At 64.2% G+C, this 56,432-nt stretch carries 54 protein-coding genes, 2 tRNA genes and 2 pseudogenes (2 of these 58 only partly in view); 36 read left to right on the forward strand and 22 right to left on the reverse strand.

The features are described from left to right. A protein-coding gene (lon, locus tag XH85_RS21825; RefSeq protein ID WP_128933419.1) for an endopeptidase La crosses the window boundary here: on the forward strand, window positions 1-2,359 show its 3' portion. Its footprint begins 65 nt before the window's first position; only the last 2,359 of its 2,424 coding nucleotides appear in the window; its start codon lies beyond the left edge, outside the window; its stop codon occupies window positions 2,357-2,359. Between the two features lie 68 nt (window positions 2,360-2,427). Next, window positions 2,428-2,832 (forward strand): GFA family protein, encoded by a 405-nt coding sequence (locus XH85_RS21830; protein WP_128933420.1) that lies wholly within the window; start codon window positions 2,428-2,430, stop codon window positions 2,830-2,832. Window positions 2,833-2,962: 130 nt separating this feature from the next. On the opposite strand, the gene XH85_RS21835 is transcribed toward XH85_RS21830, so the two are convergent. The 3 genes and pseudogenes from XH85_RS21835 to XH85_RS46785 form a co-directional block, all read right to left on the reverse strand. Continuing rightward, window positions 2,963-3,039 (reverse strand) — tRNA-Val (locus XH85_RS21835). Window positions 3,040-3,277: 238 nt separating this feature from the next. Then, entirely contained in the window at window positions 3,278-3,634 is a 357-nt protein-coding gene (locus XH85_RS21840) for a hypothetical protein (protein WP_128933421.1), read from the reverse strand. A 229-nt stretch (window positions 3,635-3,863) separates the two neighbouring features. Continuing rightward, window positions 3,864-4,228: pseudogene (locus tag XH85_RS46785) on the reverse strand (caspase family protein); the annotation flags it as partial. A 38-nt stretch (window positions 4,229-4,266) separates the two neighbouring features. On the opposite strand from XH85_RS46785, the gene XH85_RS21850 reads away from it, so the two are divergent. Next, window positions 4,267-4,458 carry a hypothetical protein gene (locus tag XH85_RS21850; protein WP_420837928.1) on the forward strand — a complete coding sequence of 64 codons (192 nt, stop codon included), beginning with the start codon at window positions 4,267-4,269 and terminating at the stop codon, window positions 4,456-4,458. Window positions 4,459-4,655: 197 nt separating this feature from the next. On the opposite strand, the pseudogene XH85_RS47685 reads toward XH85_RS21850, so the two are convergent. Then, a pseudogene (locus tag XH85_RS47685) lies at window positions 4,656-5,861 on the reverse strand (acyltransferase family protein). 56 nt (window positions 5,862-5,917) lie between these two features. Between XH85_RS47685 and XH85_RS21865 the strand changes: the two are divergent. Then, complete coding sequence (locus tag XH85_RS21865; RefSeq protein WP_128933424.1) at window positions 5,918-6,778, forward strand: class I SAM-dependent methyltransferase; 861 nt, start codon at window positions 5,918-5,920, stop codon at window positions 6,776-6,778. 125 nt (window positions 6,779-6,903) lie between these two features. Here XH85_RS21865 and XH85_RS21870 read toward each other — a convergent pair whose 3' ends face one another. The 5 genes from XH85_RS21870 to XH85_RS21890 are packed head-to-tail and all read right to left on the reverse strand — an operon-like array spanning window position 6,904 to window position 13,719. Then, the gene (locus tag XH85_RS21870) at window positions 6,904-7,896 is read right to left on the reverse strand and encodes a cation diffusion facilitator family transporter (protein WP_164940811.1); all 993 of its coding nucleotides are present in this window, start codon (window positions 7,894-7,896) and stop codon (window positions 6,904-6,906) included. A gap of 2 nt (window positions 7,897-7,898) precedes the next feature. Continuing rightward, window positions 7,899-11,117 carry an efflux RND transporter permease subunit gene (locus XH85_RS21875; RefSeq protein ID WP_128933425.1) on the reverse strand — a complete coding sequence of 1,073 codons (3,219 nt, stop codon included), beginning with the start codon at window positions 11,115-11,117 and terminating at the stop codon, window positions 7,899-7,901. Further along, on the reverse strand, window positions 11,110-12,087 hold the full coding sequence (gene ihpB / locus XH85_RS21880) for a divalent metal ion exporter adaptor subunit IhpB (protein WP_128933426.1): 978 nt from the start codon (window positions 12,085-12,087) through the stop codon (window positions 11,110-11,112). Before ihpB ends, XH85_RS21875 begins: the two co-directional genes overlap by 8 nt. Continuing rightward, window positions 12,084-13,358 carry a divalent metal ion exporter subunit IhpA gene (ihpA, locus tag XH85_RS21885; protein WP_128933427.1) on the reverse strand — a complete coding sequence of 425 codons (1,275 nt, stop codon included), beginning with the start codon at window positions 13,356-13,358 and terminating at the stop codon, window positions 12,084-12,086. The genes ihpB and ihpA overlap by 4 nt, the downstream gene beginning before the upstream one ends. A gap of 55 nt (window positions 13,359-13,413) precedes the next feature. Then, window positions 13,414-13,719 (reverse strand): hypothetical protein, encoded by a 306-nt coding sequence (locus XH85_RS21890; RefSeq protein WP_128933428.1) that lies wholly within the window; start codon window positions 13,717-13,719, stop codon window positions 13,414-13,416. Between the two features lie 205 nt (window positions 13,720-13,924). Between XH85_RS21890 and XH85_RS21895 the strand changes: the two genes are divergently transcribed. Then, a complete protein-coding gene (locus XH85_RS21895) occupies window positions 13,925-14,554 on the forward strand; it encodes a cation efflux transmembrane domain-containing protein (protein WP_128933429.1) in 630 nt (209 codons plus the stop codon). 59 nt (window positions 14,555-14,613) lie between these two features. On the opposite strand, the gene XH85_RS21900 is transcribed toward XH85_RS21895, so the two are convergent. The 11 genes from XH85_RS21900 to XH85_RS21945 form a co-directional block, all read right to left on the reverse strand. Then, window positions 14,614-15,144: a Spy/CpxP family protein refolding chaperone gene (locus XH85_RS21900; RefSeq protein WP_128933430.1), complete on the reverse strand. Its 531-nt coding sequence runs from the start codon at window positions 15,142-15,144 to the stop codon at window positions 14,614-14,616. Between the two features lie 65 nt (window positions 15,145-15,209). Further along, a complete protein-coding gene (locus XH85_RS21905; RefSeq protein ID WP_128937376.1) occupies window positions 15,210-15,923 on the reverse strand; it encodes a c-type cytochrome in 714 nt (237 codons plus the stop codon). Window positions 15,924-15,925: 2 nt separating this feature from the next. Further along, window positions 15,926-16,054 carry a hypothetical protein gene (locus XH85_RS47410; RefSeq protein WP_256477617.1) on the reverse strand — a complete coding sequence of 43 codons (129 nt, stop codon included), beginning with the start codon at window positions 16,052-16,054 and terminating at the stop codon, window positions 15,926-15,928. Window positions 16,055-16,062: 8 nt separating this feature from the next. Next, window positions 16,063-19,248 (reverse strand): efflux RND transporter permease subunit, encoded by a 3,186-nt coding sequence (locus tag XH85_RS21910; RefSeq protein WP_128933431.1) that lies wholly within the window; start codon window positions 19,246-19,248, stop codon window positions 16,063-16,065. After that, entirely contained in the window at window positions 19,245-20,687 is a 1,443-nt protein-coding gene (locus tag XH85_RS21915; protein ID WP_128933432.1) for an efflux RND transporter periplasmic adaptor subunit, read from the reverse strand. Before XH85_RS21915 ends, XH85_RS21910 begins: the two co-directional genes overlap by 4 nt. Further along, window positions 20,684-21,082: a FixH family protein gene (locus XH85_RS21920; RefSeq protein WP_128933433.1), complete on the reverse strand. Its 399-nt coding sequence runs from the start codon at window positions 21,080-21,082 to the stop codon at window positions 20,684-20,686. Before XH85_RS21920 ends, XH85_RS21915 begins: the two co-directional genes overlap by 4 nt. 132 nt (window positions 21,083-21,214) lie before the next feature. Next, window positions 21,215-21,589, reverse strand: coding sequence for a hypothetical protein (locus XH85_RS21925; protein WP_128933434.1), 375 nt, complete (start codon window positions 21,587-21,589; stop codon window positions 21,215-21,217). Window positions 21,590-21,730: 141 nt separating this feature from the next. After that, entirely contained in the window at window positions 21,731-21,958 is a 228-nt protein-coding gene (locus tag XH85_RS21930) for a hypothetical protein (protein ID WP_128933435.1), read from the reverse strand. 146 nt (window positions 21,959-22,104) lie between these two features. Further along, complete coding sequence (locus XH85_RS21935; protein WP_091886025.1) at window positions 22,105-22,722, reverse strand: class I SAM-dependent methyltransferase; 618 nt, start codon at window positions 22,720-22,722, stop codon at window positions 22,105-22,107. Between the two features lie 66 nt (window positions 22,723-22,788). Further along, entirely contained in the window at window positions 22,789-24,039 is a 1,251-nt protein-coding gene (gene pepT, locus XH85_RS21940) for a peptidase T (protein ID WP_128933436.1), read from the reverse strand. Between the two features lie 103 nt (window positions 24,040-24,142). Beyond that, a complete protein-coding gene (locus XH85_RS21945; protein WP_128933437.1) occupies window positions 24,143-24,442 on the reverse strand; it encodes an HU family DNA-binding protein in 300 nt (99 codons plus the stop codon). 240 nt (window positions 24,443-24,682) lie between these two features. On the opposite strand from XH85_RS21945, the gene XH85_RS21950 reads away from it, so the two are divergent. Next, window positions 24,683-24,759, forward strand: a tRNA-Asp gene (locus tag XH85_RS21950). Between the two features lie 126 nt (window positions 24,760-24,885). Here XH85_RS21950 and XH85_RS21955 read toward each other — a convergent pair. After that, window positions 24,886-25,089 carry a hypothetical protein gene (locus XH85_RS21955; protein WP_128933438.1) on the reverse strand — a complete coding sequence of 68 codons (204 nt, stop codon included), beginning with the start codon at window positions 25,087-25,089 and terminating at the stop codon, window positions 24,886-24,888. Window positions 25,090-25,232: 143 nt separating this feature from the next. Next, entirely contained in the window at window positions 25,233-25,367 is a 135-nt protein-coding gene (locus XH85_RS47415) for a hypothetical protein (RefSeq protein WP_276339517.1), read from the reverse strand. Window positions 25,368-25,453: 86 nt separating this feature from the next. Between XH85_RS47415 and XH85_RS21960 the strand changes: the two genes are divergently transcribed. The 30 genes from XH85_RS21960 to XH85_RS22110 all read left to right on the forward strand — a co-directional run. Continuing rightward, window positions 25,454-25,969: a MarR family winged helix-turn-helix transcriptional regulator gene (locus XH85_RS21960; RefSeq protein WP_128933439.1), complete on the forward strand. Its 516-nt coding sequence runs from the start codon at window positions 25,454-25,456 to the stop codon at window positions 25,967-25,969. Window positions 25,970-26,145: 176 nt separating this feature from the next. After that, entirely contained in the window at window positions 26,146-28,401 is a 2,256-nt protein-coding gene (locus tag XH85_RS21965; protein WP_128933440.1) for a TonB-dependent siderophore receptor, read from the forward strand. A gap of 22 nt (window positions 28,402-28,423) precedes the next feature. Beyond that, on the forward strand, window positions 28,424-29,560 hold the full coding sequence (locus XH85_RS21970) for a PepSY-associated TM helix domain-containing protein (RefSeq protein ID WP_128933441.1): 1,137 nt from the start codon (window positions 28,424-28,426) through the stop codon (window positions 29,558-29,560). Window positions 29,561-30,002: 442 nt separating this feature from the next. Then, window positions 30,003-30,368 carry an NADH-quinone oxidoreductase subunit A gene (locus tag XH85_RS21980; protein ID WP_091886001.1) on the forward strand — a complete coding sequence of 122 codons (366 nt, stop codon included), beginning with the start codon at window positions 30,003-30,005 and terminating at the stop codon, window positions 30,366-30,368. Then, window positions 30,359-30,949 (forward strand): NuoB/complex I 20 kDa subunit family protein, encoded by a 591-nt coding sequence (locus tag XH85_RS21985; protein ID WP_164935041.1) that lies wholly within the window; start codon window positions 30,359-30,361, stop codon window positions 30,947-30,949. The genes XH85_RS21980 and XH85_RS21985 overlap by 10 nt, the downstream gene beginning before the upstream one ends. Window positions 30,950-30,960: 11 nt before the next feature. Beyond that, complete coding sequence (locus XH85_RS21990) at window positions 30,961-31,572, forward strand: NADH-quinone oxidoreductase subunit C (RefSeq protein WP_091885996.1); 612 nt, start codon at window positions 30,961-30,963, stop codon at window positions 31,570-31,572. Window positions 31,573-31,574: 2 nt separating this feature from the next. Further along, window positions 31,575-32,771, forward strand: a complete 1,197-nt coding sequence (locus XH85_RS21995; RefSeq protein ID WP_128933443.1) for an NADH-quinone oxidoreductase subunit D — start codon at window positions 31,575-31,577, stop codon at window positions 32,769-32,771. Next, the gene (locus XH85_RS22000) at window positions 32,771-33,748 is read left to right on the forward strand and encodes an FkbM family methyltransferase (protein WP_164935040.1); all 978 of its coding nucleotides are present in this window, start codon (window positions 32,771-32,773) and stop codon (window positions 33,746-33,748) included. Before XH85_RS21995 ends, XH85_RS22000 begins: the two co-directional genes overlap by 1 nt. A 12-nt stretch (window positions 33,749-33,760) precedes the next feature. Then, window positions 33,761-34,372 (forward strand): NADH-quinone oxidoreductase subunit NuoE, encoded by a 612-nt coding sequence (gene nuoE / locus XH85_RS22005; RefSeq protein ID WP_091885987.1) that lies wholly within the window; start codon window positions 33,761-33,763, stop codon window positions 34,370-34,372. Then, window positions 34,372-34,578, forward strand: a complete 207-nt coding sequence (locus XH85_RS22010) for a hypothetical protein (protein WP_128933445.1) — start codon at window positions 34,372-34,374, stop codon at window positions 34,576-34,578. Before nuoE ends, XH85_RS22010 begins: the two co-directional genes overlap by 1 nt. A gap of 15 nt (window positions 34,579-34,593) precedes the next feature. Beyond that, window positions 34,594-35,919: an NADH-quinone oxidoreductase subunit NuoF gene (gene nuoF / locus XH85_RS22015; protein ID WP_128933446.1), complete on the forward strand. Its 1,326-nt coding sequence runs from the start codon at window positions 34,594-34,596 to the stop codon at window positions 35,917-35,919. Window positions 35,920-35,924: 5 nt separating this feature from the next. Then, window positions 35,925-38,000: an NADH-quinone oxidoreductase subunit NuoG gene (nuoG, locus tag XH85_RS22020; protein ID WP_128933447.1), complete on the forward strand. Its 2,076-nt coding sequence runs from the start codon at window positions 35,925-35,927 to the stop codon at window positions 37,998-38,000. A 10-nt stretch (window positions 38,001-38,010) separates the two neighbouring features. After that, window positions 38,011-39,078 carry an NADH-quinone oxidoreductase subunit NuoH gene (gene nuoH / locus XH85_RS22025; protein ID WP_091885977.1) on the forward strand — a complete coding sequence of 356 codons (1,068 nt, stop codon included), beginning with the start codon at window positions 38,011-38,013 and terminating at the stop codon, window positions 39,076-39,078. An 8-nt stretch (window positions 39,079-39,086) separates the two neighbouring features. Continuing rightward, on the forward strand, window positions 39,087-39,581 hold the full coding sequence (gene nuoI, locus XH85_RS22030; protein ID WP_210342510.1) for an NADH-quinone oxidoreductase subunit NuoI: 495 nt from the start codon (window positions 39,087-39,089) through the stop codon (window positions 39,579-39,581). A 9-nt stretch (window positions 39,582-39,590) separates the two neighbouring features. Continuing rightward, on the forward strand, window positions 39,591-40,229 hold the full coding sequence (locus XH85_RS22035; RefSeq protein ID WP_128933448.1) for an NADH-quinone oxidoreductase subunit J: 639 nt from the start codon (window positions 39,591-39,593) through the stop codon (window positions 40,227-40,229). Beyond that, window positions 40,226-40,534 (forward strand): NADH-quinone oxidoreductase subunit NuoK, encoded by a 309-nt coding sequence (gene nuoK / locus XH85_RS22040; protein WP_008547737.1) that lies wholly within the window; start codon window positions 40,226-40,228, stop codon window positions 40,532-40,534. The genes XH85_RS22035 and nuoK overlap by 4 nt, the downstream gene beginning before the upstream one ends. Window positions 40,535-40,542: 8 nt before the next feature. After that, window positions 40,543-42,630 (forward strand): NADH-quinone oxidoreductase subunit L, encoded by a 2,088-nt coding sequence (gene nuoL / locus XH85_RS22045; protein ID WP_128933449.1) that lies wholly within the window; start codon window positions 40,543-40,545, stop codon window positions 42,628-42,630. Continuing rightward, the gene (locus tag XH85_RS22050; RefSeq protein WP_091885968.1) at window positions 42,631-44,136 is read left to right on the forward strand and encodes an NADH-quinone oxidoreductase subunit M; all 1,506 of its coding nucleotides are present in this window, start codon (window positions 42,631-42,633) and stop codon (window positions 44,134-44,136) included. A gap of 22 nt (window positions 44,137-44,158) precedes the next feature. After that, the gene (nuoN, locus tag XH85_RS22055) at window positions 44,159-45,595 is read left to right on the forward strand and encodes an NADH-quinone oxidoreductase subunit NuoN (RefSeq protein ID WP_128933450.1); all 1,437 of its coding nucleotides are present in this window, start codon (window positions 44,159-44,161) and stop codon (window positions 45,593-45,595) included. 1 nt (window position 45,596) lies between these two features. Further along, window positions 45,597-46,403 (forward strand): biotin--[acetyl-CoA-carboxylase] ligase, encoded by an 807-nt coding sequence (locus XH85_RS22060; RefSeq protein ID WP_128933451.1) that lies wholly within the window; start codon window positions 45,597-45,599, stop codon window positions 46,401-46,403. Continuing rightward, window positions 46,403-48,073, forward strand: coding sequence for a ribonuclease J (locus tag XH85_RS22065; RefSeq protein ID WP_128933452.1), 1,671 nt, complete (start codon window positions 46,403-46,405; stop codon window positions 48,071-48,073). Before XH85_RS22060 ends, XH85_RS22065 begins: the two co-directional genes overlap by 1 nt. 42 nt (window positions 48,074-48,115) lie before the next feature. Continuing rightward, entirely contained in the window at window positions 48,116-48,520 is a 405-nt protein-coding gene (gene mce, locus XH85_RS22070) for a methylmalonyl-CoA epimerase (protein ID WP_011087668.1), read from the forward strand. A gap of 9 nt (window positions 48,521-48,529) precedes the next feature. Further along, a complete protein-coding gene (locus XH85_RS22075; RefSeq protein WP_128933453.1) occupies window positions 48,530-48,805 on the forward strand; it encodes a DUF1467 family protein in 276 nt (91 codons plus the stop codon). A 34-nt stretch (window positions 48,806-48,839) separates the two neighbouring features. Next, window positions 48,840-49,187: a hypothetical protein gene (locus XH85_RS22080; protein WP_128933454.1), complete on the forward strand. Its 348-nt coding sequence runs from the start codon at window positions 48,840-48,842 to the stop codon at window positions 49,185-49,187. A 120-nt stretch (window positions 49,188-49,307) separates the two neighbouring features. Beyond that, complete coding sequence (mtnK, locus tag XH85_RS22085; RefSeq protein WP_128933455.1) at window positions 49,308-50,594, forward strand: S-methyl-5-thioribose kinase; 1,287 nt, start codon at window positions 49,308-49,310, stop codon at window positions 50,592-50,594. Window positions 50,595-51,077: 483 nt separating this feature from the next. After that, on the forward strand, window positions 51,078-52,667 hold the full coding sequence (locus XH85_RS22090) for an ABC transporter substrate-binding protein (protein WP_128933456.1): 1,590 nt from the start codon (window positions 51,078-51,080) through the stop codon (window positions 52,665-52,667). A gap of 60 nt (window positions 52,668-52,727) precedes the next feature. After that, window positions 52,728-53,663 carry an ABC transporter permease gene (locus XH85_RS22095; RefSeq protein ID WP_128933457.1) on the forward strand — a complete coding sequence of 312 codons (936 nt, stop codon included), beginning with the start codon at window positions 52,728-52,730 and terminating at the stop codon, window positions 53,661-53,663. Beyond that, window positions 53,660-54,481: an ABC transporter permease gene (locus XH85_RS22100; protein ID WP_128933458.1), complete on the forward strand. Its 822-nt coding sequence runs from the start codon at window positions 53,660-53,662 to the stop codon at window positions 54,479-54,481. Before XH85_RS22095 ends, XH85_RS22100 begins: the two co-directional genes overlap by 4 nt. Continuing rightward, window positions 54,478-55,458 carry an ABC transporter ATP-binding protein gene (locus XH85_RS22105; protein ID WP_128933459.1) on the forward strand — a complete coding sequence of 327 codons (981 nt, stop codon included), beginning with the start codon at window positions 54,478-54,480 and terminating at the stop codon, window positions 55,456-55,458. Before XH85_RS22100 ends, XH85_RS22105 begins: the two co-directional genes overlap by 4 nt. Continuing rightward, window positions 55,451-56,432 carry the 5' portion of an ABC transporter ATP-binding protein gene (locus XH85_RS22110; RefSeq protein WP_128933460.1) on the forward strand. It continues 62 nt past the right edge of the window, so 982 of the gene's 1,044 nt are visible here — the first part of the coding sequence; the start codon lies at window positions 55,451-55,453; the stop codon falls past the right edge of the window. The genes XH85_RS22105 and XH85_RS22110 overlap by 8 nt, the downstream gene beginning before the upstream one ends.

Raw genomic sequence — 56,432 nt, forward strand, 5'->3', positions numbered from 1 at the left:
GCTGCGCGATATCGTCGTCTTCCCGCACATGATCGTGCCGCTCTTCGTCGGCCGCGAGAAATCGATCCGCGCGCTCGAAGAGGTGATGAAGAACGATGCGCTGATCATGCTGGCGACGCAGAAGAACGCGTCCGACGATGATCCGGCGCCCGATGCGATTTACGAGACCGGCACGCTTGCCAGCGTGCTCCAGCTCCTGAAGCTTCCCGACGGCACCGTGAAGGTGCTGGTCGAAGGGCTCGAGCGTGCGCGCGTGCAGAAATACACCGATCGCGCCGACTATTACGAAGCGACCGCCGTCGCGCTCGCCGACACCGACGCGAAGTCGGTCGAGGCCGAGGCGCTGGCGCGCTCGGTCGTGTCCGACTTCGAGAGCTATGTGAAGCTCAACAAGAAGATCTCGGCCGAGGTCGTCGGAGTCGTGCAGGCGATCACTGACTTCGCCAAGCTCGCCGACACGGTCGCCTCGCATCTCGCGGTCAAGATCGCGGACCGCCAGGGTATCCTGGAAACGCTGTCCGTCACCACGCGCCTGGAGAAGGTGCTGGGCCTGATGGAGAGCGAGATCTCGGTGCTCCAGGTCGAGAAGCGCATCCGCTCGCGCGTCAAGCGCCAGATGGAGAAGACCCAGCGCGAGTATTATCTCAACGAGCAGATGAAGGCGATCCAGAAGGAGCTCGGCGACGACGATGGTCGCGACGAGCTCGCCGATCTCGAAGAGAAGATCTCCAAAACCAAGCTCTCCAAGGAAGCGCGCGAGAAGGCGCAGCACGAATTGAAGAAGCTGCGCCAGATGTCGCCGATGTCCGCGGAAGCGACCGTCGTGCGCAACTATCTGGATTGGCTGCTGTCGATCCCGTGGAACAAGAAGTCCAAGGTCAAGAAGGACCTGGAAGCGGCGCAAGCCATCCTGGACTCTGACCATTACGGGCTCGAGAAGGTCAAGGAACGTATCGTCGAGTATCTCGCGGTGCAGTCGCGCGCCAACAAGCTGACGGGTCCGATCCTGTGCCTCGTCGGGCCTCCCGGCGTCGGCAAGACCTCGCTCGGCAAGTCGATCGCGAAGGCGACGGGGCGCGAATTCGTGCGCGTCTCGCTCGGCGGCGTGCGCGACGAGGCCGAGATCCGCGGCCACCGGCGCACCTATATCGGCTCGATGCCCGGCAAGATCATCCAGTCGATGCGCAAGGCGAAGTCGTCCAATCCGCTGTTCCTCTTGGACGAGATCGACAAGATGGGCGCCGATTTCCGCGGCGATCCGTCCTCGGCGCTGCTCGAGGTTCTCGATCCCGAGCAGAACGCGACCTTCAACGACCACTATCTCGAGGTCGACTACGATCTGTCCAACGTGATGTTCATCACGACCGCGAATACGCTCAATATTCCGGGGCCGTTGATGGACCGCATGGAGATCATCCGGATCGCGGGCTACACCGAGAACGAGAAGGTCGAGATCTCGCGCAAGCATCTGATCCCGAACGCGGTGTCCAAGCACGGTCTGGACTCCAAGGAGTTCTCGATCGACGACGACGCGCTGCTGCTTTTGATCCGCCGCTACACTCGCGAAGCGGGCGTGCGCAATCTGGAGCGTGAGCTCTCCACACTCGCCCGCAAGGCGGTGAAGGAGCTGATGATCTCCAAGAAGAAGTCGGTCAAGGTCACCGAGAAGACTCTGGAAGAGCTGCTCGGCGTTCCGAAATACCGCTTCGGCGAGATCGAGAGCGAGCCGCAGGTCGGCATCGTCACCGGCCTTGCCTGGACCGATGTCGGCGGCGAGCTGCTGACCATCGAAGGCGTCATGATGCCCGGCAAGGGCAAGATGACGGTCACGGGCAATCTGCGCGACGTCATGAAGGAGTCGATCTCGGCGGCGGCGTCCTACGTCCGCTCGCGTGCGATCAACTACGGCGTCGAGCCGCCGCTGTTCGACAAGCGCGACATCCACGTGCACGTGCCGGAGGGCGCGACGCCGAAGGACGGTCCGTCCGCTGGCGTCGCCATGGCCACCGCGATCATCTCGGTCATGACCGGCATTCCGGTCCGCCACGATGTCGCGATGACCGGCGAGATCACGCTACGCGGCCGCGTGCTGCCGATCGGTGGTCTGAAGGAGAAGCTGCTGGCAGCTGCCCGCGGCGGCATCAAGACGGTGCTGATCCCCGAGGACAACGCCAAGGATCTCACGGAGATTTCCGATGCGATCAAGGGCGGCATGGAGATCATCCCGGTCTCGCGCCTCGACGACGTCGTCGCCAAGGCGCTGGTGAAGAAGCCGGTGCCGATCGTCTGGGAAGAAGACACCAAGGTGACGGTGAAGCCGGATGGGGATGAGGCCGCCGGCGGCCTGACCGCTCACTAAGGCTCAACAAGATGATAGAACGGCGCCTTCGGGCGCCGTTTTTGTTTTCGGGCCGAGGGGAGAGGGCGATGCAGATCGATGGGCAATGCCATTGCGGGAAGATCACCTTCGAAGCCGACATCGACCCCGAGGAGGTTTCGGTCTGCCACTGCACCGACTGCCAGACGCTGACCGGCTCGCCGTTTCGGGTGACGGCCGTCTGTTCCGGAGCGGACGTCCGCCTGACCGGCGGCACGCCAAAGATCTACGGCAAGCGGGGCGAGAACGGCCGCATGCGCTTCCAGCATTTCTGCGCGGATTGCGGTTCCCCGCTGTTCACGAGCGGCGAGGGCGATGACGCCGACGATTGGGGCATCCGCTGGGGCAGCATCCGCCAGCGCAACGCTCTTAGGCCGGTCCGGCAGATCTGGTGCCAGTCGGCGGTGGTCTGGATCAATGCGGTGCCGCTGCTGCCGGGAAGGCCGAAGGATTGAGGTTGGCTTGCCGAGCCGTAGTCGCGTCTGAGGGCCCGCCTTCGCCCGATGGGCTTCGGGGCGGCAGCCTTCGCTCACTTCGCGCTCATGATCTGCTGTGCTGGCCTGCCGAGCCGTAGCTCGCGAAGGCTGGTGGGCGGTCACGGATTCGAACCGCGGACCCTCTCGGTGTAAACGAGATGCTCTAACCAGCTGAGCTAACCGCCCAAGTGCGCCTTCAAGTGCGCCTCTTTAGCGCCCCGGCGGGTGCCGAAGCAAGGGCCGAGCGCGTCGCAAACTGGCTCCAATTTGCGGCCTGGTCAGGGCCTTCATGCCGAACACGAGCAGCCCTGCAGCAGGCCCGCCGCAGGGCAATCCTCTTTCGTAGCGCGGATCTCGTCGTCCGGCCGAGGAGGCGGCGATCGTGCTCGCGGCGGCCGGGCGGCGTCTCAACTCCCGTCCGATATCAGGCGGTCTTGGTGAACATCGTCAGGACTCCGTCGGCGATGTTGATCGCAACGACTTGGGACGAACTCAAGCCCTTGGCCTTGAGCACGGAGGCTGCCTCCGGTGTAGCGTCGATGGACTGCCGAAGCGACTGGATGTCTTTATCGCTTGTGTGCGCCACGAGTTCATCGACTTTCGCGCGCACCGCCGGCTGCAATTCCTTGACGTCCACGACCTGTATGCTCCGGATCACCGTGCTCGACTGAGTGGACGGCTGTTCCGCGCCGGGTTGCGACGATGCGCCCTGTGCCTGCACCAGAGTAGGTGTTCCGAGCGAGAGAGCTGCAACGATGACGGATGCCGTGAAGCTGCGCATGGTCTGCCTTTCCAGTTTGAGGAACGGCGAAGCTATCGAGGAAATCTGGTTGGCATCTGATTCCGATGTGGCCGTTCGGTGAAACCAATGCGGCCGCAATGCGCACAGAGGGTCCGCGGTTCGAATCCGTGACCGCCCACCAGTCTGCGCTCGCAGGTCGAGCGAGGCAGCGTCGTTCTCGTTGGGCTAGCTTCAAGTTAAGCAGTACTGCTGGACGGTTACACCGCTGTCAGTTGCAAACTTCGACGTCGCCAGGTCCACTGCCGTAGCCACGTACCCCGGCTCTATTTGCCTCGAGCCTGCAGCCCGATCGAATTGGACGGCAACCGGCTGCATTGCAAATTATCTGTCCTGACGATTTGGCTTGCGGAGATGGTGGCGCAGCCTCCGTTTGTTTCCGCTCGCTATCCCGCCCTTTCGAATTATCGCGCGTCGCTATCGGCTTTTCTCCTGCACCTTCTCGCACTCGTTCTCGTCATTGACGCGATAGCCCGCGCGGCAGGCGATCTTCACGCAGGCGTCGCCGTCGGCCTTGAAGCCGTGATCGCAAACCAGCGGGCAGACGCGGCCCGGCTTGGCCTTGATCGCGTCCAGCGGTCGCCGCCGTCGCCCCGATTTCGTCGCAGCCGAGCTTGTCGCCGCAGGAAATGACGAAGCTGGTGCAGTCAGAACTCCGCCGCGTCGGCTGTCTGACGGCTTCGGCGGACGGCGACTGGAACGCTTCGTCACAGCGCTCGCTGACGCTGTTCAACAAGTACGCCGGCACGAAGCTCGACCAAGCTGGCGAGCTTCGATGCGCATTGCAGCCCCAAATCGCAATGTGACCAGAGTAGTCGGAGCATGCCACCAAGGCAAAGCCTCCTATGTGACCAATGTCACAGGGGCTCCGCCGCGGTGGGCCATATCACGCCGCAAGCGACAACGGAGGGTTGGCCGATGCGTATTCTGCTGGATCTCATCTATCGAGATTGCTGCCGTGCCTGCCTGCGCGAAAGCCGACGCTATCGGACTGGCAAGGACGCTATCGGATTGGCAAGTCCTGGGGCATGACGTCGCCGGCGTTGGCAGCGACGGAGGATTTGACTGCCGCGGGCTGCCATTGGCGAAGCCAGGCGAGCGGGTGGGTCAGGAAGGCCGTCAGCGGCTTGATCGTGGGGCGCTCGACAAGTGCGTAGACCAGCCAGGCTATGCCGATAAGGAAACCCGGCAGCACGACGGCGCGAATGAGCAGGGCCGACCTGTGGTCCCGGCCAATGTGGGCCAAATGCAGGATCATGTTCCCGATGTCCTGATGCAGCAGGTAGAGCGGATAGCTGATGACCCCGATGAACGCCAAGGGAACGGCCAAGGCGCGAAACGATCGAAGCAGGACATGGTCATAACGCGCGGCAAGATAGACCGCGGCGGTGCCGGACCACAGCAGCAGCGACCGGTACATTTCGATCGCGACCGACGGCTGCTTGACGTTGAAATACAGATGATAGAGCTCGAGCGAGAACGCGACGACGATTCCCATGATCGCTTCCCTGCTGCGCCCCCTGATGAGGGCCGCCACGCTCATGCCGGCAATGAAGAACGGGAAGAAATCGTTGGACGTGGAATAGTCCGTGCTGGTGGTCAGGGTCCGGAAGATGGTCACCACGCAGAGCAATGCCAACAGGCGTTGCTTGAGCCCCAGCGCCATCATCATGAAGCAGAAGAGGTAGAACTGAAACTCGATCTGCAATGACCACTAGGCGCCGTCGGGCAGATGATAGTCGACGTGAAGGACGTTGAGCGCCGGAAGAGCGATGAGCGTATAGGCGTAGTCGAACCAGCTCACCCCACGGCCCGCTTCGACCAGCTCGGGCATGAGATTCTTGAACAGCGTCGTCAGCAGGCCACAAACAATCAACGCCGGCAGCAGGCGGCCGAGCCTCTTGGCATAGAAGTGCCACGCCGATTGCGACGTCTCAGCGCTGAACGCGATGCAATAGCCGCTGATGATGAAGAACAGCAGGACACCGAACGTGCCCCGGCTGAAAGCCTGACCCGGGACGAAATGATAGAGCAGCACCCAGATGATCGAGATGGCGCGCAGGCAATCGATGCCGACTGATCGTTCCGACTTCAAGGGGTGTTCTCCTGTTCCCTGAGTTAGCGCAGGGCCGCTTGGCTGTGTCAACTTGGCTTGGCACATCAGCATCGGCCGCCGCGTTGAAATCGGCCTTGCAGCAGGGAAGGACATGTGGATAAGCGTCTTGGGCCGGGCGCGGACGTTCGGCCCTGTCGCGGAGAGGGTTGATGGAACAGTCAAGCGGACACGAGCTCAACGCCGACCAGATCGCCTATTGGAACGGCCCGAGCGGGCAGCGCTGGGCTGATCGTCATGCCGTGCAGGAGACGCTGCTCGGGCCGATCGCGGACGTGCTGATCGACCGTGCCAAGCCGAAGCCGGGCGAGCGCGTGATCGACGTCGGCTGCGGCTCGGGTGCAACGACGGTCGCGTTCGCGAAGGCGGTGGCGCCTGATGGCTTTGCGCTCGGCCTCGACGTGTCCGAGCCCATGCTGTCGCAGGCGCGCGCGTTGGCGCCGAAGGGGCTGCCGCTCGATTTCGTGCTGGCGGATGCGACGGTTCATCCGTTCGAGCCGGCGAGCTTTGATCTGCTCGCCTCGCGCTTTGGCGTGATGTTCTTCGCCGACCCCATCGCGTCCTTCACCAATCTCCGCCGTGCGCTGAAGCCGTCCGGGCGGCTTGCCTTCGCCTGCTGGCGCGAGCCGAAGGAAAATCCGTGGATGATGGCGCCGCTGATGGCGGTCTACAAGCACGTGCCGAAAATGCCGCCGGTTGGACCGGAGGAGCCGGGCCCGTTCGCCTTTGCATCAGAAGAGCGCGTGATGCGTATCCTGAAAGGCGCGAGTTTCGTGGATGTGGCGATGCAGCCGCATAATCTCGCGATGGATGTTGCCATCGGCGGCGGCCTCGATGCCGCCGTCGACGGCGCGCTCCAGATCGGCCCCGCCAGCCGCGCGCTGCAAGGGCATCCGCCGGAGACCTATGACGCAGCCAAGGCTTCGATCCGCGACATGCTCGCCCCGTTCCTGAAGGGGCAGTCAGTGAAGTTGCAGGGCGCAATCTGGATCGTGACGGCGAAGGCGGCGTAGGCACGCTGCTTCCCCATCGTCATTGCGAGCGCAGCGAAGCAATCCAGGCTGTCTCAGCAGAGACAGTCTGGATTGCTTCGTCGCAAGTGCTCCTCGCAATGACGATGTGGATGGGCGTGTGAATTCTACACCACATCATCCGGCGCCAGCGCGCAGCCATTTTCGGGATGCGTCTCGACCTGAAGCGTGGTGTGGCCGATGCGGAATGAGGTCTTGAGCAGCTGCGCGGTCTCCATCAGGAATGCGTCGCCGGCCCCAGTGGGCATCACGAGATGGCAGGTGAGCGCCGTCTCGGTGGTCGAGATCGGCCAGACGTGGAGATCGTGGATCCCGGAGACACCCGGTCGCGCCAGCAGGAATGTCCTGATCGCGGCAAGGTCGGTGCCCTTGGGTGCGGCTGCCATCGACATGTCGATGGAGCCGCGCAACAGGCTGGTCGTGCTCCAGAGGATGGTGGCGCAGATGACGAGGCTGGTTAAGGGATCGAGCCAGAGCCAGCCGGTCCAGATGATCAGCGCCGCCGAGACCACCACGCCGAGCGAGACGGCGGCATCGGCGGCCATGTGCAAGTACGCGCCTTCGATGTTGATGTCGTCCTTGCGCCCGCGCGCGAACAGCATGGCGGTGAAGCCGTTGATGAGGATGCCGATGCCGGCCACCACCATCACCGTGACGCCGGCGACCGGCTCCGGCGCGCGCAGGCGCAAAATCGCCTCCCAACCAATGGCACCGGTTGCGACCAGCAGGAACACCGCATTCGCCAGCGCGGCAAGAATCGTGGAGGCACGCAGGCCATAGGTGAAGCGGCCGCTCGGCGCGCGCCTTGCCGCAATCGACGCGCCCCAGGCCACGACCAGGCCGAGCACGTCGGACAGGTTATGGCCGGCGTCCGCGAGCAGGGCGGTGGAGTTGCCGATATAGCCATAGACCGCCTCGGCCACCACCAGCGCGGTGTTGAGCGAAATTCCGATCGCGAACGCCTTGCCAAAGCTGGCCGGCGCATGGACATGCGCGTGTCCGTGGCTGTGGCCATGAGCATGGCCGTGGTCGTGACCATGATCATGCGAATGGCCGGCATAATCATGGTGGTGATGTCCGTGATGGTCGTGGCCGGCCACCTCTAGCGCTCCCCTGACGCTGTCAAATCAGGCGCCATTGTAGGCGTTTCGGCGCCTGCGTCACGGCGGAACAGCACGTAGAGCGCCGGCAGCACCAGCAGCGTCAGTACGGTCGAGGAGATGATGCCGCCGATCACCACGGTTGCGAGCGGCCGCTGCACCTCGGCGCCGGCGCCGGTCGCAAGCGCCATCGGCACGAAGCCGAGCGAGGCAACCAGAGCGGTCATCAGCACCGGGCGCAGCCGCGTCAGCGCGCCCTCGCGCACGGCATCCACGACGGAGTGCCCCTCGCTGCGCAGCCGCTCGATGAAGGCGATGATGACGAGCCCATTGAGTACGGCGACGCCCGACAGCGCAATGAAGCCGACACCGGCGCTGATGGATAAAGGAATGTCGCGCAGCAGCAGCGCTGCGACGCCGCCGGTCAGCGCCAGCGGCACGCCGGAGAACACCAGCGCCGCATCCGCAGCCGATCCCATGCCCATGAACAGCAGCAGGAACACCAGCAGCAGCGCCACCGGCACCACGATCGTCAACCGCTTGGTCGCGGAGACCAGCTGCTCGAACTGTCCGCCCCAGCCGATCCAGTAGCCCGGCGGCAGCTTGACCTTCTCGGCCACCGCCGCCTCGGCCTCGGCCACGAAGGAGCCGAGGTCGCGCGCGCGGACATTGGTGGTGACGACGATGCGCCGCTTGCCATTTTCGCGGCTGATCTGGTTGGGACCGGGCGTCGCATCGACGGTGGCGACCGACGACAGCGGCACATAGCGCATCTGGGTGAGCGGGGAGGCGGCCAGCGCAGTCCGAATGGCCGTGCTGGAGCCGGCCTCCTCACCGGGCGGCAGCGGGATCGGGATCGCCCGGATCGCTTCGAGATTGCCGCGCAGATGCTCCGGCAGGCGCACGACGATGTCGAAGCGGCGGTCGCCCTCGAACAGCTTGCCGGCCGACTTGCCGCCCACCGCGATCTCGACGACGCCCTGCACCTCACCGATGCTGAGGCCGTAGCGGGCGAGCGCCTGGCGGTCGAACCGGACGGTGAGGATCGGCAGGCCTGCGACCTGCTCGATCTTGACGTCGCTGGCGCCGCGGATGCCGCGGATCGCGGCCTCCACCTGTTTGGCCGCGCCTTGCAGGATGTCGAGGTCATCGCCGAAGATCTTGACGCCGACGTCGCTGCGCACGCCGGAGATCAGCTCGTTGACCCGGAACTGGATCGGCTGGGAGATTTCATAGGCGCTGCCGGGAATGTCGTCCGCGGCATGGTCGATGGCCTCGATCACCTCCGATTTCGGCTTGTTTGGGTCGGGCCATTCGGCGCGCGGCTTCAGCATGATGTAGCCATCGGTCTGCGCGGGCGACATCGGGTCGGTTGCGATCTCTGCGGTGCCGATGCGGGTGAAGAACTCCTTCACTTCAGGGATCTGCTTGATGCGTTTCTCCAGCGCCTTCTGAAGCTCAAGCGACTGCGTGAGACTGGTGCCGGGAATCCGGATCGAGGCCAGCGCGACGTCGCCTTCGTCGAGGCTCGGAATGAACTCGCCGCCCATGCGCGCGGCGGCGATACCGCTGGCGACCACGATGACGACGGCCATGATTGCGACGGCGAGCCGGTTGTCGATGGCAAATCGGAGCAGGGGAAGATAGGCGCGTTTCGCTGCCCGCATGAACAGGTTTTCGTGCTCCGACACCTTGCCGGTGACGAAGATGGCAATGGCAGCCGGCACGAAGGTGATTGAGAACAGCACGGCAGCGCCCAGCGCCATCAGCACGGTCAGCGCCATCGGCGTGAACATCTTGCCTTCGACGCCGGTCAGCGTCAGCACGGGCAGGTAGACCACCGCGATGATCAGCGTTCCGAACAGGCTCGGCTTGATGACGTCGCGCGAGCCGCGCAGAATCGCACGCAGGCGCTCGGACGTCGTCAGCAGCCCGCCTTTGTCGCGCTGGGCCGCGGCCAGCATGCGCAGGCAATTCTCGACGATGATCACGGCGCCATCGACGATGATGCCAAAGTCGATTGCGCCGAGACTCATCAGGTTCGCGCTGACCTTGGTCTCGACCATGCCGGTGATGGTCATGGCCATGGACAGCGGAATGACGCAGGCGGTGACGAGGGCGGCACGGATGTTGCCGAGAATTAGGAACAACACGGCCACCACCAGCGCCGCGCCTTCCAGCAGGTTATTCCGGACGGTGTGGATGGTGGCTTCGACCAGATCGGTGCGGTCGTAGACAGTCCGCGTCACGACGCCTTCGGGCAGCGACTTGGCGATGTCCTCGAGACGGGCCGCGACGCGGCGCGCCACGGTCCGGCTGTTCTCGCCGATCAGCAGCATCGCGGTGCCGAGCACGGTCTCCTCGCCGTCGCGCGTCGCCGCGCCCGTGCGCAGATCGCGGCCTTCGGTCACGGTCGCGACATCCCTGATCCTGACGGGATTGCCGCCGCGCGAGCCGATGATGATGTCCTGGATCTCGTTGACGTTGCCGACCTGGCCTGGGGAGCGAACCAGATACTGCTCGCCGTTGCGCTCGATATAGCCGGCGCCGACATTGGCGTTGTTGGCGGCAAGCGCCGTCATGACGTCGCGAAAGCCGAGCCGGTAGGCCATCAGCTTGCCGGGGTCCGGCAGCACGTGGAATTGGCGCTCGAAGCCGCCGATGGTGTTGACTTCGATCACGCCCGGCACGTTGCGAAGCTGCGGCCGGATGATCCAGTCCTGCACGGTGCGTAGATCGGTCAGCGAATAGTCGTGGCCGCCTTGCGTCTTGGCGCCCGCCTTGGCCTCGACGGTGTACATGAAGATTTCGCCGAGCCCGGTGGAGACCGGGCCCATTGCGACCTCGACGCCGGCCGGAAGCTGGTCCTTCACCTGCTGGATGCGTTCGCCGACGAGCTGGCGGGCGAAGTAGATGTCGGTGCCGTCCTTGAAGACGACCGTCACCTGGCTGAGGCCGTAGCGCGACAGCGAGCGGGTGTAGTCGAGCTTCGGCAGGCCGCCCATCGCGGTCTCGACCGGGAAGGTGATGCGCTGTTCGGTCTCGAGCGGCGAATAGCCGGGCGCACGGGTGTTGATCTGGACCTGAACGTTGGTGATGTCTGGCACGGCGTCGATCGGCAGGCGTTGGAAATTCCAGCCGCCGAAGGCGAGGGCGCCAAGCGCGAGCAGCAGGACCAGCCAGCGCTGATGCAGTGAGGCGGCGATGAGACGCTCAATCATGCTCGGCGTCTCCCTTGCCCATCTCCGCCTTGACCACAAAACTGTTCTCGGCGACGTAATGCTCGCCGGCCGCAAGGCCCGCCTTGATCTCGACATGGCGCGGATCGGAATCCCCAAGCTCCACGGGGCGCGCCTCGATCTTGTCGCCGTTCTCGCGGACGAACACGATCGTCTTGTTCTCCAGCGTCTGGATCGCGCTGCGGCGCACGGCAACCGCGACATTGCGCGCGGCAAGGATCAGCCGCGCCGTGACGAACAAGCCAGGACGCAGGCGTCCGTCCGGATTTGGCAGCACCACGCGGGCCAGCGCGGTCTGGGTCTCGCTACTGCCGATCGGCGCCATGTAGGAAATCGTGCCCTTGATCTCGCCGCGGCCATCGTCGAGATCGATCAGAACCTCGTCGTTGAGGTGGACGCGCCGCAGATCCTGCCGGTAGATCGACAGATCGACCCAGATGGTGGAGAGGTCGGCGACGACGAAGGCCGGCTTCTGCTCGGAAGCGTATTCGCCGAGCGAGATCTGCCGCTCGATGATGGTGCCGGCGATCGGCGCCTTCAGCTCGTAGACGGTAAGGCTCTGGTTGCTCTCGATCGCGGCGAGCAGATCGTCCTTGCCGATCTTGTCGCCGATGCGCTTCAGGATCGATTTGGCGATGCCCGGAAAGCGCGGCGTCACCTGCACCACGGCTTCCTGGTTGGCGCGCAGGATGCCGTTGAAGGCGAGCGTGTCGGTCAGCGTCGCGCTCGCGGCCTCCGCCAGCACCACGCCGGCGGCAGCGAGCTTGACGTCGGAGATGCGGATGCGGTCGGCGCCATGCTCGTCCTGCTCGACATGGTCGTTCGGCTTCTCCGGCTTCTTGTCCGCGGCATGCTCGGCGGGCGGGACCCTGGCCGGCGCCAGCAGGGCATAGCCACAAGCGCCGAGAGCGGCGGCAACGACAGCGACGACAATGGTGGAGGACGTCTTCATCGTGCGCTCTCCCGCGCCAGCGTGAACGGATTGCCGACCAGGCCTTCGATGGTCGCCACCCCCGCATGAAAGTTCTGCAGCGCCTCCTGCTCACGCAGCCGCGCCTGGGTGACGCTTGCCTGGGCGTCGAGCACTTCGAGCAGGGTGAAGCGGCCTTGGCCGTAGCCTTGCGCGATCGCCTCGGACGCTTCGACGGCCTTCGGAATCGCGGTCTCGCGCAGGACTGCGAGTTCGCGCAGCGAGCCTTGCAGCGAGTCATAGGCCCGGCCGGCGATCACGATCAGCGCGTTGCGGTTGGCCTCGCGCTCGGCTTTGGTCTTGGCGAGGCTTTCCTGGGCCGAGAGGATGTTGCCCTGGTTCTGGTCGAACACGGGAATTGGCACCGAGAGCGTGAGGCGCACAGCATCGTCATTGGTTTCGTTGTAATGGCGCCAGCCAGCCGCGATCCGCACGTCGGGGTAGGGCTTGAGCCGTGCCAGCAACAGCTCGGCATTGCGCTGAGCATAGACCGCGGTCCAGCGCACCAGCTGCGGATTGGCATCGATCGCGGCGACGACCGATTGGAACGTCGGCGGGCGTCCCGTGATATCGAGCCGGCCGGAGACCTCGCCGAATTTCGCGGCGGGATCTCCCATCAGCACCGCCAGCTCGCGCCGGGCGCTGGCCAGCGTCGCCTTGAAGCGCTCGCGGTCGGCCTTCACCAGGGCGGAGGCGACCTCGGCGCGGCCGGTTTCGGCCGGCGAGGAGGCGCCAGCCTCGACGCGGCGGCGGAGCAGCGGCGTCAGGCGGTCGATCGCGGCGATCTGTTCGTCCAGGATCTGGATGCGCCGCTGCGCGCCGAGCACGCTGAGGAAAGCGATCGCTGTCTCCGACAGCACCTCCAGCCTGACGGCCTTGCGCTGGATCGCGGCGACCTCGATGCCGGCTGCGCCTGCGGCAATCCGCGCCTCCCGTTTGCCGAACAGCTCGAAAGCCTGGCTGATCTGGAGCGTGGTCTCGGCCGATCGCGTGCCGCGATATCTGCCAGAGCCGAATGAATCGTCCTGCTCGTAGGACAGTTCCGGATTGAGCAGTGCGCCCGCCTGGATGCGCTGACCCGTGGCAATGCCGACGTCGCGCTCCGCCGCCGTCAGGCGCGGACTCGCGGCCAGCGCGCGCGACAGCGCGGTCCGCATCGTCAAAGTCTGGGCGTGAGACGGTGCAAGCGCCAATCCGACAAGCAGACACGTCGCCGCGCACGCGAGGCGCGCGGCCATTCCCCTGCAAAACATGAAACCGACCTGTGAAGGATGAACCTAATGGGCGCAGGGCGCCCGACCAATCCGTTCAGGCAATAGGTTTGGGAGGCGGGGAGTCGGTATCGGGGATAATTCCGGCGAGCCGGGGTGCAAGTTGCCGGCGCGATGCAGACACCAGCGCGACCAATGCGGCGGATAGTGCCGGCTGCGCCATCGTCACCGAGAAGCAGCCATGGCAATGATGGCCGCCGATCGCCTTGTGGTCGCCGTGGCCTGTGGAGCCATCGAGGATCGAAGCGATTTCCGAGCCGCCGGACGGGCTGGTCACATCGATGTCATGAGTGCCGTGGAGCGCGCCCGACAGCAGGTACATGACCGCAACAAACACAGCCATGAGCCCGCGCCAATTGCGCGTGTGCCTGAGTCTGAAGGGCCGGCGGTTCAAGACCACGAATTCACTCTCGCTGACAGTCAGGCTGGCCTAGCACGGCGACGGGAACAGTGTCGACCCGCAACAATGTTACGTGTGGGAACTTGATGTCGCGGGGGCCGGCCCCACCGTGATTGTCCGACGCGTGCAACCGCTCTATCTTGTGAGCATGGCTGATGCATGCTGCTCACCGCCGCCGCTCAATCTTGATCGTCATCGCGACAACAAAGCGTATCGTCGCGTGCTATGGGCGGTGCTCGCCGCCAATGCCGTCATGTTCCTCGCCGAGATCGGCGCGGGCCTTGCTGCCGGATCGGCGTCGCTCCAGGCTGACGCGCTCGATTTTCTCGGAGACGCCGCGAACTACGCCATCAGCCTTCTGGTGGTCGGCATGACGCTGCGCTATCGCGCTGCCGCGGCCCTGGCGAAGGGGCTGACGATGGGCGCCCTTGGCCTTTGGGTCGTCGGCACGGTCGTCTGGCACGCGGCCCATGGCACGCTGCCGAGCGCTTTCACCATGGGGGCGGTTGGTGTCGCGGCGCTTGCCGCGAACGTCGCCTCCTTCGGGCTGTTGTGGGCCCATCGCAAGGGCGACTCCAACATGCGCTCGGCCTGGATATGCACCCGCAATGACGTGCTCGGAAACATCGCCGTGCTGTTGGCCGCCCTCGGCGTGTTCGGGACCGGCACGGGCTGGCCCGATATCATCGTGGTCGCAATCATGGCCGGCCTCGCGCTTCAGGGAGCGGTTGTCGTGGTACGGCACTCCCGAATGGAGCTGAAGGTTGCTCCGGCCTAGAACGCGATGCCGCAAGTCGTGCCGCCGGATAGCAACGTCTGATAGGCTCCTCGGGTTCGTTATTTCTCGTGTTGGTGGCGGTGCATCGATGCGCCACCCGTGTAGCCGCGCAACGCGGCGTATTTATCCAATTGAGCCTTTTCGAGAACGGCCCGCGTGAGCAGATGGTACTTGAGATGCGCGTCTCGGAGCTCGCCCTGAATGACCGAGATTGCGGCCGTTGCCGCTCTGAGGCTTTCGGGGGTTACGCTTCCGCTGGCGAATTGCTGGTCTAACTCGGCTTCCTTGTTGATCAGCCGGGTCCCGAGAGGGATCGCTTCGGACTTCATGGCGGCAAACATCTCCTGCACCTTGCCCCGCTGCTCGGAGGTCAACCCCAATCGGTCCCCGAGCTCAAGAACGTGGGAAGGTCCCGGATAGCCGTTGATCTCGGCAGCGAGCGCCAATCCCATACCGCGGCCCGCGCGCAGGTCTGCGATCTCCTGATCCGAGAGCGCTTTTATCTGGCGGAGCTGCATCCCTGCATAAGGCGTCTGCGCCCACAGGGATGCCGAGACAAGGAAAATGACTGTCGCAGCGATGAACTTCATGGGGATGTCCTTCCAATGTTAGACAGTCTGTAGTGTGTAATTCGTGGTCGAGACCAGCCAAGACCTCAGCAGTGATCTTCTATCGTTTTGGAGATTTCGTTCGGGGCGGCGAAAATCACGTCCGCCCGGTCACCCATCATGCCGGCCGACACGATAGCGGGCGCGCCGCTCTGCGGTCCGTCTTCGCTGGAATCCGTCTTCAGACGCAGATTGCGCTCCCAGAAGGGGCGCGTCTTGCCGTCGGCCGTCGTCACCCGGTAGGTGTCCCGACAGTGGGTCATGCCGGTGACGCGCTGCGCGGGATTCAGATTCTTCAGATTGGGGGCGCGGCCGCTACCCATCATCCCTCCCATCATGCCGCCCCCATTCATGCGGTTTTCGGCCGTTCGCTCCGGCGCGGCCCCCGGCTTGGTGGCCTCCTTAAGGAATGCCAACAGATCCGCGCGAACGCGTGAGTCATCGATCCCCTCGAACGGCATCTCGTTGTGCGGCACCATGCGCGCAGGATCGGTCAACCAGGCGTCCAGCGAGCGGTCGTCCCAGATGATTCCCGAAGCTTTCAGCGCGTCGGAGTAGCGGTCGAAACTCGGCAAGCTGGCGGCCTTCCTCCCCCAGAGATTTGCAAGACTCGGCCCCGTCATGTTGCGGTCGGGCTCGAGCGAGTGACATGCCGCGCAGACGCGAAAATTGCGTTCGCCCCGAGCCACGCTGTCCTGCTGCGCGCCGGCCGGCGAGGAGACGAGGACGGCCGCGAATGCCACGAAGAGAAGGCGATCCATGTTCAATCTCCCCGATTTGAGAAGAAGAGATACTTGACAAGCGCTGCCGCCCCCAGCGCGAGCACGACAACGACCAGAACCGCGATCAGCTCCATGCCGCCCATCATTCCCGACATCATATCCTGCATCATGGCTCACCTCATTCGGCTGGCTCCTGGATTCGCGACTTTGTAACGATCGCTTTCGATTTTCCCGGAGGTTGTGGCTTGCCCGCAGAAGGCAAATGGAAGCCCTTCACGATGCCGAAGATCGCGGGGATCACGATCAGCGTCAGCAACGTCGAAGAGATCATGCCTCCGATCATGGGCACGGCGATGCGCTGCATGATCTCCGAGCCGGTGCCGGTGCTCCACATGATCGGCAGCAGGCCGGCCATGATCGCGACCACCGTCATCATCTTCGGGCGGACGCGCTCGACGGCGCCCTCCATGATGGCAGCATAGAGATCCTCGCGGGTCAGCGGGCGGCCCGCGAGCACGCAGCGCGCCTTGGTCTCGGCGAGCGCGTGGTTGAGATAGATCAGCATCACGACGCCGGTTTCGGCTGCCACGCCCGCCAGTGCGATGAACCCGACGGCGACCGCGACCGACAGGTTGAAGCCGAGCCACCACATCAGCCAGAGGCCGCCGACCAGGGCGAAGGGCAGCGAGAGCATGACGATCATGGTCTCGGTGACCGAGCGGAAGTTGAGATAGAGCAGGAGGAAGATGATCAGCAGCGTCACCGGCACCACGATCTTGAGCCGCGCGGTGGCGCGTTCGAGATATTCGTACTGCCCGCTCCAGACCAGATAGTAGCCGGGCGGGAATTCGATGCTTGCCTGAACGGCGTGCTGCGCATCGGCGACGTAGCCGCCGAGGTCGCGGTCGCGAATGTCGACATAGATGTAGGTGGCAAGCTGGCCGTTTTCGGTTCGGATCGAGGTCGGCCCGCGTGCCGGCGTCACGCTTGCGACCTCACCGAGAGGGACGGCGCCGCCTGATGGCATAGGCACCAGGATGTCGCTGCTGATCGCCTTCGGATTGTCGCGCAGGTCGCGCGGGTAGCGCATATTGACGGTGAAGCGCTGACGTCCCTCCACCGTCGTCGTCACGGTCTGGCCGCCGAGTGCGGTCGCGATCGTGTCCTGCACGTCCTGTACCATGATGCCGTAGCGCGACAGCGCCTCGCGGTTCGGCGTGATCTCGAGGTAGTAACCACCGAGGCCGCGCTCGGCATAGGCCGAGGAGGTGCCTGGGACCGCCTTGAGCACCTGCTCGACCTGCTTTGCAAGCTTGTCGATTCCGGCGAGATCGGTGCCGATGACCTTGACGCCGACGGCCGTTCGGATGCCGGTCGAGAGCATGTCGATACGAGCCTTGATCGGCATGGTCCAAGCGTTGGAGACGCCAGGAAATTGCAATGCCTTGTCCATCTCGGCGATCAGGCTGTCGACGGTCACGCCGGCGCGCCACTCGGTCGTCGGCTTCAGATTGACGATGGTCTCGAACATCTCCGACGGTGCAGGGTCAGTTGCAGTCGCGGCGCGGCCGGCCTTGCCGTAGACCGAGGCAACCTCCGGGAAGGAGCGGATGATGCGGTCCTGGATCTGCATCAGCTCGGCGGCCTTGGTCACGGAAATGCCGGGCAGCGTCGTCGGCATGTAGAGCAGGGTGCCTTCGTTGAGGTTCGGCATGAACTCGGTGCCGAGCCGCCCGGCCGGCCAGACCGAGACGGCGAGCACGCCGAGCGCGAGCAGGATCACCGGGATCTTGGCGCGCAGCACGCCAGAGATCACCGGGCGGTAGATCCAGATCAGGAAGCGGTTGATCGGATTCTTGTGCTCCGGAATGATCTTGCCGCGGACGAAGATCACCATCAGCGCCGGGACCAATGTCACCGACAGCAGTGCTGCCGCCGCCATCGCAAACGTCTTGGTGAAGGCGAGCGGGCTGAACAGCCGTCCTTCCTGAGACTCCAGCGTGAAGATCGGCATGAACGACACGGTGATGATGAGGAGGCTGAAGAACAGGGCAGGGCCGACTTCCGCGGAGGCCTCGATCAGGATCTTGACCCGCGATCGGCCGGGATCGGCGCGTTCGAGATGCTTGTGGGCGTTCTCGATCATGACGATGGCGGCGTCGATCATGGCGCCGATTGCGATCGCAATGCCGCCGAGACTCATGATGTTGGAGCCGATCCCGAGCAGCTTCATGGCGCCAAAGGCCATCAGAACGCCCACGGGAAGCATCAGGATCGCGACCAGCGCGCTGCGGACATGCAACAGGAACACGATGCAGACGAGAGCGACGACGATGCTCTCGTCGACCAGCGTATGCTTCAGCGTATCGATCGCTGCGTAGATCAGGCTCGAGCGGTCGTAGACCGGAACGATCTCGATCGATTTTGGCAGGCTGGTCGCGATCTCCCTGAAACGCTTCTTGACGTTCTCGATCACGTCGAGCGCGTTCACGCCAAAACGTTGGAGCACGATGCCGCTCGCGACCTCGCCCTCGCCATTGAGCTCGGCGATGCCGCGCCGCTCGTCGGGACCGAGCTCGATGCGGGCGACGTCGCGCAGCTTGACCGGAGTGCCGTCGCTGGTCTTCAGCACGATGTTGCCGAGATCCTCGATGCTCCTGAGATAGCCCTTGCCGCGGATGACATATTCGAACTCGGACAGCTCGACGGTGCGGCCGCCGACATCGGCATTGCTGGCACGGATCGCCTCGCGCATCTTCTGCATGGTGATGCCGAGGTCGCGCATGCGCTGCGGGTCGAGGATGACATTGTACTGCTTGACGAAGCCGCCGACGCCGGCAACCTCCGCAACGCCTTCGGCCTTGGCCAGGGCGAATTTCAGGTTCCAGTCCTGGATCGTCCTGGTCTCCGCGAGGTTCAGCTCCTTCGACATGATGGCATATTGGTAGACCCAGCCGACGCCGGTGGCGTCCGGGCCGATCGTCGGCGTCACGCCGGCCGGCAGCCTTGATGCCGCACCGTTGAGGAATTCGAGCACGCGCGAGCGCGCCCAGTAGATGTCCGTGCCGTCCTCGAAGATGACGTAGACGAAGGAGACGCCGAAGAAGGAGAACCCGCGCACCACCTTCGATTTCGGCACCGTCAGCATCGCCGTGGTGAGGGGATAGGTGACCTGGTCCTCGATCACCTGCGGCGCCTGTCCCTGATATTCGGTGTAGACGATGACCTGGGTGTCGGAGAGATCAGGAATGGCGTCGAGCGGCAGATGGACGAGGGCGTAGAGGCCCGCGGCGGCGGCAAAGCCGGTGCCGAACAGCACCAGCAGCAGGTTGCGTGCTGACCATGCGATGAGGCGCGCGATCATGGCTTGGCTCCCATCGCCTTGTCGCCGCCTTGCGCCGTGCCGGTATCGGCAAAACCTTTCAGCGCGGCCTTCAGATTGCTCTCGGCGTCGATCAGGAAGTTGGCGGAGGTGACGACGGCGTCGCCCTCGGCAAGGCCGTCGCGGATTTCGACATAGCCGTCGCCGCGCCGTCCGGGCTTGACCTCGCGCGGCTCGAAACGCCCCTGGCCCTTGTCGACCAGCACGGCCTGCCGGCTGCCGGTGTCCAGCAGCGCGCTCTCGGCGACGCTGAGCACCGGCACCGGCGTGCCGGTGTCGATCTCGGCGTCGACATACATGTCGGGAAGCAAAGCGAGGTCGGCATTCGCCAGCTCAATTCGCACCCGCGCCGTGCGCGTCTCCTTGTTCACCTGCGGATAGATCACGCTGATCAGGCCCTTGAAGTCGCGGCCGGGATAGCTGCGGGCCCGCACCATCACGGGCTGGCCGACAGCGACATTGCCGAGATCGCGCTCGGCCACGTCCACCGTCGCCCAGACCTGCGAGATGTCGGCGATGCGGAACAACACGTCGCCGGGCTGGGCGCGCATGCCCTCGATGGCGTTGCGCTGGAGCACGATGCCGTCGCGCGGCGACGACCACTGAATGGCGATTGGCAGGGCGTGGTTCTTCTCCATTTCGGCGATGACGGGTTCGGGGACGTCGAGATTGATCAGGCGCTGCCGGGAGCCGCGGCCATAGGGCTCGATACCCGCCGTCGTCTTCGAGGTGATCGTCGCGAGATATTCGGCGGCCGCCGACGAGACGGCGGGGCTGTAGATCTCCATCAGCGGCTGGCCCCTGGTCACGCGGGTGCCGGTGGTGACGTCGGCGACCTTCTGCACAAAACTGTCGGCGCGCATCGCGACCACCGAGACCCGGCGTTCATCGAGCTGAATCGTGCCGGGCGCACGCACCAGCGTTCTGATCCGGCGCAGCTCGGCCGGTTCGGATTTGACGCCGCTGCGCTGGATCTTGCCGGGCGACAGTTTCACCGACCCGTCGTCGCTGTCCTCGCCTTCGTAGACGGGGATGTAATCCATCCCCATCGAGTCCTTCTTCGGCACGGGCGAGGTGTCCGGCAGGCCCATCGGGTGGCGGTAATATTTGATCTTGCGATCGCCCTTGGCGTCGGTTGCCATGACGGCGGGCGCTTCGTCAGCTTCCTCGAAGGCGATGTCCTCGTTCGCCCGCACGGCGCGATAGTCGCGGCCGTCGGCGGTCTTCTTCGGGGTGAGGGAGTAGAACGGCCGGCCGTCCGGATCCCGGAAATAGATCGGTGCGCCCGCGTCAGCCGCATGCGCGGCGAAAGTCAGCGAGCTTGAATCCGACTGAGGCTGCATGGCGCGGCCGCCAATCAGCGCGACACCTGCCGCCGCGAAAATCGCAGCGGCAGTGCCTGCAATGGCGAGGCGGGTCATTTCTCGGCCGTGACGACGAGCTTGCTTTCGACCGTGCCGGTCTCACCCTGCACCTTGGCGCCGAGCGAGAGTTGCCAGCGTCCGGCCATGCTGAAATTGGCCTTGAAACGATAGGTCCCGGGTTCGGTGCCCGGCATCGGCGTGACCTTGGTGACCATCTCCTGCATGCCGTCAGGCGCCATGTCGAGCCGGCTGGCGAAGATCACCGCATCGGGTATCGCCTTGCCGCTGGTCTTGTCGACCAGCCGCACGGTCACGATGCGATCGGCCCCGGTCTTGATGGTCGGTTGAGCCAGCTGGAATTCGTAGTTCTTGATTTCGGCGTGCGCGCTCCCCGTGAACGCAGCGCCGATCAGCGCGGCGATGGCGGCGCGCGCGAGCTTGGTGGTCGTCATAATTTATAGTTCCTCGATGGGTCTGATGGAGCCGCCGGAGCTGCTCGCGGCAAGCCGACATGCAGCCAAGCGGCAGGTAATGGCGCGCACGCCGATGTCGGCGCGCACGATCATCAGGCGCGTCAGCGCCGATCAGGCCCGGGTTCGAGGAGGATGGTCGGGAGGTTTTGCCGCGAGGCCGTCGCGCAGGCGGTCATTGCCCGGCGCGAGCGCGCTCTTCTGCGGCTGCCGCTCGATCACCGTGCTCGCTCCGGAAGGAGTGGAGAGCGACAGGCCCAGCATGCACACCGCGACGAGCGGACAGGAATCGCAGGTCTTGCTCTTGGTCTGATCCGGGCAGCAGGGCATGTCTTCGGACATGCCTTGCGTGTCGTCCGACATCGCCGTCATGCTGCTTCCTGCACCCGATACCGCCATGGCAGATGCCGGCGTCGCCAGCGGTGCGAGCAGGAGCCCGACCGCCACGAGCAGCATCACGACAGCCTTGGCGAACCTATTCAGGTGCATGCCTCATTGTCGCATGGCACGACGGAACCTGTAAACCGGCCCGACATCACGATTTGGCCAGAGGCGGACGCGGCGGCATCTTGCGCGTGGGGCAATATAATTCGCGTTAAGCAAATTCTGAATTTTTGGAGGAGCGTGCGATCAGGCACTGCGCTCGGGGCGTTGCGACAACAACGCTTCAGCTGCCGCATCTTGAAGGAGCCAATCTTCTTTGGCTTCGATCGTGACCGCGACGCGGCGGCTCGCCTCCATTGCCCGCTCCAACCACTTGATGGCCTCGTCGATCCATTCGTCATGGTGCGCTGGATCGGCGATGGCCTTTTCCCGAAATGCGTCTGCCTGCTTCAGGCAAGCGGTTCTGCGGTCCACGCGGCTCTCCCGAGTTTTCCGCCCCGACCGCATCTTTGATGCATCGCGTAATGGACGTCGTTAACATAGGACATGTGACGCGCCGCAAAACTCGCGAATGTTTGTTCCCGCCGACGTCGGCATCGCGGGCGCGGCAACTGCGGTCATTACGAACGCGGGAGGGCTCGACCTTCATACATGAACGTCATCGGCTTTGGTCCCCGCATATAGCCGACATTGAGATCTTGGACGGCGAAGCCGTTGGTGCGGATCAGGTCTGCGATGGCGCGGTTGAGATGGCAGCCGCCCGCGATGACCTTCCAGGGCGGGGTCAAACGATCCTGCCACCATTGCACGCTGGGCTCGGGCGCGCGGCCATGCTCGACGAACAGAAGCTGTCCGCCCGGCTTCAGGATACGTCGAGCCTCCGAGAGCGCGCGATTGACGTTGGGGATGCTGCACATCGTCCACGTCGTCACGACGGTGTCCACGCTCGAACTCTCCAGCGGAATGGCTTCCGCGGAGCCTTCGATCAGATCGAGCCGGCTCGCATGCTGCCGACCGGCGTTGCGCGCGACCTCCAGCAGCTTGGGTGATGGATCAATGCCGATGATTTGCGTCACGCTCGGCCCGTAGAATCCGAGATTGAGCCCAGGACCAATGCCGAGCTCAAGGACGCGCCCCGTTGCGGCGGATGCGACCCGGGTACGATAAGGCACGAGCTGGGCTTGGCGCATGGCGAGCTGCGTCAGCCAAGGCAAGATCCTGTCCTGATAGAAGCTCATGCGACTCCTCGGACATCGTATCTGTCTCGCGGGGCCGTGCTGGCCCCGCGTCCTGTCGCGGTGGCCTTACGCCCGCTCTTCCCAGATCATCGCAAGGTGGACGATAGTCTGCACCGCCTTCTCCATGTCCTGCCGGCTGACCCATTCCAGCCGCGAATGAAACGCGTGCTCGCCGGCGAAGATGTTGGGGCAGGGCAGACCCATGAAGGACAGGCGCGAGCCGTCTGTGCCGCCGCGGATCGCGGTGCGCATCGGGCGCAGGCCGGCGCGGCGGATTGCCTCGATGGCGTATTCGAGCACGTGCGGGTGACGGTCGATCACCTGCTTCATGTTGCGGTACTGCTCGCGCACCTCGAACGTGTAGGTCGAGCGCGGATAATCCTTCATCACGTCCTTGACGATGGTCTCGAGCAGGACCTCCTTTTCCTTCAGCCCTTCCTCGGTGAAGTCGCGGACGATGAAGGAGAGCGTCGCCTGTTCCAGCGCGCCCTCGATGCCGACCGGGTGCAGAAAGCCCTGCTTGCCCGAGGTCGTCTCCGGCGAGCAACCTTCCTTGGGCAGGCGCTCGACGATGGCGGCTGCGATCTTGATCGCGTGCTCCATCTTGCCCTTGGCATAGCCGGGATGGGCGCTGACGCCGTTGATGGTGATGGTGGCCCCATCGGCCGAGAACGTCTCGTCCTCGACGCAGCCGGCGCTCTCGCCGTCCATGGTGTAAGCGAAATCGGCGCCGAGCTTCTTCAAATCGACGTTGTCGACGCCGCGGCCGATCTCTTCATCCGGGGTGAACAGGATCTTGATGGTGCCGTGCTTCACATCGGGATTGTTGATGAAGAAATGCGCGGCATCCATGATCTCGGCAACGCCGGCCTTGTTGTCGGCCCCCAGCAGCGTGGTGCCGTCGGTCGTGATGATGTCGTTGCCGATCTGGCTCTTCAGCGCAGGGTGCTCGGCGAATCGGATCACCTGGCTGGTGTCGCGAGGCAGCACGATGTCGCCGCCGCGATAGTTCGTCACCACCTGCGGCTTGACGTCCTTGCCGGTGACGTCGGGCGAGGTGTCCATGTGCGAGCAGAAGCAGATCACCGGCACCTTCTTAGGTGTGTTGGCGGGGATCGTTCCATAGACATAGCCGTAGTCGTCGAGATGCGCATCCTCAACGCCCATGGCCTTCAGCTCGGCGGCGAGCACGCGGCCGAGATCCTTCTGCTTCTCGGTCGAGGGCGAGGCCGGGGAATCCGGATCGGACTGGGTGTCGATGGTGACGTAGCGCAGGAAGCGCTCGGTCACGGTATGCGAAAAGGTGAGGGAGGACATTTCTGGTCAAACCGCCGGGTCAGATGAGCAAGGCGATATACCAGAAAAGCGGGCCGCGTTGCGGCCGGAACGAGGTCGGATCGGGCTTAAGGAAAAGTAATTGCTAGATCGCCTCTTTCAGTTCCTTGACCGGGCGGAATGCGACCTTCCAGCTGGCCTTGATGTGGATCGGCTCGCCGGTGGCGGGATTGCGGCCGGTTCGGGCGGCGCGCTTGCGGACCTGCAGGATGCCGAGACCGACGATCCGGACGCGGTCGCCCTTCTTCAGGTGCTTGGTGATCAGGTCGACCATGTCGGTCAGGACGGCTTCGGCGCGCTTTTTCGACAGGTCCTGGCTCTCCGCGATGTCAGCGGCGAGGTGCTTGAGTGTGATGGTGGCGGGAGCGGCTGCTTTCTTCGCCATGTCTGCCTCCTCGATTCTGGCCGGAGTCCTCTAGGAAGATGGTCTGGGAACTCCGGAGGTTCCGCGAGGCGTAGACGATTCGGGAATGGACTGACTACGCGTCTGCGCGGCCTGTTAAGCATTGTCTGCACGCGGTGCTTGGTAGGAAATGCGGGCGTTGCGGCTAACGACGCAACGTCCTTGACTTCACCAAGTCCGGCCTTTAAGCCCCCCCTCGTTCCGCAGACATTTGCGTGTCACGCGGGAGTAGCTCAGTTGGTTAGAGCGCCGGCCTGTCACGCCGGAGGTCGCGGGTTCGAGCCCCGTCTCTCGCGCCATTTCATGGCGGAATACACCCCTCGATCTCATAAAATCAATGGTTTGGCGGCTTGTCTTTACCTGTCGCTGGACATCAAAAAGGCCGCCCGAGGGCGGCCGTTTGGCATCAAATCGGACCTTTCGTCTCAGCGAATCTCCGACGTGCCCGCGCTGGTCACCACCACTGGCTTGCCGGCCTTCATCACGTGGGTGGACTGGGCGGTCTGGGCGTAATCGGCATGGGTGCGGGCCGCGATCCCGAAGCCGGCCACCGCAATGCCGGCCACCAGCGCCACCACCACGATCTTGAGGTGGGTCGCACGATCAGCAGAGTGAATTGAGTGGTTCATCTGAGCCTCCCGACGGGCTTTGCCGCCGTCTATGGGCTCTTCTTCTAGGCACTCTCTGTTTCCGGATGGTTTCGCGGGTTCCGCAAAATGGTTTCATCTCGCCATCAGGCAGGTTTCTGCGGGCGGGCCAGGGAAGGCCGGTCTCAAGCGGCGGCCCGGCCGATATCAGCAGGACGCCGTGGTGGTGAGCGCGGCCGAGAGCAGGAGTAGCGCACCACGTCCGCGCCATAGCTGCCCTTGAGCGCGTCGTTGAACACGTCGACTGTCAGTGGGCGCATCCGAATGCCTCTTGGACGGATCAAGTCGGGGAGGCCGCCGTGACCCGGGCTTGGCACACCCCGGCTTTCTTGGCACAGGTGGAATCATGAGCGAGACGGAGAGCAGGGGCGGGTCGACGTCGTCCGAAACGGACGAGAGCGCGCCGGCGGCGCCGGTCACCGCGATGCTGTCGTCGCGGCTGATGGTGCTCGCCAACCTGCTCAAGCGCGGCGCCATCCTGCGCTACAAGCGTCTCACAGGACTGAACTCGGTCGAGTTCGGTCTTGTCGCCTCGCTCGGGCGGCGGCCGCCCATGAGCGTGGCGCGGCTCGCCGAGGCCGTCGGCCAAGACAAGGGACAGATCAGCCGTGCGCTGGCAAACCTGTTGTCGCGCAAGCTGATCGCGAAAACGGCAAACCCGAAGGACAGCCGCGAGGTGCTGATCTCGCTGACTGCGACGGGCCTCGCCGCGCATGATGCGATCGTCGATGGCGCGCAGGAACGCAATCGGCGCCTGCTGCAACATTTGAGCGAAGCCGAGTTCCACACGCTGCTGCGGCAGGTCGATCAGCTCACGGCGATCGCCGCCGAGATGCTCGAGAGCGAGAAGAATTCGCGCTGATGTCTCGGCAATCTCTGGAAATGTTGGAGTGCTTCTAAGAATTCTTCTAAGAAGTTTTCAATTAGGCAATTCGCGCGCCCTCACATAAGCGTCACCGCAGCGCATGTCGCCGCGGGGACTGGCGGCATGACGCATCAAAACATGCAGCTTGGGGTGGCGCGTTGAACAGTCTTGGAATGCTGCGGTCGGCCGTGTTGGCGACCGCATCCGCTTGGGTCTTGATGCCGCAGGCATCGCTCGCACAATCGTCCGCGCAGGGTGGCGCGCAGAACATTCCGTCGGTGACGGTCACGGCGCCGGAAGCGCGCCGCCGCGCAGCGGCGACCCCTCAGCGTCGTGCGCCGCGGTCGTCGGAGCAGACCGCCAACAGGAACAAGCCGCAGCCGCAGCGCAATGTCGGCTTCGTCGAGACGCCGCGCGGTCCGGTGAACGGCTACGTCGCCGGCCGCAGCTCGTCCGGCACCAAGACCGACACGCCGATCATGGAGACCCCGCAGTCGGTGTCGGTGATCGGTGCCGAGCAGATCCGCGACCAGAAGCCGAACAAGCTGGACGAGGTGCTGCGCTACACCGCCGGCGTGCGCGCCGGAACGTTTGGCACAGATACCCGCAACGACTGGTGGCTGATCCGCGGCTTCAAGTCCGAGGACATCGGACTGTTCCTCGACGGCATGCAGCTGTTCTACACGTCCTATGCGAGCTGGAAGCTGCAGACGCCCAACATGGAGCGCGTCGAGGTGCTGCGCGGCCCGTCGGCGGTGCTGTATGGTGGATCGAGCCCGAGCGGCATCGTCAACGTCATCAGCAAGATGCCGCCGGTCGAGCCGATCCGTTACGTCGAGACCGGGGTCAACAATTTCGGCAATGCCTATGTCGGCTTCGATTTTGGCGGACCGGTCGCGACGAGCCCCGAGAACGGCAAGCTGTTCGCACGCGTGGTCGGCCAGGTCCAGAACGGCCCCACGCAGGTCAACTTCACGCCCGACAACAACTACTTCATCGCGCCGTCAGTCACCTGGAAGCCGGATGCCGACACGACCTTGACGGTGCTGGCCTCGGCCTCGAAGCAGGACACCCGCGGCATCAACTTCCTGCCTTACCAGGGCACGGTGACCAGCGCATCGTTCGGCAAGATCCCCACCAGCTTCTTCGTCGGCGATCCCAGCGTCGACAAGTTCACGCGCGAGCAGGAGATGCTCGGCTATCAGTTCGAGCGCAATCTCACCGATGACCTGACGTTCCGTCAGAACGCCCGCTTTGCACATGTCGACATCACCTACCGCGGCTATGTCGGCAACGGTTGGGCCGACATCAACACGGCCACTCTCAATCGGTACAATTGGTATGCGAAGAACACGGCCAATCAGGCCAATCTCGACAACCAGCTTGAGTACCGCTTCGACACCGGCCCGGTCAGGCATACGATGCTGTTCGGGGTCGACCTGAGGGGCTACCAGATCGACGACTATCAGGCCTTCGGGTTCGGCGTGCCCGCGATCAACGTCTTCAATCCCGTCTATGGATCGGCCGAGGTTCCATTACCGAGCGCTCCGTTCCGGAACTTCCTGATCACGCAGAAGCAGGCCGGCACTTATCTTCAGGACCAGATGAAGCTCGGCAACTTCACGCTGGTGCTGAGTGGCCGCAATGACTGGGTCGAGACGACGCAGGAAGCGCGCGACACCGGCGCTCTGGTCGCCAGCCGCGACGACAGCAGGTTCAGCGGCCGCGCCGGGCTGATCTACAATTTCGACAATGGCATCGCGCCCTACGTCTCCTATTCGACGAGCTACAATCCGATCATCGGCCTCAACGCCCAGAACCAGCTGTTTCTGCCGGAGACCGGCAAGCAGGCCGAAATCGGCGTGAAGGTCGCGCCAAAAGGCTTCGATGGCTATTTCACGGTCTCGGCTTTCGATCTGGTCCGGCAGAATGTCGCGACGACATTGCCGGGCAGCGTACCCGTGTTGCAAAACCAGACCGGCGAGGTGACCTCGCGCGGCATCGAGCTCGAAGTGGTGGCCAATGCCACAAGGGAGCTGAAGCTGATCGGCTCCTTCACGGCCTATCATCTCTTCAACAGCAAAGATCTCGATCCGGCGCTGGTCGGCAAGACGCCGACCAACACGCCTGAGCTCCTGGTCTCGGGCTGGGCCGACTACACCTTCAAGGACGGACCGCTGGAAGGATTTGGTTTCGGTGGCGGCGTGCGCTACGTCGGCTCCTCCTGGGCCGATGCGGCCAACACTCTCGAGGTTCCCGCAGTGGTGCTCGGCGATCTCGCGATTCACTACGAATGGCAAAACTGGCGGACGGCGCTCAACGTGATCAACGTGACCGACAAGATGTACGTCGCGAGCTGCGCGTCGGCCACGTCCTGCTTCTACGGCGACCGCCGGCGCGTGACCGCCAGCGTGTCCTACAAATGGTAAGCGCAGGCGAGGAGAGGCGATCGTGAAGGCGCGCACGGTCAGGCTCTGGTCCGTGGTTCACACCTGGACCAGCCTGATCTCGACCGTGTTCCTGCTGCTGCTCTGCCTCACCGGCCTGCCGCTGGTGTTCCACCACGAGATCGATGAGCTCCTGGGCTACGCCCCCCAGCCCGAAGCTCATGCGGGCGCGGCGCGCGCGACGCCGCAAGCCGTCGCCGAGGCCGCGCTCGCCGCCGATCCCGGCCGGGTGATGCAATATATCTCCTGGGACAAGGACGAGCCCGGGATCGTGATGGCCTTCACCAACAGCGCTCCTGACGGGGTTCCCGACAATGCGACGGTACGAGCGTTCGACGCCGTCTCCGCCAAGCTGCTCGGGCCTGTCGGGGTCGGGCCGATGCTGATCGTGCTCAAGCTGCACACTGACATGTTCGCCGGCCAGGCCGGAAAACTGTTCCTCGGTGCGATGGGGTTCTTGTTCGCCGTCGCCATCGTCTCGGGCGTGGTGCTGTATTGGCCGTTCACCCGCCGCCTGCGCTTTGCCACCATCCGCGATCGCGCCTCCCGTCGCGTGCGCTGGCTCGACTGGCACAACCTGATCGGCGTGGTGACGGTGGCCTGGGCGCTGGTGGTCGGGCTGACCGGCGTCGTCAACACCTGGGCCGAGCTGATGCTGAACCAGTGGAAGGCGACCGAGCTCGCCAGCATGGTCGCACCCTATGCCGGCAAGCCGCCGCCAGCGCATCTGGCCTCACTCGATGATGTCGTCGCGCGCGCGAAGCGGGCGGCTCCCGGTATGGAGATCGCCTTCATCGCGTTTCCGGGCACGCCGTTCACGTCCTCGCATCATTTCGCTGCCTTCATGCGGGGCGATACGGCGCTGACGGCGCGGCTGCTCAAGCCTGTCCTGCTGGACGGCGAAAGCGGGGAGGTCGCCGACAGCCGGGCGCTGCCGCTCTATCTGCAGGCGCTCTTGATCTCGCAGCCGCTGCATTTCGGCGACTACGGCGGCATGCCGCTCAAGGTGATCTGGGCCGCGCTCGACGTGCTCACGATCGTCGTGATCGGCAGCGGCCTCTATCTCTGGCTGGCGCGGCGGCGGAAGCGGTCCTCCGCCCGCGCCGACGCATTCGCCAGACGAGTTCCGGTCCCGTCGTGATGCATGGCTCGCCCGACCGCTCGCGGCTGTGGATACGTGTCTTTGCTGCACCTATCCTGCTGGCGGCCGCCACCATCACCGGCTTGCTGGCCGCGTTGCTTTGGGGCGAGGCCGGCCAATATGTCGCCTGGGTGACAGTGGGAGCGCCTGTCCTGGTTGTAGTCTGGACTTTGCTGCGCCCCAGCCTAGATAAAGTGCGCCTTCCCAACCGAGGACGTCACGGCCGAGCGCGCGTGGACTGATCGGGATCGCCCTTGCTGGGGCAGCTGTTCTGCTCCATACCAGCGCGGGGTGATTCCGGGATTTCCACCGTTCTGGGAGCGGCAAAGGGCCTGAAAAGAGCGTGTCTTGCGCCCATTGGTGCACTGCGCTAAGGCTCAGAATAATTCCAAATCGGACGAATCCGTGGCTGTCCCGAGGCTGCGGGAAAAAGGGCTCGTCGATGAGCGGCATTCTAGAGAACTATCTTCCACTCGTTGTCTTTATAGGGGTCGCGGGCCTCATCGGCCTCGTGCTGCTGATCGCGCCCTTCATCGTGGCGTTCCAGCAGCCGGACCCGGAAAAACTGTCGGCATATGAGTGCGGTTTCAACGCCTTCGACGACGCCCGCATGAAGTTCGACGTCCGCTTCTACCTGGTCGCCATCCTCTTCATCATCTTCGACCTCGAGGTGGCGTTCCTGTTTCCGTGGGCGGTGGCGTTCGGCAAGCTTGGCGCGACCGGCTTCTGGTCCATGGTGGTGTTCCTCGCCGTGCTGACGGTCGGGTTCGCCTATGAATGGAAAAAAGGGGCACTCGAATGGGATTGAACCCTCCTACTCAGTCCTTGGCTCCGGTCGTCGCGCCGGCCCCCAAGGGCATCCTGGATCCGTCAACCGGCAAGCCGGTCGGGGCCAATGATCCGTTCTTCCTCGAGGTTAAGCACGAGCTGTCCGACAAGGGCTTCTTCGTCGCGGCCACCGATGATCTCATCACCTGGGCGCGCACCGGCTCGCTGATGTGGATGACCTTTGGTCTCGCCTGCTGCGCGGTCGAGATGATGCAGGTCTCGATGCCGCGTTACGACGTCGAGCGCTTCGGCTTCGCGCCGCGTGCCTCGCCGCGCCAGTCCGACGTCATGATCGTCGCGGGCACCCTGACCAACAAGATGGCACCGGCGCTGCGCAAGGTCTACGACCAGATGCCCGAGCCGCGCTACGTCATCTCGATGGGCTCCTGCGCCAATGGCGGGGGCTACTATCACTATTCCTACTCGGTCGTGCGCGGCTGCGACCGCATCGTGCCGATCGACATCTATGTGCCGGGCTGCCCGCCTACGGCGGAAGCGCTGCTCTACGGCGTGCTGCTGCTGCAGAAGAAGATCCGCCGCACCGGCACCATCGAACGCTAAGGTTTTACGTCATGGACGACGCCAAGCTCGACGCCCTGGGGCAGACGATCGTTAGCGCGCTTCCGGGCGCCGCTACCGGTCACTCGGTGGCCTTCAACCAGCTCACGGTGGACGTCGAGGCCGCCAAGATCGTCGAGGTGGTCAAGTACCTGCGCGACGATCCGAACTGCCGCTTCGTCAACATCACCGACATCACGGCGGTGGACTATCCGGATCGCGAGAAGCGTTTCGACGTGATCTATCACTTCTTGTCCCCGACGCTGAACACGCGGATCCGGCTCAAGGCCCAAGCCGACGAGACCACGCAGGTGCCGTCGCTGATCGACGAATTCCCTGGCGCCGACTGGTTCGAGCGCGAGGCCTACGACCTCTACGGCGTGTTCTTCGTCGGCCATCCCGACATGCGCCGCATCCTCACCGATTACGGTTTCGAGGGCCATCCGCTGCGCAAGGATTTCCCGCTGACCGGCTTCGTCGAGGTCCGCTACGACGACCAGGAGAAGCGGGTGGTGTACGAGCCTGTCAGGCTCAACCAGGAGTTCCGCAAGTTCGATTTCCTCTCGCCGTGGGAAGGAGCGGACTATCCGTTGCCGGGGGATGAAAAAGCGGGGCCGAAGAGCTGATCATGAACGAGCAACCGCAGAATCTCCGTAACTTCACCATCAATTTCGGCCCGCAGCATCCGGCGGCGCACGGCGTGTTGCGGCTGGTGCTGGAGCTCGACGGCGAAGTCGTCGAGCGCGTCGATCCGCATATCGGCCTGCTTCACCGCGGCACCGAAAAGCTGATCGAGCAGAAGACCTATCTCCAGGCGATTCCCTATTTCGACCGGCTCGACTACGTCGCGCCGATGAACCAGGAGCATGCCTTCTGCTTAGCTGCCGAAAAGCTGCTCGGCATCGAGGTGCCGCGCCGCGGCCAGCTCATCCGCGTGCTCTATTGCGAGATCGGCCGCATCCTGTCGCATCTGCTCAACGTCACCACGCAGGCGATGGACGTCGGCGCGCTGACCCCGCCGCTGTGGGGTTTCGAAGAGCGCGAGAAGCTGATGGTGTTCTACGAGCGCGCTTCGGGCAGCCGTATGCATGCGGCCTTCTTCCGCGTCGGCGGCGTGCATCAGGACCTGCCGCAGAAGCTGGTCGACGACATCGAGGCTTGGTGCGATCCGTTCCTGAAGGTGGTCGACGACCTCGACCGTCTGCTCACCGCCAACCGCATCTTCAAGCAGCGCAACGTCGACATCGGCGTCGTGTCGCTCAAGGAGGCCTGGCAGTGGGGTTTCTCGGGCGTCATGGTGCGCGGCTCGGGCGCGGCCTGGGACCTGCGAAAGTCGCAGCCTTATGAGTGCTACGCCGAGATGGATTTCGACATCCCGATCGGCAAGAACGGCGACTGCTACGACCGCTATCTGATCCGCATGGAAGAGATGCGCCAGTCCGTGCGCATCATGAAGCAGTGCATCCAGAAGCTGAACGCGCCCGAGGGCAAGGGCCCGGTCGTCGTCGCAGACAACAAGGTCGCGCCGCCGCGCCGTGGCGAGATGAAGCGCTCGATGGAAGCGCTGATCCACCACTTCAAGCTCTACACCGAGGGCGTCCACGTGCCGGCCGGCGAAGTCTATGCCGCGGTCGAGGCGCCCAAGGGCGAGTTCGGCGTCTACCTGGTCTCCGACGGCTCCAACAAGCCCTACAAGTGCAAGATCCGCGCGCCGGGCTTTGCCCATCTCCAGGCCATGGACCACGTCTGCCGCGGCCATCTGCTCGCCGACGTCTCGGCGATCCTCGGCTCGCTCGACATCGTGTTCGGAGAGGTCGATCGGTGATGGCGCAGGCGCCAATCCAGTTTGACCGTGCCTCGGGGGCCCTTGAAGGGGCCAACCTGTGGGAGCGGACGGCTGCCTTGGCGCTGGTGACGGGATCGAAGATCTCCTCGCACTTCTCGCATATGGGCTACATCGCCTGCGCCAATTTGCTGGCGAAGACGCTGCCCAAGCGCAACATCGCGATCAGGCTCAATCCCGACGCCGTGTTCGAGTTCCCCTACGGCGACGGCTATTGGAGCAAGCTGCTCAACCGCTCCTACAATTACGAAGACGAGCTCGAGCTGCTGTTTTCCGACTCCGTCGACGTCGACTACACGCTGCTCGATTGCGGCGCCAATTACGGCTACTGGTCGGTGCTGGTGTCGAGCAGGCCGTTCGGTTCGCACAAGGCGATCGCGATCGAGCCGTCGGGCCAGAACTATCCGAAGCTCGCCAACAATGCCCGCATCAACGAGGGCCGCTTCGAGACGATGAAATGCGCGATCGGTGCATCGCGCGGCACCGCGCGCTTGTCCGGCACCAAGCATGAAGCCTTCAGCATCGCCGGCGATCCCTCAGTGGGCGGCGAGGAGGTGCCTGTCATCGCGCTCGACAACCTGATCGACGATGGCAAGGTTGCCTCCAGCGGCAAGTATCTGATCAAGCTCGACGTCGAGGGCGTCGAGATCGAGGCGATCAAGGGCGGAGCGCGGCTGCTCCAGGCCGATAGCGTCATCATGTGCGAGGAGCACGGCAGCGACCGCTCTCATGCGGTGTCGCGCTACATTCTCGAGCAGACCCCGCTGAAGCTGATCGTGTTCGATCCGCGCAGCAACCGGATGGAGACCGTGACCGAGCTGTCGATCCTCGACCGCATCAAGGTCTCGACCCACGTCGGCTACAACGTTTTCGGCACCGCAAGCGCATTCTGGCAGGACAGGATCGATGCCCTGAATGCCAAGAATCTGAATGCCAAGTCCGCGCGCCGCATGCAGTGAGAGATTGAAGAGATGTCCGTTCGCCGATTAGCACCGAAGGAAGTCCAGCCCGCGAGCTTTGCGTTCACGGAGGAGAACCTCGCATTCGCGCGGCAGCAGATCGCGAAATATCCGGCCGGACGCCAGGCCTCCGCTGTCATCGCCATCCTCTGGCGCGCGCAGGAGCAGAACGAGGGTTGGGTGTCGGAAGCTGCGATCCGCGTCATCGCCGACATGCTCGATATGCCCTATATCCGCGTGCTGGAAGTTGCGACCTTCTACACGATGTTCCAGCTCGCCCCCGTCGGCAAGAAGGCCCACGTCCAGGTCTGCGGCACCACGCCGTGCCGCCTGCGCGGCGCCGAGGATCTGATCCACGTCTGCGAGCACCGCATCCATCACGAACCCTTCCATCTGTCCAAGGACGGCAATTTCAGCTGGGAGGAGGTGGAGTGCCTGGGCGCCTGCGTGAACGCGCCGATGGTGCTGATCGGCAAGGACACCTATGAGGACCTGACCAAGGAGAGCTTTGGCAAGGTGCTCGACGGTTTTGCATCGGGCAATCCGCCCAAGCCCGGCCCGCAGAACGGCCGCCAGTTCTCGGCGCCGATCACCGGGCCGACCACGCTGAAGGAGATCACCTGATGCGTGATCTCTCGTCACCTTCAGTGCAGGGGAGCGGTGCCATGAAGAAGTGGGGCTTCATCGCGATGCACGCCGCCGTGGCGGCCACGTTCATTTTCCTGCTGCAGCGTTTCAGCCTGAACGCGTCGCTGGAAACCAGTCTGCTCTGGGCGCTGACCTTTGCCGTCTGCGCCGCCGGACTTGCCTACAGGCAGTCCAATCGTTGATCGGAAAGCACTGATATGCTCGAGGACAAGGACCGCATCTTCAAAAACCTCTACGGCCTCCACGATTGGGGGCTCGAGGGTGCGCGGCGCCGCGGCGCCTGGGATGGCACCAAGGCCATCATCGACAAGGGCCGCGACTGGATCATCAACGAGATGAAGGCGTCGGGCCTGCGCGGCCGCGGCGGCGCAGGCTTCCCGACCGGCCTGAAATGGTCGTTCATGCCGAAGGAATCGACCGACGGCCGGCCGAGCTACCTCGTCGTCAATGCCGACGAATCCGAGCCCGGCACCTGCAAGGACCGCGAGATCATGCGGCACGATCCGCATCTCCTGGTCGAGGGCTGCCTGATCGCGAGCTTCGCGATGAACGCGCATGCCTGCTACATCTACGTCCGCGGCGAATTCATCCGCGAGCGCGAGCGCCTTCAGGCCGCGATCGACCAGGCCTATGAGGCCAAGCTGATCGGCAAGGACAACGTCAACGGCTGGCCGTTCGACCTTTACGTCGCCCACGGCGCCGGCGCCTATATCTGCGGCGAAGAGACCGCGCTGCTCGAAAGCCTCGAAGGCAAGAAGGGCCAGCCGCGGCTGAAGCCGCCATTCCCGGCCAATGTCGGCCTGTTCGGCTGCCCGACCACCGTCAACAACGTCGAGTCCATCGCGGTTGCGCCGGACATCCTGCGCCGTGGCGCGGCGTGGTTCGCCGGCATCGGCCGTCCGAACAATGTCGGCACCAAACTCTTCTGCATCTCCGGCCATGTCGAGCGGCCCTGCAACGTCGAAGAGGCCATGGGCATTCCGTTCCGTGAACTGATCGACAAGCATTGCGGTGGCATCCGCGGCGGCTGGGACAACCTCAAGGCAGTGATCCCGGGCGGCTCCTCCGTCCGCATGGTGCCGGCCGAGCAGATCATCGACACGCCGATGGATTTCGACAGCTTGAGCAAGCTGCGCTCGGGCCTCGGCACCGCGGCCGTCATCGTGATGGACAAGTCGACCGACCTGATCCGTGCGATCGCCCGCATCTCCTATTTCTACAAGCATGAGAGCTGCGGACAGTGCACGCCGTGCCGCGAGGGCACGGGGTGGATGTGGCGCGTGCTCACCCGCATGGCCGAAGGCCGCGCCCACAAGCGCGAGATCGACATGCTGCTTGAAGTGACGAAACAGGTCGAGGGCCACACCATCTGCGCGCTCGGCGACGCGGCGGCCTGGCCGATCCAGGGCCTGATCGCCCATTTCCGTCACGAGATCGAAGCGCGCATCGACCAGTATTCGCACAGGGCCGACATCGACGATATCGGCGTCCGCGATCCCGTGAACATGGTCGCGGCGGAGTAGGATAAATGACCAAGCTCATCATCGACGGCAAAGAGATCGATGTGCCCGCCGAGTACACGCTGCTCCAGGCGTGCGAGGCCGCGGGCGCCGAGATTCCGCGCTTCTGCTATCACGAGCGGCTGTCGATCGCCGGCAATTGCCGGATGTGTCTCGTCGAAGTGAAGGGCGGCCCGAAGCCTGTCGCAAGCTGCGCCTGGGGCGTGCGCGACTGCCGTCCGGGCCCCAAGGGCGAGCCGCCGGAGATCTCGACGCGTTCGCCGATGGTGAAGAAGGCACGCGAAGGCGTGATGGAATTCCTTCTCATCAACCATCCGCTGGACTGCCCGATCTGCGACCAGGGCGGCGAGTGCGACCTGCAGGACCAGGCGATGGGCTACGGTGTCGACACCAGCCGCTTCGCCGAGAACAAGCGCGCGGTCGAGGACAAATATCTCGGCGCGCTGGTCAAGACCTCGATGAACCGCTGCATCCAGTGCACGCGCTGCGTCCGCTTCTCGGCGGAAGTCGCCGGCGCGCCCGAGATGGGTGCGACCGGCCGCGGCGAGGACATGGAGATCACGACCTATCTCGAGCACGCCCTGACCTCGGAATTGCAGGGCAATCTCGTCGATATCTGCCCGGTCGGCGCACTGACCTCGAAGCCTTATGCGTTTGCGGCGCGCCCCTGGGAGCTCGGCAAGACCCAGTCGATCGACGTGATGGATGGCCTGGGATCGGCGATCCGCGTCGACACGCGCGGCCGTGAGGTGATGCGTGTGCTGCCGCGCATCAATGAGGCCGTGAACGAGGAATGGATCTCCGACAAGACCCGCCACATCGTCGACGGCCTGCGCACCCAGCGCCTCGACCGGCCCTATATCCGCGAAGCCGGCAAGCTGCGTGCGGCGAGCTGGCCCGAGGCCTTCGCCGCGATCGCGGCCAAGGCGGCGCGCACCGACGGCAAGCGCATCGGTGCGATCGCCGGCGACCTCGCCGGTGTCGAGGAGATGTTCGCGCTGAAGGACCTGCTCGCCAAATACGGCTCGGGCAATCTGGCGGTGCAGGGCGGCGACGCCTTCGATCCCGCGCTCGGCCGCGGCTCCTACATCTTCAACCCAACGCTCGTAGGCGTGGAGCAGGCCGACGCGCTGCTCATCATTGGCGCCAATCCGCGCAAAGAGGCGGCCGTGTTCAACGCCCGCATCCGCAAGCGCTGGCGCGCCGGCGGCTTCAAGATCGGTGTGATCGGCGCCAAGGTCGACCTGACTTACGATTATGACCATCTCGGCGCGGGCACCGAGACGCTCGGCGAGCTCGCGGCGGGCAAGCACTCCTTCATGGAGGTGCTGAAGAACGCCAAGCACCCGATCATCCTGGTCGGCGCGGGCGCGGCCTCGCGTCACGACGGTGCCGCCATCCTCGCCGCCAGTGCCAAGCTCGCGCTCGATGTCGGTGCGGTGAAGGACGGTTGGAACGGTTTTGGCGTGCTGCACGAGACCGCCTCGCGCGTCGGCGCGCTCGACATCGGCTTCTCCGCCAGCGCGGGTGGGCTGAACGCGGCCCAGATGACGACGTTCGGAACGCTGGACCTGTTGTTCCTGTTAGGGGCCGATGAGATCAAGGCGCCGGATGGCACCTTCGTCGTCTATATCGGTACCCATGGTGACCGCGGCGCGCACCGCGCCGACGTGATCCTGCCGGCGGCCGCCTACACCGAGAAGTCCGCAATCTACGTCAATACCGAAGGCCGCGTGCAGATGACCGGCCGTGCCGCGTTCCCGCCGGGCGAAGCCCGCGAGGACTGGGCGATCATCCGCGCGCTGTCGGAAGCGCTCGGTAAGAAGCTCGGCTATGACTCGCTTGCCGCCCTGCGTCAGGCGATCTTCAAGGCCGTGCCGCATCTGATCCGTCTCGACCAGATCGAGGCCGGCGCCGCCGACCAGATCAAGAAGCTGGCGGGGAAGGGCGGCTCGCCGGAGAAGGCGCCGTTCAAGCCTCTGGTCGAGGACTTCTACCTGACCAACCCAATCGCGCGTGCGTCCGCCGTGATGGCGGAATGCTCGCGCCTCGCCTCCGGGCACATGCTGACCGCAGCGGAGTGAGCGTGATCTGATGGAATTCTTCGAAAGCGCATTCTGGACCGGGTTCCTCTGGCCGCTGATCATCATGGTCGCGGAGAGCGTCCTCGTGCTCGTCGTCCTCTTGGTCGCGATCGCCTACATCCTGCTCGCCGACCGCAAGATCTGGGCGGCGGTGCAGATCCGGCGCGGCCCGAACGTGGTCGGCCCCTGGGGCCTGCTGCAGTCCTTCGCGGACTTGCTCAAGTTCGTGCTGAAGGAGCCGATCATCCCGGCCGGCGCCAACAAGGGCGTGTTCCTGCTGGCGCCGCTGGTGTCCTGCGTGCTCGCGCTCGCCGCCTGGGCGGTGATCCCGACCAATCTCGGCTGGGTGATCTCCGACATCAATGTCGGCATCCTCTTCATCTTCGCGATCTCGTCGCTGTCGATCTACGGCATCATCATGGCCGGCTGGTCGTCGAACTCGAAATACCCGTTCCTGGCCGCGTTGCGCTCGGCGGCGCAGATGGTGTCCTACGAAGTCTCGATCGGCTTCGTCATCATCACGGTGCTGCTCTGCGCCGGCACGCTGAACCTCACGGCCGTGGTCGAGGCCCAGCATGCGCGCGGTCTTGCCAGCCTGATCGGGCTGCCGCAGCTCACCATCCTGAACTGGTACGTCTGGCCGCTGTTCCCGATGTTCGTGGTGTTCTACGTCTCGGCACTGGCGGAAACCAACCGTCCGCCGTTCGATCTCGTGGAGGCCGAATCCGAGCTCGTCGCCGGCTTCATGGTCGAATACGGCTCGACGCCGTACCTCTTGTTCATGCTCGGCGAGTATGTCGCGATCGTCACGATGTGCGCGTTGGCGACGATCCTGTTCCTGGGAGGCTGGCTGCCGCCGGTCGACCTGCCGCCCTTCAACTGGGTGCCGGGGATCATCTGGTTCTCGCTGAAACTGTTCTTCATGTTCTTCCTGTTCGCGATGGCCAAGGCGATCGTGCCGCGCTACCGCTACGACCAATTGATGCGCCTCGGCTGGAAGGTGTTCCTGCCGATCTCGCTGGCGATGGTGATCGTGGTGGCCGGTGTGCTGCATTTCGCCGGCATCGCGCCGAAGTGAGGTCCGCCATGGGTATCAACGTCAACGCCACTGCACGCTCGCTTCTGCTGTCGGAATTCGTCTCGGCGTTCTTCCTCGCCATGCGCTATTTCTTCCAGCCGAAGCCAACCATCAACTATCCGTTCGAGAAGAACCCGATCTCGCCGCGCTTCCGCGGCGAGCACGCGCTGCGCCGCTATCCGAACGGCGAAGAGCGCTGCATCGCCTGCAAGCTGTGCGAGGCGATCTGCCCGGCGCAGGCCATCACCATCGAGGCCGGCCCGCGCCGCAACGACGGCACCCGCCGCACGGTGCGCTATGACATCGACATGGTGAAGTGCATCTACTGCGGCCTCTGCCAGGAGGCCTGTCCGGTTGACGCCATTGTCGAAGGCCCGAACTTCGAGTTCGCGACCGAGACCCGCGAGGAACTCTATTATGACAAGGCCAAGCTGCTCGCCAACGGCGACCGCTGGGAACGCGAGATCGCGAAAGCGATCGAGCTCGACGCGCCGTACCGGTGAGGTGAGGGCATGATCCTTCCCGCGCTGTTCTTCTATCTCTTCGCCGGCGTTTGCGTCGCTTCGGCGGTGATGGTGATTGTCTCGCGCAATCCCGTGCACTCCGTGCTGTACCTGATCCTGGCCTTCGTCAACGCCTCCGGCCTGTTCGTGCTGATGGGCGCCGAATTCCTGGCGATGATCCTGATCGTCGTCTATGTCGGCGCGGTCGCGGTGCTGTTCCTGTTCGTGATCATGATGCTCGACGTCGACTTCCTCGAGCTGCGCGAGGGCTTCATCGAGTACCTGCCGGTTGGGCTGGTGATCGGCGGCATCTTCATGTTCGAGCTGCTGCTCACCGTCGGCTTCTGGGTCATCAACCCCGGCGTCTCCAAGACCATCACGGCGGCGATCCCGGCCAATGTCAGCAACACCGAAGCACTCGGCCTCGTGCTCTATACGAAGTACATCCACTACTTCCAGCTCGCGGGCATGGTGCTGTTGGTCGCCATGATCGGCGCCATCGTGCTGACGCTGCGCCACAAGGCGAGCGTGAAGCGGCAGGACATCAACGTGCAGAACGCGCGCACGCCGGAAATGGCGATGGCGATGCGCAAGGTGGCGTCAGGGCAGGGGCTCTCGGATGCCGATGCGGCGGAGTGGGTGAAATGACGATCGGGCTCGGACACTATCTGGCGGTCGGCGCGATCCTGTTCACGCTCGGGATCCTCGGCATCTTCCTGAACCGCAAGAACATCATCGTCATCCTGATGTCGATCGAGCTGATCCTGCTCTCGGTCAACATCAACCTCGTGGCGTTCTCGACCTTCCTCGGCGACATCGTCGGCCAGGTCTTCGCTCTCTTGGTGCTGACGGTCGCCGCCGCCGAAGCCGCGATCGGTCTCGCCATCCTGGTGGTCTATTTCCGCAACCGCGGCTCGATCGCGGTTGAGGACGTCAATCTGATGAAGGGCTGAGCTCAGTCATGGTTCAGGCAATTGTCTTTCTGCCTCTGCTGGGCGCTATTCTCGCCGGCCTGATCTCGCTGGTCGGCGCGCATGCCCGCAATCCCTCAGGCGACACGGTCGAACATCACGACGAGGCGCACGGTAATGGTGCGAATAACGGTCATGTCTCCGCTGCCTCCATCAAGGAGGAGGGGAGCGTCATTCATGAGACCCATGACGAGCCGGGCGACCACGAGCCGCCAGCGGCTGGTTCTCGCGCGGCCGAGCTGATCACGACGGGACTGCTGTTCGTGTCGGCGGCGCTGTCCTGGTTCACGCTGGTTGACGTCGGCTTCATGCATCACGACGCGCGGATCCAGCTGCTGCCCTGGATCTTCTCCGGCGACCTCCAGGTCTGGTGGACGCTGCGCGTGGACACGCTCACGGCCGTGATGCTGGTGGTGGTGACGACCGTTTCCTCGCTCGTGCACCTCTATTCCATCGGCTACATGGATCAGGACCCGAACCGGCCGCGCTTCTTCGGCTATCTCTCGCTGTTCACCTTCGCGATGCTGATGCTGGTCACCGCGGACAACCTCGTGCAGCTGTTCTTCGGCTGGGAAGGCGTCGGTCTCGCCAGCTACCTCCTGATCGGCTTCTGGTACCAGAGGCCTTCGGCGAATGCGGCGGCGATCAAGGCCTTCGTGGTCAACCGCGTCGGCGATTTTGGCTTCGCGCTCGGCATCTTCGCGATCTTCATGCTGGCCGGCTCGACCGATTTCGAGACCATCTTCCATGCCGCACCTGGCCTCACCGGCAAGACCATCAACTTCCTCGGCTGGCACGCCGACGCGCTGACCCTGACCTGTCTCCTCCTGTTCATGGGCGCGATGGGCAAGTCGGCGCAGTTCCTGCTGCACACCTGGTTGCCGGACGCGATGGAAGGCCCGACCCCGGTCTCCGCGCTGATCCACGCCGCGACCATGGTCACCGCCGGCGTGTTCATGGTGGCGCGGCTGTCGCCGCTGTTCGAACTCGCCCCTAACGCGCAGGCCGTCGTGATGTTCTTTGGCGCGACCACGGCGTTCTTCGCGGCGACCATCGGCCTCGTCCAGAACGACATCAAGCGCATCGTCGCCTATTCGACCTGTTCGCAGCTCGGCTACATGTTCGTGGCAATGGGGGCAGGGGCCTATTCGGTCGGCATGTTCCACCTGTTCACGCACGCCTTCTTCAAGGCGCTGCTGTTCTTGGGCTCCGGCTCGGTGATCTACGCGATGCACCACGAGCAGGACATCCGCCATATGGGCGGCCTCTGGCGCAAGATCCCTTATACCTACGCGGTGATGGTGGTCGGCACGCTGGCCCTGACCGGCTTCCCGCTCACCGCCGGCTACTTCTCCAAGGACGCGATCATCGAGTCCGCCTACGCCGCGCACAATCCGTTCGCGGTCTACGGCTTCCTGATGACGGTCATCGCCGCCGGCCTGACCTCGTTCTACTCCTGGCGCCTGATCTTCAAGACCTTCCACGGCGAGCCGCATGACGAGCATCACTACGAGGCCGCACACGAGGCCCCGATCTGGATGCTGATCCCGATCGGCGTGCTCGCGGTCGGCTCGTTCGTCGCGGGCCTTCCGTTCAAGGAGCTGTTCGCCGGTCACGGCATCGAGGAGTTCTTCCGCGAATCCGTGAAGATGAACCCGCACATCATCGAGGAGATGCACCACATCCCCGAGACCATCGCCTTCCTGCCGACGGTGATGATGGTGCTGGGCTTCCTGGTGTCGTACCTGTTCTACATCCGCCGGCCGTATCTGCCGGTCGAGCTGGCGAAAACGCAGCCGATGCTGTACCAGTTCCTGCTCAACAAGTGGTACTTCGACGAACTCTACGACGTCATCTTCGTCCGTCCGGCGAAGTGGATCGGCTATCAGCTCTGGAAGAAGGGCGACGGCTTCATCATCGACGGGCTCGGTCCCGACGGCGTCTCGGCGCGCGTGCTGGACGTCACCCGTAACGTCGTGAAGATCCAGACCGGCTATCTCTATCACTACGCATTCGCCATGCTGATCGGCGTCGCCGGCCTGATCACCTGGTTCATGTTCGGCTTTGGAGGCCAGTAAATGACAACCTGGCCCATCCTTTCCGTCACCACCTTCCTGCCGCTGGTCGGGACGCTGATCGTCTATCTCAGCCGCGGCGACGACGAGGCCGCGCAGCGCAACTCGCGCTGGATCGCGCTGTGGACCACGCTGATCACCTTCGCGGTGTCACTGATCCTGGTAGCGCGCTTCGATTCCTCGACCGCCGACTTCCAGTTCGTCGAGAAGGCGAACTGGCTCGCCACCGGCATCACCTACCACATGGGCGTGGACGGCATTTCGCTGCCCTTCGTGATCCTGACCACCGCCTTGATGCCGTTCTGCATCATCGCGAGCTGGAAGGTTACGAGCCGGGTGCGCGAATACATGATGGCGTTCCTGATCCTGGAAACGCTGATGGTCGGCACCTTCTCGGCGCTCGACCTCGTGCTGTTCTACCTGTTCTTCGAGGGCGGCCTGATCCCGATGTTCCTGATCATCGGCGTGTGGGGCGGTCCGCGCCGGGTCTATGCCTCGTTCAAGTTCTTCCTCTACACGCTGCTCGGCTCGGTCCTGATGCTGCTCGCCATCATGGCGCTGTACTGGAACGGCAACACCACCGACATTCCGACCCTGATGCACACGGCCGTGCCGCGGTCCTTGCAGACCTGGGCGTGGCTGGCCTTCTTCGCCTCCTTCGCGGTGAAGATGCCGATGTGGCCGGTGCACACCTGGCTCCCGGACGCACACGTCGAAGCGCCGACCGCCGGCTCGGTGATCCTGGCGGCGATCCTCCTGAAGATGGGCGGCTACGGCTTCCTGCGCTTCTCGCTGCCGATGTTCCCGCTGGCCTCGCATGACTTCGCGCCGCTGATCTTCACGCTGTCCACCATCGCCATCATCTACACCTCGCTGGTGGCGATGATGCAGGAGGACATGAAGAAGCTGATCGCGTACTCCTCGGTCGCGCATATGGGCTTCGTCACCATGGGCATTTTCGCCGGCACCATGCAGGGTGTCGCCGGCGGCGTGTTCCAGATGATCTCGCACGGCATCGTCTCCGGCGCGCTGTTCCTCTGCGTCGGCATCGTCTACGACCGCATGCACACCCGCGAGATCGCGGCCTATGGCGGCATCGTCAACCGGATGCCGCTCTACGCCATGACCTTCATGGTCTTCACCATGGCCAATGTCGGCCTGCCGGGTACCTCCGGCTTCGTCGGCGAGTTCATGACGCTGCTCGGTACCTTCAAGACCTCGATCCCGACCGCGTTCTTCGCCACATCAGGCGTCATCCTGTCGGCGTGCTATGCGCTCTGGCTATACCGCAAGGTCGTGTTCGGATCCTTGGTAAAGCCGTCGCTGATGACCATCAAGGACCTCACCTTCCGGGAGTGCCTGACGCTGTTCCCGCTGATCGCGCTGACGATTCTGTTCGGCGTCTATCCGCAGCCGGTGCTCGACATGTCGGCCGCCTCGGTCCAGCAACTCGTCAACAATTACAACACCGCTGTGACGGCCGTGAAGGCCGCCGCACTGCTCCAGTGAGCGGGCAGGTCAGGACATCGCCATGAGCTTTGAGACTGCAGGATATCAACTGGCGCCGGTGCTGCCCGAGCTCTTGCTCGCGGTCGGCGCGATGGCGCTTCTGATGCTGGGAGCCTATCGCGGGCAGGAGACGACCAAGACCGTCACCTCGCTGGCGGTGGTGCTGCTGATCGTGGTCGGCGCGCTCGTCTACATGCAGCCCGCGGGCAAGCAGGTCACCTTCGGTGGCAGCTTCATTGTCGACGATTTCGCCCGCTTCATGAAGATCCTGGCCCTGATCGGCTCGGCGGTGACACTGGTGCTGTCGACCGAGTTCCTGTCCGACCCGTCGCGGCGGATCTTCGAATATTCGATCCTGGTGCTGCTCTCGACGCTCGGCATGATGGTGCTGATCTCGGCCGGCGATCTGATCTCGCTCTATCTCGGCCTCGAATTGATGTCGCTGGCGCTCTACGTCGTGGCGGCCTCGAACCGGGACAATGCCAAGTCGAACGAGGCGGGCCTGAAGTACTTCGTGCTGGGCGCGCTGTCCTCGGGCATGCTGCTGTACGGCGCCTCGCTGATCTACGGCTTCACCGGCACCGTCAGCTTCACCGGCATCGCTACCGCCGCGACATCAGCGAATGTCGGACTGGTGTTCGGCCTCGTCTTCCTGCTTGCCGGCCTCTGCTTCAAGATCTCGGTGGTGCCGTTCCACATGTGGACGCCCGACGTCTATGAGGGCGCGCCGACGCCGGTCACGGCCTTCTTCGCCTCTGCGCCGAAGGTCGCCGCGCTCGCCGTCTTCACCCGCGCGACGCTGACCGCGTTCCCCGGCATCGTGCCGCAGTGGCAGCAGATCCTGGTGTTCGTGTCGATCGCCTCGATGGCGCTCGGCGCCTTCGCGGCAATCGGCCAGAGCAACATTAAGCGACTGATGGCCTATTCCTCGATCGGCCATATGGGTTTTGCCCTGGTCGGGCTTGCCTCCGGTACTGTCGAGGGTGCGCAGGGCGTACTGATGTACATCGTGATCTATGTGACGATGACGCTCGGCGCGTTCTCGGTCATCCTCGCCATGAAACGCAACGGCCAGGCGGTCGAGCAGATCAGCGATTTCGCCGGTCTGTCGCGGACCAATCCGCTGCTTGCCTTCTTCTTCGCGATGCTGCTGTTCTCGCTTGCGGGCGTTCCGCCGCTCGCCGGCTTCTTTGCCAAGTGGTACGTCTTCGTCGCCGCGATCAAGGCCAACCTGTTCACGCTCGCCGTCATCGGCGTGCTGACCAGCGTGGTGGGCGCCTACTATTATCTCGCCGTCGTCAAGACGATGTATTTCGACGAACCGGCCGGCCAGGTCGATCCGGTGCGCGTTGAGGTGCGGACGGTTCTGGCGGTCGCGGGTCTGTTCAACATCCTGTTTGCGCTGTTCGCGGGCCCGGTGGTGAGCGTGGCCTCCGCAGCGGCAAAGTCGCTGTTCTAGGATGGGGTTCGCGCTCGGTCCTCGCGCACAGGCCGCGGGCTTCAAGCTCGCGGCTTTCGAACGGACCGGCTCGACCAATACCGACGCGATCGAGCACGCCCGCGCCGGCGAACGCGGCCCGATGTGGTTCGTGACGTCCGAGCAGACTGCCGGCCGCGGCCGGCGCCAGCGCGCCTGGATCGCGCCACCGGGCAATCTCGCAGCCAGCATCCTCGAAGTCATGGACGTAGCCCCGCCGGTCGCCGCAACGCTCGGCTTCGCCGCCGGGCTGGCGGAAGAGGCCGCGCTGGAGAAGGTCAGCTTGGAGGCGGCGCTCCGCCTCGGCGAGGGCCGTCCCCGCTACGCCCTGAAATGGCCGAACGATGTGCTTGCCGGCGGCAAGAAGCTCGTCGGCATTGCGCTCGAGGCCGAGGCCGTTGGCGATCGTCTTGCCGTCGTCGTCGGCATCGGAACCAATGTCGTCGCAGCGCCGGAGGGCACGCCGACGCCGGCGGTCTCGCTCGCCGCCCTCGGCGTCCAGATCAGCGCGGAGGATTTGTTTGCGGCGCTGTCCGACGCCTGGGTCGAGTTCCGCGGCATTTGGGACAACGGCCGCGGCTTTGCAGAGATCCGAAAGCTCTGGCTGGAGCGCGCCGCCGGCCTCGGCGAGAAGGTCGCAATCCACACGGGAACGATGACGCTGGAAGGCATTTTTGACACCATCGACGACACAGGCTGTCTGATCGTCCGCACCGCGGAAGGGCGGCGGGTGCCGGTCGCGGCGGGCGAGGTGTTCTTCGGCCCGGCCGCCTCCGTGGGAGCTGCGTGATGGCGAGGCCCGACGAACTGGTGTTTGCGCCGCTCGGCGGCGTCGGCGAGATCGGCATGAACCTGTCGATTTACGGCCTCGGCAACCGCCACCAGCGCGCCTGGCTCGCGGTCGATCTCGGCGTCTCCTTCGGTGACGAGGAGCATCTTCCAGGTATCGACCTGATCATGCCGGACATCTCTTTCCTGGAGAAGGAACGCAAGAACCTGATGGGCCTGGTGCTCACCCATGCCCACGAGGACCATTTCGGCGCCATCATCGATCTCTGGCCGAAGCTGCAATGCCCGATCTACGCGACCAAGTTCAGCGCGGCGCTGTTCGAGGCCAAATGCGCCGCCGAGCGCGGTGCGCCCAACATTCCGGTGACGGTGGTCCCGTCCGGGGGGCGCGTCGATGTCGGGCCGTTCAACGTCGAGTTCATTCCGGTCGCGCATTCGATTCCGGAAGCGCATGCGCTGGCGATCCACACCGAAGCCGGCACGGTGCTGCACACCGGCGACTGGAAGATCGACCCGACCCCGACGCTGGGGGCCCCGACTGACGAGAGGCGCCTGCGCGAGCTGGGTGAGCAGGGCGTGCTCGCCTTGATCGGCGATTCCACCAACGCGGTGCGCGACGGCCGCTCGCCGTCGGAGGCCGAGGTCGCCCGGACCATCATTGATCTCGTGAAGGCCGCCAAGGGCCGCGTCGCCGTCACGACCTTCGCCTCCAACGTCGCCCGCATCAAGGCGGTGGCCGAGGCTGCGAAAGCCGCCGACCGCGAGGTCGTCGTGGTCGGCCGCGCGATGGAGCGCGTGGTGCAGGTCGCGCGCGAGACCGGTTATCTCGACGGCGTGCAGAGTTTCCGATCGCCCGAGGTCTACGGCCATCTGCCGCAGGACAAGGTGCTGGCGCTGTGCACCGGCAGCCAGGGCGAGCCGCGCGCGGCGCTGGCGCGCATCGCCAATGACGACCATCCCGAGATCACGCTCAATCGCGGCGACAGCGTCATCTTCTCCTCGCGCACCATTCCCGGCAACGAGAAGGCCGTCGGCTCGATCATCAACAATCTGGTGCTCCAGGGTGTCGAGATCATCACCGACCGCGACCATCTGGTCCACGTCTCCGGCCACCCGCGCCGCGACGAGCTGCGCGATCTGATTTCCTGGGTGAAGCCGCAGCTTCTGATCCCCGTCCATGGCGAGGCCCTGCACCTGCACGAGCACGCAAAACTTGCGCGCGCCGCCGGCGTGCCGCGCGTGCTGGTCTGCCGCAACGGCGATCTCGTCAAGCTCGGTCCCGGCGATCCCGGCATTGTCGGCGAGGTGCCGTCGGGCCGTCTCTACAAGGACGGCATGATCCTGGAGGACGCAAAATCCCGCGCGGTGGTCGAGCGCCGCCGCATGGCGTTCTCCGGCTGTGCCTTCGTCGCCATCGCCATGACGGAGCAGGGCGAGCTCGCCGACGATCCCGAGGTCGATCTCGTCGGTATCCCCGACAAGAACAGGGCGGGTGAGGGCTTCGACGACATCGTCTTCGATGCCGTTGTCTCCACCATCGAAGGCTTGCCGCGGCCCCGCCGCCGCGATCCGGATGCGCTGGCCGAGTCAGTGCGACGCGCTGTCCGGGCCGTGATCAACGAACATTGGGGCAAAAAGCCCCCCTGTCTGGTACACGTGCTGACAGTGTAGCCTAGGCGTGGTCTCCGGATCACGCTGTGAGGGAGAAGAAACATGCTGGGTCGGCTCAATCACGTCGCGATCGCGACCAAGGACGCCGTCAAGGCCGCAAAGATCTATGGCGCCGCATTCGGAGCGCAGATTTCGGAAGCCGTGGCGCTGCCCGAGCACGGCGTCACCACCGTGTTCGCGACGCTGCCCAACACCAAGATCGAGTTCATCGAGCCGCTCGGCGAAGCCTCGCCGATCGCAAAGTTCCTCGAGCGCAATGCCGACGGCGGCATCCACCACGTCTGCTACGAGGTCGTCGACATCATCGCCTCGCGCGACACGCTGGTGAAGGAGGGCGCGCGCGTGCTCGGCGACGGCGTGCCCAAGATCGGCGCCCACGGCAAGCCGGTGCTGTTCCTGCACCCCAAGGATTTTTCCGGCGCTCTGGTCGAGATCGAGCAGGCATAAGACCGCCCCATGGCCATCCAGATCTCAACGGCGATCGCGATCTACTTCGTCATCTGGTGGATCGCGCTGTTCCTGACGCTGCCGTTCGGCGTGCGCAGCCAGCACGAGGACGGCGTCGGTGCGCCTGGCACCGACCCCGGCGCGCCGATCCTGACGCGGATGGGGCGCAAGCTGATCTGGACCACGATCATCTCGGCGATCATCTACGGCCTCGGCATGGCCGCTTATCACGCCGGCTATCTCTCGATCGAACGCCTGTCGAAGATGATGGGAATGCCGTTCTAGACGTTTTTTGCTGATTATTGTTTTGGGGGGAAGAATGACTTTTCAGCGCATCGTCATCGCGCTTCTGGTGCTGATCGTCGCCGGCCTTGGCGCGATCGGCTATGTCGAATGGAAGATGGCGGTGCAGGTGCGCACCCTGAAGGCATTCGTCGAGGGCTACGTCTTCAACGAGGCGGTGATGGCCTGCGAGCAGGCCAAGAGCTCGACGCCGTTCAAATGGAACGGGGGCAAGAGCACCTCGGTGATCGGCCTGAACTCAGTCAAGCTGGACAAATACACCGTCAGCGCCAGCTACACGCTGGTGGCGGACAGCGTCTATTGTGATTACGATCCGATCAAAAGAAAGGCCGGGATCGGCTCGAGCTTCCTGGAGCGGGAGTAACGATCCGGCCATATCAAGAGCATGATCCGGAAAAGTGCGAAGCGGTTTTCCGAGAAGATCATGCTCAAATAATAATCTAAAGCGCGATCTCATCGCGCTTTAGCATGGGATGGGATCGTCATGGCGCAGGAGCAGGGGGACTACCGGATTCTGCATGAGGCGGCGTTGCGGGATTATCTCGCAGGCCGGCCTGAAATCGCCGCACTCCTTGGCGGTGAGCCACCATCCTGGGCGATCACCGAAGTCGGCGACGGCAATCTCAACCTCGTCTTCATCGTCAAAGGTGGGCGCGGCGGCATCGCGGTGAAGCAGGCACTGCCTTATGTGCGCCTCGTCGGCGAGAGCTGGCCGCTGCCGCTGTCGCGGGCCCATTACGAATATCTGGCGCTGTCGAAGCAGGCCCAGCTCGCACCCGGACTTGTGCCAGCGTTGTTGCATCACAACGAAGCTTTGGCGCTGACGGTGATGGAGCTGCTCGAGCCCCATATCATCATGCGCAAGGGGCTGGTTGCGGCAACGCAATATCCGCGCTTTGTCGACGACATCAGCACCTTCATGGCGCGGACGCTGTTCTTCACCTCCGATCTCGCGCTCTCCGCTTCCGAGAAGAAGCAGGGCATCGCCGCCTTCGCCGGCAATCACGCGCTGTGCAAGATCACCGAGGACCTGATCTTCACCGATCCCTACCGCGTCGCCGAACAGAACCGCTGGACCGCGCCTTACCTCGATGGCTTGGCCGCGAGCCTGCGCGACGACATGGACCTGCATGTCGCGATCGCCCGGCTGAAGCTGAAGTTCATGGCAAGCCCCGAGGCGTTGATCCACGGCGACCTCCACACCGGCTCGATCATGGTCACGGAGAGCGAGACGCGGGTGATCGACCCGGAATTCGCGTTTTACGGCCCGATGGGATTCGACGTCGGCGCCGTGCTGGCCAACCTGCTGATGGCCTTTTTCGCCGCCGCCGGCCACGAGCGCTCGCCGGCCGAGCGGGCCGCATTCGAGGGCTGGGTGCTGGAGACTATCGAGCAGGTCTGGAACGAATTCGCGCGAAAATTCCTCGACCTCTGGCGGTCGGAGGCCAGCGGCGATGCCTATCCGGTCTCACTCTTTGCCGGCGAGAGGGGTGTCGGACGTCTTGAGGCCGAGCGGCAGGCCTACATGCAGCGCCTGTTCACTGATACGGTCGGCTTCGCAGCCGCAAAAACCATCCGCCGCATCTTCGGTCTCGCCCACAATATCGACTTCGAGCTGATCGAGGACCCGAAGAAGCGGGCGATCAGCGAGGCCCGCGCCGTGCGTCTGGCAAGGGCGATGATGGTGGAGGCGGCGGCGTTTCGGACGATCGCTGACGTCACCGGCGCCGCGCGAAAATTGCGCGATTGGCAGCCGGAATTGTCAAACTGAGGACCCCGCGAGAGCACTCCGTCATTGCGAGCCAACGGGTTCGCGCGAAGCGCGGCCCGATGACAGGCTCCGCGAAGCAATCCAGAGTCCCTCTCCGGAAAGACTCTGGATTGCTTCGTCGCAAGGGCTCCTCGCAATGACGGTGGATAGAGCTGCGCTCGCAATGACGGGGAGGGATTGTCGCTGAACGTCAACAAAGCCGCACCGGGAGCAGGACGCCGTGCGCGATTTCTCGGGCTCGGATAACGATCCTGAGCTTGGTCGCGTCGATCGCGAAGACTGTTCACTGGTTCTGGTCGCTCGATGACGCACCGCGTCAATCGGCGGCTTGCATCGCCCGGGGGATGCAACCTGAGCCCTGAGGTCTCCGTCGAAGGGCTGCTATTCGGAACCGGCATCGGTTGCCACAAAAACGAAGCTTGCTTTCGACAGGCGACGAATGATCAAATCCCTGATCGGAATTCCTGCGTTGTTGGGGGACTCATGATGTTCAGGATGATTGCGGTCGTCGCTGGTTTGGGGCTGGCGCTGGTCACCACGGCAGAGGCCCAGACCCCGCGCAAGGGCGGAACCATCCGCATGACCGCGCCCTATGGCTCGAGCTTCTCCAGTCTGGACATTCATACGACGCAGCGCGCCCAGGACGAGATCTACGCCAAGGCCCTGCATCGGTCGCTCTACATCTGGAATTCCGCGGAAGGCAAGCCGGTCCTGGAGCTTGCCAAGGAGGACGTGGTCTCGGGCGGAGGCCTGGTTCACACCTTCAAGCTGCGAGACGATGCCTATTTTCACAACGGCCGCAAGATGACGGCTGACGACGTCATCTGGTCGTACAATCGCATCATGGACGGCACCAAGGCCTATCCCGGCGCGCGTTTCGTCCGGGTGATCGAGGGCGCGGCCGCAGTGGAGAAGGGCCAGGCCAAGGAGATCTCCGGCCTGAAGAAGATCGACGACTTTACCGTTGAGATGAAACTGACCGAGAAGGTCGATCCGGGCTTCTATTTCTTCAACGCGCTGACCTCGATCTATCCCGCAGACGAAGGTGCAAAGGAAAGCTTCATCCAGAAGCCGATCGGCCTCGGCTCGTTCAAGTTCGTCGAGCACGTGCCGGGATCGCGCATCGTCCTGGAACGTTGGGACCGGTTCTACAAGCCCGGCAAGCCCTATGCCGACAAGCTCATCGTGTCGGTCATGGGCGAGGCCGCGGCCCGCGATGTCGCCTTCCGCAACAAGGAGATCGACACCTCGGTGCTCGGGCCTGCACAATATGTCGCCTATCAGGCCGACCCTGCCCTCAAGGGCACCATCGTCGAAGTCGCCGAGGTCTTCACGCGTCACATGGGGATGAATCCGGCATTCAAGCCGTTTGCCGACAAGCGCGTCCGGCAGGCGATCAACCACGCGATCGATACTGACCTGATCATCAAAAAGCTGGTCAAAGGCAAGGCCTATCGCGCCACCAGCTGGCTGCCTCTGACCTCGCCAATCTACGACAACACAATGAAGCCCTACGCCTTCGATCCCGCGAAAGCAAAGCAGTTGCTTGCGGAGGCCGGCTATCCCACGGGCTTCGAATTCGAATGGACGACCAGTCAGAATGAAAGCTGGGGTCTGCCGATCGTCGAGGCCATCATCCCGATGCTGGACCGCGTGGGCATCAAGGTGAAGGTCAAGCAGGTCGAGACCGCGGTGCTGGCGGAGGTCATTAAGAAAGGCGACTTCCAGGCCTATGTCTATTCCATGGCGACAGGGCCGGATCCTCAGGCGGCGCTGAAATGCTTCTACTCGTCGACGCCGCAATCAGCCTGCAATTACACCTCCTTCAAGAACGCGGATTTCGACAAGCTGATCGACGAAGCCGGGCAGACCGACGACGCTGCAAAACGCGACCAATTGCTGCAGAAGGCCAATGCCCTGCTCTATGAGGAGGCACCGGTCTGGTTCTTCAACTACAACAAGGCGGTCATGGCGGTGCAGCCGTGGCTGAAGGGGATTCAGTTGAATGCGACGGAACTGACCCATCAGAACGTCGAGGACCTCTGGGTGGACGAGTCGTCGCCCGCCAAGTGACACGCGCTCTCACCCTCCCTCCATCGCAGCAAGCGATGAAGGGAGGGAGGAACAGTTGCAATGCTCGCCTTCCTGACCCGTCGAATCCTGCAAACCGTTCCGACCGTGCTGGCCGTGGTGCTGGTGGTCTTCGTGCTGTTCAGCGTGGTCCCGGGCAGCATCGTCTCGAGCATGAGCGATGACGGCCGAGGCGCAGCGGACCCGCAGGTCGTGGAGCGCATGAGAAAACAGCTCGGCCTCGACGATCCCGTTTACATGCGCTTTGGCTCCTACATCGCCAAGCTTGCGACCGGTGATCTGGGGACGTCGTTCCGGACCCGTGAGCCCGTGACGATCATGATCGCAAAACGGATATGGCCGACGCTGCAATTGATATTCGCAGCCTTGGCGTTTGCGATTGCGATTGGCGTTCCACTCGGCTTCGTCGCAGCATTGCGACCGGGCGGCATCGTCGACACGGTCTCCATGGTTGTCGCCGTCTCGGGCCTGTCAATGGCCAAATTCTGGCTCGGGCTGGTGCTGATGTACCTGTTCGCGTTGAAGCTCGGCTGGCTGCCGAGCTTCGGCTATGGCGACGGCAGCCTCAAATATTTGATCCTGCCGGCGGTGACACTCGGCGTCTCGCCGATGGCGCTGCTGGCCCGGACGACGCGCGCCGCGGTGCTCGAGATCATGACCGCCGATTTTGTCCGCACGGCGCGCTCCAAGGGCATGAGCGAGATGCGTCTCGTGAAGTGGCACGTGATGCGCAACGCGCTCGTCCTGATCCTCACGACAATGGGCCTGCAATTCGGTGCATTGATGGGACAGGCGGTCGTCGTCGAGAAATTGTTCTCGTGGCCGGGCATCGGCTCGCTGCTCGTCGACAGTGTCCTCCAGCGCGACATTCCCGCCGTTCAGGGCTCCATTCTCGTGGTGGTGCTGGCCTTTCTCGCGATCAATTTGCTGATCGACGTGCTCTACGGCGTGATCGATCCCAGGATCAGATACGCATGAAGCTCCGCGCCAATCTCATCATCGGTGGCGCATTGTTCGCGCTTGCGATCCTGGTCGGCCTGCTCGCGCCGTGGCTGGCGCACACCGATCCCGTCATGGACGCCAACCTCATGAATGCGGAGGAGGCGCCGAGCTGGACCTGGTGGTTCGGCACCGACGGGCAGGGCCGCGACATCTATTCCCGCGTCGTCTACGGCGCGCGCGTCTCGCTGACGGTCGGTATCGTCTCCCAGCTCATCAACAGCATCATCGGCGTGGCACTGGGCCTGAGCGCCGGGTACTTGGGCGGCTGGTGGGACGATGTCGTCAACGCCCTGACCAATCTCATGCTGGCGATCCCCTCCCTGATCTTCGCGCTGGCCATCATGGCGGTGCTTGGGCCCGGCCTGACCAGCCTGCTCATCGCGCTCGGCTTGACCAACTGGTCCTTCACTTGCCGGATCGCACGGGCCTCGGCTCTGTCGCTGAAGAGCCAGGGCTATGTGCAGGCCGCAACCGTGCTCGGCTATGGCGATCTGCGCATCATGATCACGCAGCTGCTGCCCAACATGCTCGGACCGATCGTCGTCATCGGCACGCTCGGCATGGGCAGCGCGGTCCTGTCCGAAGCCGCATTATCGTTTCTCGGCCTCGGCGTCCGCCCGCCGTTTCCGAGCTGGGGCAGCATGTTGTCGGAAGCCCGCGACCAGATCACGACGGCGCCGTGGCTCTCGGTTTTTCCCGGCCTTGCCATCTTCCTGACGGTGCTCGGCCTCAACCTGCTCGGCGACGGTCTGCGCGACATTCTCGATCCACAATCGCGGAGCCGGCGCACATGACGGGCTCGCCGCTGATCGAAGTCGAGGATCTGCGCATCGATCTCGACGACGGATCCCGCAAGGTGCCCGCCGTCGAGAACGTTTCGTTCCGCATCGATCGTGGCGAGACGTTCGGCTTGGTCGGCGAATCCGGCTGCGGCAAGAGCATCACGGCGCTCGCCTTGATCGGCCTGCTGCGGCCGCCGTTGTCGATCGGCGGTGGCGTCATCCGCTTCGAGGGGCAGGAGATCCAGAGACTTTCCGCCGCCGGGCAGCGGGAGCTGCGCGGCAACCGCATCGCGATGATCTTCCAGGAGCCGATGACGGCCCTGAACCCGGTCTCGCCGGTGGGACGGCAGATCGCCGAGATGTTCGTGCTTCATAAGGGCAAGAGCTGGCGGGAAGCCAACCAATTGGCGGTCGAGGCACTGGCGAGCGTCCGCGTCCCCGCGCCTGAGCGGCGCGTGAAGGATTACCCGCATCAGCTCTCAGGCGGCATGCGTCAACGCGTGATGATCGCCATCGCGCTGGCATGCGGTCCGGATCTCCTGATCGCAGACGAGCCGACCACTGCGCTCGACGTGACCGTGCAGGCGGAAATCATCGAGTTGATGCGGAATCTATGTGCCGAACGAGGAACGGCCATCCTGATGATCAGCCACGATCTCGGCCTGGTCGCCAATGTCTGCCGCCGCGTCGCCGTCATGTATGCCGGCCGCATCGTCGAGGAGCGCGGCTCGGCCGATATCTTCCGAACGCCTTCGCATCCCTATACGCAGGGCCTCGTCGCCTCGCTGCCGCGGCTTGGCAGCCGCGCTGCGCTTGGCCGTAGCAGACTGAAGGAGATCGCGGGCGTCGTTCCGGCCATCACGAGCTTCCCAGACGGCTGCCGGTTCAATCCGCGTTGCGCGCAGGCGACCGATATTTGCCGCACCACCGCGCCCGAGACGGATTTGCTGGAGGCAGGCGGTCTTGTCAGGTGCCACCACCATGCATGAACCGCAGGGGAGAGCGGATGACGATGTCATCCTCAGCATCGAGAATCTCGCGGTTCATTTTCCGCTCGGGGGTGGCTTGCTGGGTCGCGAGAAGCGGCTGCTCCGTGCCGTCGACGGCGTCGATCTCAGCTTGAGGCGCGGCGAATGCCTCGGCCTCGTCGGCGAGTCCGGCTCGGGCAAGTCGACGGTCGCATTGTCGATCCTTGGTCTCCTGACGCCGACGCGCGGGCGCATCGTGGTGGACGGGCAGGTCGTCACGAACCGGCAATCCGGTGATCGGAAGGCGCTGGCCCGTATCGTGCAGATGGTATTTCAGGATCCCTACGCCTCGCTCAATCCGCGCCAGACCGTTCGTCGTACGCTGGAAGATCCGCTGCGTGTGCACGGCGTGACCGCGAAAAGCGAGATCGAGGACCGCGTTGCGACGATGCTGCGGCATGTGGGCCTGCGGCCCGAACAGGCGGGCCGCTACCCGCATGAATTCTCCGGTGGCCAGCGCCAGCGCATCGGCATTGCGCGTGCGCTGATCCTCAATCCCAGGATCGTCATCTGCGACGAACCGGTCTCGGCGCTCGACGTCTCGATCCGTGCCCAGATCATCAATCTGCTGCTGGAACTGAAGGACACGCTCGGCCTCTCATTCATCATGATCAGCCACGACCTCGGCGTCGTCGAGCACATGAGTGACCGCGTCGCCGTGATGTATCTCGGCCGCATCGTCGAGAATGGCCACTGGCGCGAGATCTTCGAACGACCTGCGCACCCCTATACCCAAGCCCTGATCGCCGCCATCCCCGATCCCTTACGCCACGCACCGTTAGCGACGACGGGGGGCGACCTGCCCAATCCGCTCAATCCCCCAAACGGATGCGCGTTCAACCCGCGCTGCCGCCACGCCGAAGCCCTGTGTCGCCGCGAGCCTGGGCCGGTGCTTGAAACGCGCCGCGACGGGCATGCGGTCCGGTGCTGGCGAA

The sequence above is a fragment of the Bradyrhizobium zhanjiangense genome (assembly GCF_004114935.1).
Lineage (GTDB): Bacteria > Pseudomonadota > Alphaproteobacteria > Rhizobiales > Xanthobacteraceae > Bradyrhizobium > Bradyrhizobium zhanjiangense.

Excerpts from the sequence above, each read along its gene's own strand:
- XH85_RS21830 (WP_128933420.1), top strand. The coding sequence starts at position 2,428 with ATGCAGATCGATGGGCAATGCCATTGCGGGAAGATCACCTTCGAAGCC.
- XH85_RS21840 (WP_128933421.1), bottom strand. The coding sequence starts at position 3,634 with ATGCGCAGCTTCACGGCATCCGTCATCGTTGCAGCTCTCTCGCTCGGA.
- XH85_RS21865 (WP_128933424.1), top strand. The coding sequence starts at position 5,918 with ATGGAACAGTCAAGCGGACACGAGCTCAACGCCGACCAGATCGCCTAT.
- XH85_RS21875 (WP_128933425.1), bottom strand. The coding sequence starts at position 11,117 with ATGATTGAGCGTCTCATCGCCGCCTCACTGCATCAGCGCTGGCTGGTC.
- ihpB (WP_128933426.1), bottom strand. The coding sequence starts at position 12,087 with ATGAAGACGTCCTCCACCATTGTCGTCGCTGTCGTTGCCGCCGCTCTC.
- ihpA (WP_128933427.1), bottom strand. The coding sequence starts at position 13,358 with ATGTTTTGCAGGGGAATGGCCGCGCGCCTCGCGTGCGCGGCGACGTGT.
- XH85_RS21890 (WP_128933428.1), bottom strand. The coding sequence starts at position 13,719 with ATGGCTGTGTTTGTTGCGGTCATGTACCTGCTGTCGGGCGCGCTCCAC.
- XH85_RS21895 (WP_128933429.1), top strand. The coding sequence starts at position 13,925 with ATGGCTGATGCATGCTGCTCACCGCCGCCGCTCAATCTTGATCGTCAT.
- XH85_RS21900 (WP_128933430.1), bottom strand. The coding sequence starts at position 15,144 with ATGAAGTTCATCGCTGCGACAGTCATTTTCCTTGTCTCGGCATCCCTG.
- XH85_RS21905 (WP_128937376.1), bottom strand. The coding sequence starts at position 15,923 with ATGGATCGCCTTCTCTTCGTGGCATTCGCGGCCGTCCTCGTCTCCTCG.
- XH85_RS47410 (WP_256477617.1), bottom strand. The coding sequence starts at position 16,054 with ATGATGCAGGATATGATGTCGGGAATGATGGGCGGCATGGAGCTGATC.
- XH85_RS21910 (WP_128933431.1), bottom strand. The coding sequence starts at position 19,248 with ATGATCGCGCGCCTCATCGCATGGTCAGCACGCAACCTGCTGCTGGTG.
- XH85_RS21915 (WP_128933432.1), bottom strand. The coding sequence starts at position 20,687 with ATGACCCGCCTCGCCATTGCAGGCACTGCCGCTGCGATTTTCGCGGCG.
- XH85_RS21920 (WP_128933433.1), bottom strand. The coding sequence starts at position 21,082 with ATGACGACCACCAAGCTCGCGCGCGCCGCCATCGCCGCGCTGATCGGC.
- XH85_RS21925 (WP_128933434.1), bottom strand. The coding sequence starts at position 21,589 with ATGCACCTGAATAGGTTCGCCAAGGCTGTCGTGATGCTGCTCGTGGCG.
- XH85_RS21935 (WP_091886025.1), bottom strand. The coding sequence starts at position 22,722 with ATGAGCTTCTATCAGGACAGGATCTTGCCTTGGCTGACGCAGCTCGCC.
- pepT (WP_128933436.1), bottom strand. The coding sequence starts at position 24,039 with ATGTCCTCCCTCACCTTTTCGCATACCGTGACCGAGCGCTTCCTGCGC.
- XH85_RS21945 (WP_128933437.1), bottom strand. The coding sequence starts at position 24,442 with ATGGCGAAGAAAGCAGCCGCTCCCGCCACCATCACACTCAAGCACCTC.
- XH85_RS21955 (WP_128933438.1), bottom strand. The coding sequence starts at position 25,089 with ATGAACCACTCAATTCACTCTGCTGATCGTGCGACCCACCTCAAGATC.
- XH85_RS47415 (WP_276339517.1), bottom strand. The coding sequence starts at position 25,367 with ATGCGCCCACTGACAGTCGACGTGTTCAACGACGCGCTCAAGGGCAGC.
- XH85_RS21960 (WP_128933439.1), top strand. The coding sequence starts at position 25,454 with ATGAGCGAGACGGAGAGCAGGGGCGGGTCGACGTCGTCCGAAACGGAC.
- XH85_RS21965 (WP_128933440.1), top strand. The coding sequence starts at position 26,146 with ATGCTGCGGTCGGCCGTGTTGGCGACCGCATCCGCTTGGGTCTTGATG.
- XH85_RS21980 (WP_091886001.1), top strand. The coding sequence starts at position 30,003 with ATGAGCGGCATTCTAGAGAACTATCTTCCACTCGTTGTCTTTATAGGG.
- XH85_RS21985 (WP_164935041.1), top strand. The coding sequence starts at position 30,359 with ATGGGATTGAACCCTCCTACTCAGTCCTTGGCTCCGGTCGTCGCGCCG.
- XH85_RS21990 (WP_091885996.1), top strand. The coding sequence starts at position 30,961 with ATGGACGACGCCAAGCTCGACGCCCTGGGGCAGACGATCGTTAGCGCG.
- XH85_RS21995 (WP_128933443.1), top strand. The coding sequence starts at position 31,575 with ATGAACGAGCAACCGCAGAATCTCCGTAACTTCACCATCAATTTCGGC.
- XH85_RS22000 (WP_164935040.1), top strand. The coding sequence starts at position 32,771 with ATGGCGCAGGCGCCAATCCAGTTTGACCGTGCCTCGGGGGCCCTTGAA.
- nuoE (WP_091885987.1), top strand. The coding sequence starts at position 33,761 with ATGTCCGTTCGCCGATTAGCACCGAAGGAAGTCCAGCCCGCGAGCTTT.
- XH85_RS22010 (WP_128933445.1), top strand. The coding sequence starts at position 34,372 with ATGCGTGATCTCTCGTCACCTTCAGTGCAGGGGAGCGGTGCCATGAAG.
- nuoF (WP_128933446.1), top strand. The coding sequence starts at position 34,594 with ATGCTCGAGGACAAGGACCGCATCTTCAAAAACCTCTACGGCCTCCAC.
- nuoG (WP_128933447.1), top strand. The coding sequence starts at position 35,925 with ATGACCAAGCTCATCATCGACGGCAAAGAGATCGATGTGCCCGCCGAG.
- nuoH (WP_091885977.1), top strand. The coding sequence starts at position 38,011 with ATGGAATTCTTCGAAAGCGCATTCTGGACCGGGTTCCTCTGGCCGCTG.
- nuoI (WP_210342510.1), top strand. The coding sequence starts at position 39,087 with ATGGGTATCAACGTCAACGCCACTGCACGCTCGCTTCTGCTGTCGGAA.
- XH85_RS22035 (WP_128933448.1), top strand. The coding sequence starts at position 39,591 with ATGATCCTTCCCGCGCTGTTCTTCTATCTCTTCGCCGGCGTTTGCGTC.
- nuoK (WP_008547737.1), top strand. The coding sequence starts at position 40,226 with ATGACGATCGGGCTCGGACACTATCTGGCGGTCGGCGCGATCCTGTTC.
- nuoL (WP_128933449.1), top strand. The coding sequence starts at position 40,543 with ATGGTTCAGGCAATTGTCTTTCTGCCTCTGCTGGGCGCTATTCTCGCC.
- XH85_RS22050 (WP_091885968.1), top strand. The coding sequence starts at position 42,631 with ATGACAACCTGGCCCATCCTTTCCGTCACCACCTTCCTGCCGCTGGTC.
- nuoN (WP_128933450.1), top strand. The coding sequence starts at position 44,159 with ATGAGCTTTGAGACTGCAGGATATCAACTGGCGCCGGTGCTGCCCGAG.
- XH85_RS22060 (WP_128933451.1), top strand. The coding sequence starts at position 45,597 with ATGGGGTTCGCGCTCGGTCCTCGCGCACAGGCCGCGGGCTTCAAGCTC.
- XH85_RS22065 (WP_128933452.1), top strand. The coding sequence starts at position 46,403 with ATGGCGAGGCCCGACGAACTGGTGTTTGCGCCGCTCGGCGGCGTCGGC.
- mce (WP_011087668.1), top strand. The coding sequence starts at position 48,116 with ATGCTGGGTCGGCTCAATCACGTCGCGATCGCGACCAAGGACGCCGTC.
- XH85_RS22075 (WP_128933453.1), top strand. The coding sequence starts at position 48,530 with ATGGCCATCCAGATCTCAACGGCGATCGCGATCTACTTCGTCATCTGG.
- XH85_RS22080 (WP_128933454.1), top strand. The coding sequence starts at position 48,840 with ATGACTTTTCAGCGCATCGTCATCGCGCTTCTGGTGCTGATCGTCGCC.
- mtnK (WP_128933455.1), top strand. The coding sequence starts at position 49,308 with ATGGCGCAGGAGCAGGGGGACTACCGGATTCTGCATGAGGCGGCGTTG.
- XH85_RS22090 (WP_128933456.1), top strand. The coding sequence starts at position 51,078 with ATGATGTTCAGGATGATTGCGGTCGTCGCTGGTTTGGGGCTGGCGCTG.
- XH85_RS22095 (WP_128933457.1), top strand. The coding sequence starts at position 52,728 with ATGCTCGCCTTCCTGACCCGTCGAATCCTGCAAACCGTTCCGACCGTG.
- XH85_RS22100 (WP_128933458.1), top strand. The coding sequence starts at position 53,660 with ATGAAGCTCCGCGCCAATCTCATCATCGGTGGCGCATTGTTCGCGCTT.
- XH85_RS22105 (WP_128933459.1), top strand. The coding sequence starts at position 54,478 with ATGACGGGCTCGCCGCTGATCGAAGTCGAGGATCTGCGCATCGATCTC.